Genomic DNA, 57,671 nt, shown 5'->3' on the forward strand with positions numbered 1-57,671 from the left:
TCTGTACCTTTGCAGCTACCCTTTGGGCAGGCTTGAGCGCGGTGCAAAACGCGTCTCAAGCCTGTAAATGTGTAAACGATGTACCCGGTTAGATGTGTAAAGGATGTACCGGTCTCTACAGTGAGGGTGCTTTGGCGTATTACTTATCCAGCTGATCCAGCGCTTCTTGCAGTTCCTTGCGCGATTCGGCCAGCTTGTTTTTACGCTTGTCGATTTTTTCCGGATCGCCTTTCTTCATGGCTTTGTCCAGATCAGCCTGGCGCTTGCTGACTTCGTGCTTGGCTTCCAGCACCTTGTTTTCGCGTTCCTTGCGCAGGCCTGCGTCAGTGCAGTGCTCGGTAACTTCACTCAGGGCTTTTTCCAGGCCAGCAACCTGATTGCTGTTGCCGTGGGCACGAGCCTGCTCAAGTTGCAGGGTGATGGCTTGTTTCTTGGCAGCGCAACCGGTGAGTTCCGGTGCTGCATCAGCGGCCATCAACGGGGCAGCCAGCAGGCCGCAAACAGTAAACAGGGCGAGCGGTGAAAGTAATTTCATAAATAGCTCCATGACAAAAGATGACAATAAAAATCCAGAAAACCGAAGTGCTGCAATGGCTGGGGTCGCTAGTCAAAACCGGCAATCCCGGCAGCACGTAAAACTTCGCTTAAAACCTGTACGTTCGGATCACGAAAAAACGCGCTCAATTGTGTAGCACGCCGGGCGCCAATGCCAGGATGTGCCTGCCAGTCCTGAGGGCTGCGTGCGATCAGTGCTTGCCACGACTGCCCCAAAGGCGCGCCACCTGTGGGGGGCAAGCCCAGTGCTTTTACCCAGCGCTCGAACGATTGGCGCCGTGCGCCGTACAAACTGTCGAGCAAGCGCTCGCTGCTGCGTTCGCCGAAGCCGGCAATGTTAGCAAGCTGTGCGGCATCCAGGGTCAACCAATCGAGCAAGTTGTGTATTCGTCCGCTCTGGACCAGCCGGTTCCAGGTTCCTGGCCCGACAAATGGCAGTGCTAATGCCTTTTTGCTGCTTAGCCATACCAAGCGCGCCAAAAACTGGCTTTCGCACCCGGGGGTCGGTTGCCAGCAGCTCAGGGCGTGGTAGTTATCGGGGTTGGGGACCTGTATTTCAATGCGTTCGCTGGCGCGTGACACCACGCTGTCCAGGCGTGGAATGGTCATGCCCGCCAGGCTGATGGCGACCTGATCACCGGCTCGTATATCCAGGGTTTGCCAGCGTTGCAGGGAGCCGGCACTAATGCGTTTGATCCGGCGGTCGTCGAGGCGCACCGGGGTCAGCTCCAGCATCGGCGTGATACGCCCGGTACGGCCGATGTTGAACGTGACCTTTCGCACCTCGCTCACTGCCTGGACATGAGGGTATTTCCAGGCGGCCGCCCAGTTCGGCGGTTTGGGTTGCCAGCGTTCGGCAGTCGGGCGCTGGCTTTGGCGTAGCACTACACCGTCGCTGGCAAAGGGCAATGCTGCGTTGTACCACTGCTCGCGCCACTGCCGGGCGTGTTCGAAATGCTCGATTGGCTGGCTGTAGGTCTGGCTGTCGGTAAACCCCAGGGCGCTCAGTTGGCTGAGCCGCTCGACTTGAGATGCTGGCCCCTGGGGCCAGTCCCAGACAAACAGGCCGATCCCTTGACCCTGCTCCGGGCTCATCCGGTTACGTGCCATAAGCCCGGCAACGGTGCTGCGGGCATTAACGCTGCCCTCCTTGGCCTGCACGTGACCTTGCAGGCGCCAATACAGCTCGCCTTGCAGCACGGTATCGAGCGGTTGCGGCAACTTGAGGGGAATGGAGGGGATGAGGCGGGCCGAATGGGTCCAGTCCTGCCCCTGCCGGCCATCGCCCCGGCTGATGACATGGATAAGTTGGCCTTGTTGATAGACCAGCGTTACGGCTACACCGTCGACCTTGGGCTGGATCCATAAGCCCTGGCGGCCTTCTATCCATTGTTTTACCGCCTTTTCATCGGCCAGCTTGGCCAGGCCGGTTTGCACCACCGGGTGCGGCACCGGGCCGCTGGACGTGCGTAGCGGGTTATCCGCAGGTGCATCGGGAAAGCAGCGCTGCCAGTGTTCAAGACGGTTACGCGACTGGTCGTAGGCTGCGTCGCTGACCTGGGAAATACCCTGGCGATGGTAGCTGTCGTCCCAGCGGTTGAGTTGTTGTTTCAGGGCCTGATAGTCAGCCTCGACAGGGCAGGTATCGGCCTGGGCGTTAAAGGTCAGAAGGGCGAGCGCAAGCCCGCTGAAAATACGTAGTGTGGCCAGCATCGTGAGCGTCCTTGCCCGGGGTGGACGCTTAAGGCTAGTGGAGGATTTTCGAGGCGCGACCCAGGAGGTTTGCCGGGTATTTCCAGAGGCACCTCTTGCGGCGGGACAAGGCTTTCCCCCGTTGATCCGGGTGCATAAAAAAGCCCCGAACAGTCACCTGTCCGGGGCTTTTGGTGCAGCCGTTTGACTTACAAACCAGCGGCAGCGCGCAGCTCTTCAGCGCGGTCGGTACGCTCCCACGTGAAGGTGGTGAAGGTATCGTCGCCAACAGTCTTGGTCTGCGGCGTGCGACCGAAGTGGCCGTAGGCTGCAGTTTCCTGATACATCGGGTGCAGCAGGTCAAGCATGGTGGTGATGGCGTATGGACGCAGGTCGAATACGTCACGTACCAGCTTGACGATTTTCTCGTCGGAGATTTTGCCAGTGCCAAAGGTGTTCAACGAAATCGAAGTCGGTTGAGCGACGCCAATAGCGTAGGAAACCTGGATCTCGCAGCGCTCAGCCAGGCCGGCCGCCACGATGTTTTTGGCCACGTAACGACCTGCATAAGCAGCCGAACGGTCAACCTTGGATGGATCTTTGCCCGAAAACGCGCCGCCGCCGTGACGGGCCATGCCGCCGTACGTGTCGACGATGATCTTGCGACCGGTCAGGCCGCAGTCGCCCACCGGGCCACCGATGATGAACTGGCCGGTCGGGTTGATGTGGAACTGGGTGTCCTTGTGCAGCAGCTCGGCTGGCAGCACGTGCTTGACGATCAGTTCCATCACGCCTTCGCGCAGGTCGGTGTACGACACTTCAGGGTTGTGCTGAGTCGACAGTACGATGGCGTCGATGGCTACAACCTTGCCGCCTTCGTAGCGGCACGTCACCTGGGACTTGGCGTCCGGACGCAACCAGGGCAGCAGGCCGGATTTACGGGCCTGGGCCTGACGCTGAACCAACTGGTGCGAGAAGGTGATCGGTGCTGGCATCAGCACGTCGGTCTCGTTGCTGGCGTAGCCGAACATCAGGCCCTGATCGCCTGCACCCTGATCTTCAGGCTTGGCACGGTCAACACCCTGGTTGATGTCAGGGGACTGCTTGCCGATGATGTTCATCACACCGCAGGTAGCACCGTCGAAGCCGACGTCGGAGCTGGTGTAGCCGATGTCGGTGATCACATCACGAACGATCTGTTCCAAGTCAACCCAGGCCGAAGTGGTGACTTCGCCCGCGATGATTGCTACGCCGGTTTTCACCAGAGTCTCGCACGCCACACGGGCGAACTTGTCTTCAGCAATGATGGCGTCCAGCACCGCGTCAGAAATCTGGTCGGCGATTTTGTCCGGATGCCCTTCAGACACGGACTCGGAGGTGAAAAGGGAGTATTCGCTCATCTCGACGGTTTCCTAATATTTACCGATGGTGAGTGTCGCCAGTTGGCCGCTGAAAGTGGCGGACCTGAAGCTGGAAACCATTACGTAAGCCTACATAGAGGCTTTCCCCGGGAACGAGTCCCGCAGCGGTGGCCCAATGGGCCAGATCATCTTGTTCAAAACCCAGCCATAAATCACCGCAAGCCTCGCGGGCCCACGCCTGATTATGGCTGCACAACTCTGTTATCAGCAGGCTGCCGCCCGGCTGCAGCAAGGTTGCCAGTTGCTGAAGTGCTTCGGCCGGTGCGGCGAAATGGTGCAGGACCATGTTCACGACAACGCAGTCGGCTTGCAGCTGTGCATCGTGTAACGCGTCGGCCAGGATCAGGCTGACGTTGTTCAGTGACTCGCGTTCACAGAGCTGGCGGGCCAGCCCAAGCATGACCGGGCTGTTGTCCAGCGCGGTGACCTGATGGAAGCGGCGAGCCAGGTCGGGCAAGAAACTGCCATCACCGGGGCCGACTTCCAGGGCCGTGGCCGCTGGGCTGAAGCTCAGTTTGTCGAGCAGCGTCAAAACGCTGTCCCGGTATTGCGGCAAGCCGGCGATCAAATCCTGTTGAGCGCGAAACTTCTCGGCTACGCGTGAGAAAAAGTCCTGACTGGCGGCTGCACGTTGTGCATGTACTGCGCTGATTCGCGCTTGTACATCGACGGGCAAGGTCAGGTTGTCGACCTCTTCCAGCAGTGCAGCGTGCAATTTTCCGCCAGGTTGCTCCGTGTGGGGCAGGGCACGGCGATAAAAAATCGCATTGCCTTCGCGCCGTGTTGCAACCAGCCTGGCTTGAGACAGCACCTTGAGGTGGTGACTCATGCCGGATTGGCCGGTGGCAAAAATCTGCGTCAGCTCCAGCACACCAAACGAATCGTTGGCCAACGCACGCAGCACGTTGAGTCGCAGCGGGTCTCCTCCAGCCTTGCACAAGGCAGAGAGCTCGTCGCTATCGTCATGGCGGATTGAAGGCGCGCGTAAGTTCATGGGGCCGCAGTCTAGTTACCCCGTTCAGCCCCCGCAAGTTCAATATCGAAAAGTTTTGATATTGGTCGATAAGTGGCGCGTTTGTCGGATGGTGTGTGCTTATTAACGAAACGAAATGTCCGATCCTTAACAGGTTGAACGGTTAAGCACAGGAAAAACGCCTCTTGCGACTATCTGTCATTGCCCCGAGGGCGTTGCCTGAGGGAAAATGCTCGCCTTTTTTCCGTTTCGATTTAACTTTCAATACCCAGGAGAACAGCGATGCCCAGCCGTCGTGAGCGTGCCAACGCCATTCGTGCACTCAGCATGGATGCCGTGCAAAAAGCCAACAGCGGCCATCCAGGTGCCCCTATGGGTATGGCGGATATCGCCGAAGTACTGTGGCGCGATTATCTGAAGCACAACCCGAGCAACCCTTCGTTCGCTGACCGTGACCGCTTCGTGCTGTCCAACGGCCACGGTTCGATGCTGATCTACTCGTTGCTGCACCTGACCGGCTATGACCTGTCGATCGACGACCTGAAAAACTTCCGCCAGCTGCACAGCCGTACCCCGGGCCACCCGGAGCTGGGCTACACGCCGGGCGTTGAAACCACCACTGGCCCGTTGGGTCAGGGCCTGGCCAACGCTGTGGGCTTTGCCCTGGCAGAAAAAGTCATGGGCGCGCAGTTCAACCGTCCTGGCCACAACGTAGTTGATCACCACACCTACGTGTTTCTGGGTGATGGCTGCATGATGGAAGGCATTTCCCACGAAGTTGGCTCGCTGGCCGGCACTCTGGGTCTGAGCAAGCTGATTGCGTTCTACGATGACAACGGCATCTCTATCGATGGTGAAGTTGAAGGCTGGTTCACCGACGACACGCCAAAGCGTTTTGAAGCCTACAACTGGCAAGTGATCCGCAACGTTGACGGTCACGACCCGGAAGAAATCAAGACCGCGATCGAAACCGCACGCAAAAGCGACCAGCCAACGCTGATCTGCTGCAAAACCACCATCGGTTTCGGCTCGCCGAACAAGCAGGGCAAGGAAGATTGCCACGGTGCTCCACTGGGCAACGACGAAATCGCCCTGACTCGCCAGGCCTTGAACTGGACCCACGGTCCATTTGAAATCCCGGCTGATATCTACGCCGAATGGGATGCCAAGCAAGCCGGTGCTGCAGCTGAGTCCGAGTGGGACAAGCGCTTCGCTGCCTATGCGGCCGAGTTCCCTGAGCTGGCTGGCGAGTTGTCCCGTCGCCTGAGCGGCAAACTGCCAGCTGACTTCGATGCCAAGGCTGCGGCCTACATCGCTGAAGTCGCAGCCAAAGGCGAAACCATCGCCAGCCGTAAAGCCAGCCAAAACGCCCTGAACGCTTTTGGCCCTCTGCTGCCAGAACTGCTGGGCGGCTCCGCTGACCTGGCCGGTTCCAACCTGACTATCTGGAAAGGCTGCAAAGGTGTTTCGGCTGAAGACGCCAGCGGTAACTACGTGTACTACGGCGTACGCGAGTTCGGCATGAGCGCCATCATGAACGGCGTTGCCCTGCACGGCGGCCTGGTGCCTTACGGCGCGACCTTCCTGATGTTTATGGAATACGCCCGCAACGCCATCCGCATGTCGGCCCTGATGAAGCAGCGCGTGATCTATGTGTTCACCCATGACTCCATCGGTCTGGGCGAAGACGGCCCGACGCACCAGCCGGTCGAGCAACTGACCAGCCTGCGTACCACGCCGAACCTGGACACCTGGCGCCCAGCCGATGCGGTGGAATCCGCAGCGGCCTGGAAGTTCGCCCTGGAGCGCAACGACGGCCCGTCCGCGTTGATCTTCTCGCGTCAGAACCTGAACCACCAAACCCGTGATGCTGGCCAGATTGCCGACATCAACCGTGGTGGTTACGTGCTCAAGGACTGTGCAGGCGAGCCTGAACTGATCCTGATCTCGGCCGGTTCCGAAGTGGGCCTGGCCGTTCAGGCTTACGAAGAGCTGACCAAGCAAGGCCGCAAAGTACGTGTTGTATCGATGCCATGCACCAGCGTGTACGAAGCTCAAGATGCAGGCTACAAGCAGTCGGTCCTGCCGCTGCAGGTTAGCGCCCGTATTGCGATCGAAGCGTCCCACGCGGACTACTGGTACAAGTACGTGGGCCTGGAAGGCCGCGTCATCGGCATGACCACCTACGGCGAGTCGGCGCCTGCGCCTGCCTTGTTCGAAGAGTTCGGTTTCACCCTGGAAAACATCCTGGGTCAGGCTGAAGAGTTGCTGGAAGACTAAGTAACAAAGTGGCTGCCCTATTCGCGAGCAGGCTCGCTCCCACTGGGACTATGTAGATCCCTGTGGGAGGGAGCCTGCTCGCGAAAGTGTGAAGGATTCACCTTGGTAATCGAGAACCCCATGCCTCAACCGCGTCCTTACAAAGTTGCACTCAATGGCTACGGCCGGATTGGTCGTTGCGTCTTGCGTGCGTTGTTGGAGCGAGGAGCGAATGCCGGGTTTGAAATTGTTGCACTCAATGATTTGGCCGACATGGCCAGTCTCGAATATTTGACGCGCTTCGACTCCACTCATGGCCGGTTCCCCGGCGAGATACGGATCGAAGGCGACTGCCTGCATATCAATGGCGACTGCGTGAAAGTGTTCCGCAGTGCCACCCCCGAAGGGATCGACTGGGCTGCCTTGGGTGTTGACCTGGTGCTGGAATGTTCCGGCGTCTATAACACCCGCGCCGACGGCCAGCGCTTCCTGGATGCCGGGGCTCCCCGCGTGCTGTTTTCGCAGCCGATGGCCAGTGACGCAGATGTCGACGCTACCATCGTCTACGGTGTTAACCAGCACAGCCTGACCGGCGAAGAGCGACTGGTGTCCAACGCTTCCTGCACAACCAACTGCGGCGTGCCACTCCTGCGTTTGCTGGATGAGGCGTTGGGTCTTGAGTACGTATCGATCACCACCATTCACTCGGCGATGAACGATCAGCCGGTGATTGATGCCTACCACCACGAAGATTTGCGTCGGACGCGCTCGGCGTTTCAGTCGGTCATTCCGGTGTCTACCGGCCTGGCTAAAGGTATTGAACGTCTGTTGCCGGAACTTGCCGGCCGAATTCAAGCCAAAGCGGTGCGGGTACCGACTTTGAATGTGTCGTGCCTGGATATCACCTTGACCACGGCACGGGACACGGATGCCGCGCACGTTAACCGAATACTGCGCGAGGCTGCCACCAGCGGCCCGCTCAAAGGCTTGTTGGCCTACACCGAGTTGCCCCACGCCAGCTGTGATTTCAACCATGACCCGCATTCGGCCATTGTCGATGCCAGCCAGACCCGCGTTTCCGGCCCCCGGCTGGTGAACCTGCTGGCCTGGTTCGACAACGAATGGGGTTTTGCCAATCGAATGATCGATGTGGCAGAGCACTATTTGCACGTTACTCACCCAAAACCCGCTCTCTAACATTAGAAACTCAGGAACTGCGACCCATGACCGTGTTGAAGATGACCGACCTCGATCTGCAAGGTAAGCGCGTACTGATCCGCGAAGACCTCAACGTCCCAGTCAAGGACGGTGTAGTCACCAGCGATGCGCGCATCCTTGCTTCGCTGCCGACCATCAAGCTGGCGTTGGAAAAAGGCGCAGCGGTTATGGTCTGCTCGCACCTGGGACGTCCGACTGAAGGCGAGTTCTCGGCTGAAAACAGCCTCAAGCCAGTAGCGGATTACTTGAGCAAGGCCCTGGGCCGCGAAGTGCCGTTGGTCAGCGACTACCTCAATGGCGTCGACGTTAAAGCGGGCGACATCGTGTTGTTCGAAAACGTGCGCTTCAACAAGGGCGAGAAGAAAAACGCCGACGAGCTGGCCCAGCAATACGCCGCCCTGTGCGACGTGTTTGTGATGGACGCGTTCGGTACCGCTCACCGCGCCGAGGGCTCGACCCACGGCGTGGCCAAGTTTGCCAAGGTTGCGGCTGCTGGCCCGTTGCTGGCTGCTGAACTGGACGCCCTGGGCAAGGCGCTGGGCGCCCCGGCCAAGCCGATGGCCGCTATCGTTGCCGGCTCCAAGGTGTCGACCAAGCTTGAAGTGCTCAACAGCCTGAGCCAGATCTGCGACCTGCTGATCGTGGGTGGCGGTATCGCCAATACTTTCCTGGCAGCTGCCGGTCACCCGGTAGGCAAATCGCTGTACGAGCCTGATCTGCTGGACACCGCTCGCGCTATCGCCGCCAAGGTCAATGTGCCTCTGCCGACTGACGTGGTCGTGGCCAAGGAGTTCGCTGAAAGCGCTGCTGCAACCGTCAAGCTGATCGCTGATGTGGCTGCCGACGACATGATTCTGGATATCGGCCCGCAAACCGCCGCGCATTTCGCCGAGCTGCTGAAGTCGTCAAAGACTATCCTGTGGAACGGCCCGGTGGGTGTGTTCGAGTTTGACCAGTTCGGGAATGGCACCAAAGTGCTGGCCCAGGCCATTGCTGACAGCGCGGCGTTCTCGATTGCGGGTGGCGGCGACACGCTGGCGGCTATCGACAAGTACGGTATTGCCGATCAGATTTCCTACATCTCCACCGGCGGTGGTGCATTCCTTGAATTCGTCGAAGGCAAGGTACTGCCTGCCGTCGAAATTCTGGAAAGCCGCGCCAAAGCCTGAAGGTGTTTCAGGCCCTGAAAGGAAGCATGGACATGGTCAAGTTGTTACCGCTGTTGATGATCGTGGGCTTTTTGGCCGGTTGCGCCAGTTCGGGCAAGCCGACGCCCGAGGCTGCAACCCCTGAAGAGAGTGGTTGCTACCAGGCAGACTGGCAGGCGCAAAGCGTTCCACTGGTCAATAAACGCTCAGGTCCTGAAGCACTGGAAAAATACGAGTCGCCCAAGGCTTCACAAGAGCGTGGGTGCCCTTGATTTGATATGCGGTCTACTGGTGGGAGCGAGCCTGCTCGCGAAGACTTAAGCGCGATGAGGCACATATACCGAATTGCCTGCATCGCGAGCAGGCTCGCTCCCACCTTTAGGTCGAGCAGTTATAGCTGGAGCTGTATCGTTTCAGCTAAATCGGATTGGCAGAATGGGGCACAACCCCCGATCTGCAATAACTTGAATAGCAGCCGCCGCTACGGCAGGCTTGCACGATTAACGACCCTTGTCCGGGAGAGACACTCACAATGGCACTTATCAGCATGCGCCAGATGTTGGACCACGCCGCCGAATTCGGCTACGGCGTTCCAGCCTTCAACGTCAACAACCTTGAGCAGATGCGCGCCATCATGGAAGCCGCTGACAAGACCGACTCCCCGGTGATCGTTCAGGCTTCGGCCGGTGCGCGCAAGTACGCAGGTGCTCCATTCCTGCGTCACCTGATCCTGGCTGCAATCGAAGAATTCCCGCATATCCCGGTGTGCATGCACCAGGACCACGGCACCAGCCCTGACGTGTGCCAGCGCTCGATCCAACTGGGCTTCAGCTCGGTCATGATGGACGGCTCGCTGGGCGAAGACGGCAAAACCCCAACCGACTACGACTACAACGTTCGCGTTACTCAGCAAACCGTAGCGCTGGCGCACGCTTGCGGTGTATCGGTAGAAGGCGAGCTGGGTTGCCTGGGTTCGCTTGAAACCGGCATGGCTGGCGAAGAAGACGGCATCGGCGCAGAAGGCATTCTGGATCACAGCCAGATGCTGACCGACCCGGAAGAAGCGGCTGACTTCGTCAAGCGCACTCAGGTGGATGCCCTGGCCATTGCCATCGGTACTTCCCACGGCGCTTACAAGTTCACCAAGCCACCTACTGGCGACGTGTTGGCGATCGACCGTATCAAAGAGATCCACAAGCGTATCCCGAACACTCACCTGGTGATGCACGGCTCGTCCTCTGTTCCTCAAGAGTGGCTGGCGATCATCAACGAGTTCGGTGGCGACATCAAAGAAACCTACGGTGTGCCGGTTGAAGAAATCGTTGAAGGCATCAAGCACGGCGTGCGCAAGGTCAACATCGACACCGACCTGCGCCTGGCATCGACTGGTGCCATGCGTCGCCTGATGGCGACCAACCCGAGCGAATTCGACCCGCGCAAGTTCTTCGGCGCAACCGTAACGGCCATGCGTGACGTGTGTATCGCTCGTTACGAAGCCTTCGGTACTGCTGGTAACGCTTCGCGGATCAAACCGATCTCCCTGGAAGCCATGTACCAGCGTTACCTCAAAGGTGAGCTGAACGCCAAGGTCAACTAAGACCGGCGCGTACAAAAAAGCCCGCAGCGATGCGGGCTTTTTTGTGGGCGCGATGTTCATGCGGATCGGTGGATATGCTCCGGATCGACGCCATTTGCCCTGAGCAGCGCATCTACCAGCGAGCGGGACATTTCGACCGAGTGCACCAGGGACCACACCAGTCCGCGCTCTATTCCGCTGGCCAGCGCAGTGATTTCATCCGACACCTCTTCTGCGCTCTTGAGCATGAGCGAGACATGGGACAAGGCCTCTACCGCCCGAACATCAGGCAGCACGCCAAAGGGAGATCGAGGGCCGGTCTTGTGTGCCAGAGTAGGTTTGAGGCTGTCGAGGGAGACTGGCGGAGCCTGGAGCAGAACGTCGAGAATGCGCCGGGTAGCGTCATCGTGCTGATGATCATCGCGTTCTACGCGCGCGGGTTTTGGATCGTCGTGCGTCGTCTTTTTCATGTCGGTTCCACGGGGATCATCGGCGACTGGTGAAGATAGCCCTGCGACTTTCCGGGCTGCAAGCGGCGCTTGTGGGCATCAGGTTTTCTCGGAAGCGTCTGGCTTATTACAGTGTAAAAGTCTGACATGGGCGCCTTGAGGGTGAATTCGCTACACTGACGCACTTTTACGCTGTGCGTTGACGCCCCATGACCGTTCTCAAGTACCTCCAGGCCTACCCCCAGAACTTGCAAGAGCAAGTGCGCCAATTGATTGAACGCGATCAGTTGGGCAGCTACCTGAGTGAACGCTACCCGCAGCGTCATGCGGTGCAAAGTGACAAGGCGCTGTACACCTACGCGCTGGAACTCAAGCAGGAATACCTGCGCAACGCGCCGTCCTTCGACAAGGTGCTGTTTGATAACAAGCTCGACCTGACGCACCGTGCGCTGGGTTTGCATACCGCTATCTCGCGGGTTCAGGGCGGCAAGCTCAAGGCCAAAAAAGAATTGCGCGTAGCGTCGTTGTTCAAGGAGGCGGCGCCCGAATTCCTGAAGATGATCGTGGTTCACGAACTGGCGCATCTCAAGGAGTCAGACCACAACAAGGCTTTTTACAAACTGTGCGAGCACATGCTGCCGGGTTATCACCAGTTGGAGTTTGACCTGCGGGTGTACCTGACGTGGCGTGACTTGGCAGGAAAACCCCAACCCTGAACCCGTTCCCACAGAAAGCCAGCAATCATCCGCATCAGGAGTTCTGAATGGAAGTCAGCAAAACCAAAAGCAGCTTTTACCGGCGCTTGTACGTGGCCTGGTTAATCGATAGCCAGATTGCCAGCAGTGTGCCCGCTCTGACCGAGGTAACCGGCATGCCGCGCCGTACCGCGCAGGACACCATCGCGGCGCTGGCTGATCTGGATATCGTCTGTGAGTTCGAACAACAGGATGGTGCCCGCAACCATGCGGGGCGCTATCAGATTCACAGTTGGGGCCCAGTCGATAAAACCTGGATCGGTGAGCATCTGGTGCAGATCAAACAGGTGCTGGGTTATCCCTGAGGCGTGAGGCGCATGCCGATGTGCGGGATGTCATCTTCAAGATAGATTTCGCCTTCGGCGCGAAACCCGTGTTGCTCATAAAACGGCTGCAAGTGCGCCTGGGCGGACAAGAACACGGGCTGCCCCGACCAGTAATCTTCAATGCTTTCCAGGGCCTTCTCGATCAGGGTATGCCCCAGCTTTTGTCCGCGACCTTCAGGGGCAATGATCACGCGGCCAATCACTACGTCGCCGCCCTGGGATTCAGGGTCGAGCAGGCGCGCATATGCCACCAGCTGATCGTCCTGCCAACCCATCAGGTGCAACGTATCCCCGGTCAGGTCTTGCCCGTCGACGTCCTGATAGGCGCATTTCTGCTCGGCAACAAATACCTTTGAGCGTAATTCCAGAATGGCGTAGAGCTGTTCTTTGCCAAGGTCGTTGTGATGTTTGCAGAGCCAGTCAGTGGTCACGGTCTTGTCCTTGTTGGAGAGGTGATTAGCCGATAGTAGGCGTGATGCTGACTGGCGCCAAGTTCTAAGGTGCCTTGACCAAATGCGCCGCCAGGGTGCGCAACGGTCCGAGTTGACGGCAAATCAGCGCCAGCTGGGTTTGCACCAAACGCTGGTTCTCATCGATCTCGTCAGGCATCTGCTCAAGCTCGCTGGCCAGTGCCTCTTCATCATCACTCTGTACCGCCACCGCCTGCTTGGAAGCCAGGCCCTGTGCAATCTGGTCGATGCTGTCGGCAATCCTGCGTCCGGCCCCCTCGATCAACTGTTCGCGTACTTCCCCGGGCAACTCGGTGTCGCGGTGGGCGCCCAGGCCTGACAAATAACTGAGCAAGGTGTGCGACAGCACCAAAAAGCGGAAACCCATGTCGGCATCCTTACGGAAATGCCCAGGCTCCATCAGCATGTTGGCCAGCGTGGTCGACAGCGCCGCATCGGCGTTGTGGGCGTTACGGCGAGCGAGTCGATAGGCCAGATTGTCGCTTTTACCTTGTGCGTATTGCTGCATGATCTGGCGCAAATACTGGCTGTTGCAGCTCAGGGTATTGGCCAGCACCTGATTCAGGCGACGGCCCTGCCAGTCAGGCAAGAACAGGAACACCGCGGCAGCCGCAATTACGCTGCCCACCAAGGTATCGAACAGTCGTGGCAGGAACAGCCCATAACCGTCGCCCACCTGGTTGAAGCAAAACAGGATCATCAGGGTGATGGCGGCTGTGCTCAAGGTGTAGCGCGTGGTGCGGTTGATAAAGAACACCACCCCGGCCACCACGGCAAACATCGACTGCACCAGCGGGTTGGGGAACAGATCGAACAGCGCCCAGCCTACGGCCAGACCGATGGCCGTGCCGATGATGCGCTGGCTGAACTTGCGTCGGGTGGCGCCGTAGCTCGGCTGGCACACGAACAGCGTGGTGAGGATGATCCAGTAACCCTGGCTCGGGTGAATCCAGTGCACCATCGCAAAACCGATGCTCAGTGCCAAAGGCAAGCGCAAGGCGTGGCGAAAGATCAGCGACGTGGGTGTGAGGTGCTGACGCAGGCGCGACCAGACATCCTTGAGGTTGCGTGGCGAGCGGTCCAGCAAGCTGCTGTCGGTGGCATCCGCGAGGGTGTCGGGGTTGCTTGCGTCGCTCAACAAACGGTCGAGAGTCCCCAGGTTGGCAGCCAGCGCCCGCAGTGAACGCAGCAGCCCGCGCCAGGCCGGGTTGCTCTGAATACGCAAGTGCTCGAGGGAAGCGTGCAGGTCGCTCAGGGCCTCGGCAAAGCTGTCGTCATAGACAAACGGCTGGCGCAGCTTGATCGACTCCGACAGGCGCTGGCAGGCCACGCCTTGCTGGCGCAGCAGGCGTTGGCAACGAAACATCACGTCACTGTGGAAAAAGGCGTCGGCCAGGGCGTTGTAGGGGTAGTGCGAGGAGCTGGCGCGCTCGTGGATGTCCTGTGCCAGGAAGTACAGCTTGAGGTAGCGGCTGAGCTTGGAACCCGGTCGGGAGTTGCCGACCCGGTGCAGAATGATTTCTTTGGCAGTGTTCAGCGCGGCCACCACTCGACCGTTTTGTCGCGCCAGCTCCAGTCGGCCCGCTTCGACATCCAGCTTGCGGATAGGCTCGAACAGCGAGGACTTTATCTTCAGGTATAGGCCCAGCTCCCAGAACAACCGCGCCAGGCTTTGCTGCACCGGCTGGTTGGAAAACAGCGCCTGCCACAGGACCGACAGCATCCCGTACCAGGCCGCCCCCGCCACCAGCAGCAAGGGCTCGTGCCAGAAATTGGTGACTTCGCCACCACGCTGGTCGACGCCAATCATGGTGTACACGGCCAGAATCAGCGTGGCCGAAGCAATCGCCCCGTAGCGCTCGCCCAGCGCCCCGAGCATGGTCAAGCCGAAGCTCGCCAGCGCAAGCGCGCAGACCATTAACCAGGGATAGGGGAAGAGCAGTTCGACACTGAGCGCCGAGGCGGTGAAGCACACCAGCGTTACCAGTAAAGCGTTGAGCCGGCCTTGCCAACTGTCATCGGTCTCCGACAGCGCGCTGGCGATAATCCCCAAAAACAACGGGATCAGCAGCGACATTTCATCCTGATACCAGCAGAAAGCCATGCTGCCGGTCAGGGCGACAAACACCCGGACGCTGTAACTGAACTTGTCCAGTGCCCACAAGCGGCGCAGGGAATGCTGAAAGCTTTTCGATGACATGGAGGGGCGGTGCCTGGCTCGTGATTCGCTAACTTGAGCCAGATAAGACGACAGCGCAATGGCACTGTCACATCGAACACAAAATATTTTTAAAGCAGGCCCTGTAGCCGCTGCCGCAGGAAAACTTTAACCGTGGGAGCGAGCCTGCTCGCGAAGGTCGTTCGCGAGCAGGCTCGCTCCCACAAGAGCGGATTGACCGGCAAAAGAGTATCTACAGGGGGCAGGTCAGACGTACTGCGCCGCCGCATACCCCGAAGCCCATGCCCACTGAAAGTTGAATCCACCCAGGTGGCCGCTCACATCCAGCACTTCGCCCACAAAGTACAAGCCGGAGCTTTTCAGCGATTCCATGGTCTTGGAGGACACTTCACGGGTATCGACCCCGCCCAGGGTCACTTCAGCGGTGCGGTAGCCTTCGGTGCCAGCCGGTATCACTTTCCAGTTCGCCAGTTTGTCAGCCACGAGCGCCAGTTCACCCGGGGTGTACTGCTTCATGGGCTTGGACTCGAACCAGTGCTCGGCCAGCAGGTTGGCCATCTTCTTGGTGAAAATTTCACCGAGCAGAGTTTTCAGTTCGCTGTTGGGGCGTTCTGCCTGTTGGGTCTGCAACCAGCTCAGCGCATCGAGGTCGGGTAGCAGGTTGATTTCAACCGTGTCGCCCGTATTCCAGAACGACGAAATCTGCAAAATCGCCGGTCCGCTTAACCCCCGATGGGTAAACAGGATATTTTCCCGAAAGCTCTGATCGTTGCAGCTCACCAGGCAGTCGACTGACGTGCCTGAGAGTTCGGTGCAGATCTCTTTGAGCTGGTCGGTGATGGTGAATGGCACCAGGCCTGCCCGGGTGGCCAGCAAAGTGTGGCCAAACTGCTTGGCGATTTGATAGCCAAAGCCGGTGGCGCCGAGAGTCGGGATCGACAGCCCGCCGGTAGCGACCACCAGCGACTGGCAGTCAATCGGGCCCAGCGTCGTGTTGAGGCTGTAGCCGTTGTCGGTTTTTTCGATCTGCTCAACCGAGGTGTCCAGGTGCAGGCTGACGCCTGCTTGCTGGCACTCTTGCAGAAGCATTTCGAGAATGTCACTGGATTTGTTATCGCAGAACAGTTGGCCGAGTTTCTTCTCGTGATACGGCACGCCGTGTTTGGCGACCATCTCGATAAAGTCCCACTGGGTGTAGCGGGCCAGGGCCGACTTGCAGAAGTGCGGGTTCTGCGACAGGAAATTGTTGGGTTCGGTGTACATGTTGGTGAAGTTGCAGCGGCCACCGCCCGACATCAGGATCTTTTTGCCCGCCTTGTTGGCGTGGTCGATGAGCATGACCTTGCGCCCACGGCCGGCAGCCGTCAGCGCGCACATCAAACCTGCGGCGCCAGCGCCAATAATCACAACGTCGGTAGAGCGCAAAGCGGTGTCCTCACAAAATTTATAGTCAATCCAAACCTAATGTGGGAGCGGGCTTGCTCGCGATTGCAGCACCCCGGTGATTCAGCTGAACCGAGTTGTTTGCATCGCGGGCAAGCCCGCTCCCACATGTGATCGCCAGTGTTCAGGCGATCGCTTACAAAACCCGAACGCGCAGTACGCGGCCTTTGATTTTGCCTTCGCTCAAGCGCTGGGCAGCCTGTTTGGCCACGGTGCGGTCAACGGCCACGTAGGCCTGGAAGTCAAAGATCGCGATCTTGCCAACTTGGGCGCCGGGGATGCCAGCGTCGCCCGTCAGTGCACCCAGAATGTCGCCCGGACGAACCTTGTCTTTACGACCGGCACCGATCACCAGTGTGCTCATGGCCGGCAGCAACGGTGCGCCGCCCTGGGAGGTCAGGGTGTCCAGAGTTTCCCAGTTCAACGGAGCTTTTTGCAGCAGCTCAATGGCTTGGGCGCGGTGGGCTTCGGACGGAGCAACCAGGCTGATCGCAACCCCTTTTTCACCCGCACGACCGGTACGGCCAACACGGTGAATGTGGATTTCCGAATCACGGGCCAGCTCAACGTTGAGCACCATGTCCAGCGCGTCGATGTCCAGACCACGGGCCGCTACGTCGGTGGCAACCAGTACTGAAGTCGAGCGGTTGGCAAACATCGCCAGCACCTGGTCACGGTCGCGCTGTTCCAGGTCGCCATGCAGGCCAACAGCCGAAATGCCTTTGGACGTCAGATGGTCAACGGTTTCCTGAACCTGCTGCTTGGTGAAGCAGAACGCGACGCACGATTGCGGGCGGAAATGGCCCAGAACCTTGGTCACAGCGCTCATGCGCTCTTCAGGCGAGATTTCGTAGAAACGCTGCTCGATCTGGCTATCAGTGTGCAGCGCCTCGGCTTTTACTTGCTGAGGGTTGCGCATGAACTTGGACGACAGTTGCTTGATACCGGCCGGGTAGGTGGCCGAGAACAGCAGGGTCTGGCGACGCTCCGGGGTTTTGACAATGATGTCTTCGATGGCGTCATAGAAGCCCATGTCCAGCATGCGGTCAGCTTCGTCCAGTACCAGGGTGTTCAAACCATCCAGTACCAGCGAGCCTTTGCGCAAATGCTGCTGAATACGGCCAGGTGTGCCGACGATGATGTGCGCGCCGTGCTCCAGCGAACCGATTTGCGGGCCGAACGACACGCCGCCACACAGGGTCAGCACTTTGATGTTGTCTTCAGCGCGGGCCAGACGGCGAATTTCCTTGGCAACCTGGTCAGCCAGTTCGCGGGTCGGGCAGATCACGAGGGCCTGGCAGCCGAAGAAGCGCGGGTTGATCGGGTTCAGCAGGCCGATGCCGAAGGCGGCTGTCTTGCCGCTGCCGGTCTTCGCCTGAGCGATCAGATCCATGCCTTTGAGGATCACCGGCAAGCTCTGCGCCTGAATCGGCGTCATCTGGGCATAACCGAGGGAGTCGAGGTTAGCCAGCATGGCGGCGGACAGAGGCAGAGTGTTAAAAGCGGTGGCAATGGTGGTCACGAGACTGGCCTGCAAAACAAAATGTCGCGCAGTGTACCAGTCCCATAGCATTTGCCTGAACATTCTGGACGAGATGTCATCCAGTTCTGGTTAAAAAGTCACTTAATGTTCCAGCTCGTGCTCCGAATTGGCCTTGGGTTTACGTCCGTCTTGTGGTGACAATTGCAGGAAAATCGCCGCTGCCAGCATCGCCATGATACCGACTGTCAGGAAGGTCAGCTGGAAGGCACCGAGTACGGTGTCCACCCCGTCGCTGCCGCCATCTCCTGTGAAACCGCCGAGCAATGCCCCGGCGCAGGCCACGCCCAGGCTCAAGGACAATTGCGCAACCACCGACAGCAAACTGTTGCCGCTGCTGGCGCTGGCGTCATCGAGGTCGATCAGGGTGACGGTATTCATTGCGGTGAATTGCAATGAGTTGATGGCCCCCAAAACGGCCAGCATGGCCAGCAACAGCGGGTAAGGCGTGTGTTCGGTGACCAGGCCCATGCTGGCCAGCATCAGGCCCAGGGCAAAGGTGTTGACCGTGAGTACCGTGCGATAACCTGCGCGTTCGATCAGAGGGCGGGCTATCCACTTGGCCAGCATGGCGGCTGCGGCCAGTGGCAGCATGCTCATCCCGGCTTGTGACGGCGAGTAGCCCAGCGCCACTTGCAGCAGCAGGGGCACCAGAAACGGCAGGGCTCCGCTGCCCAGGCGGGCAAACAGGTTGCCCAGAATCCCCACTGCAAAGGTTTTGGTTTTAAACAGCACCGGCGAGAACAGCGGGTTGCTGATATTGCCCGCCCGTAACCAGTAAGCGGCCAGGCACGCCATGCCGGCGAACAGCAGCAACATCACGCGCAAGTGCGGCATGTGCAACTCGCCCAGCCCCTCCATCGCAATGGTGATGAAAATCATCGCGGCGCCAAACAGCACAAAACCCAGGCCGTCGAAGCGGGTGCGTTCGCTGCCGCGCAAGTCTGGAATGAAGTGCCATACCGCCCAGCACCCGAGCATGCCCACCGGCAGGTTGATCAGAAAAATCCAGTGCCAGCTCAGGTATTGCACCATCCAGCCGCCCATGGTGGGACCGATCAGCGGACCGAGCAGGCCGGGGATGGTGATAAACCCCATGATCCGTACCAATTCCGAGCGTGGGTAAGCCTTGAGCACCACCAGCCGTCCGATGGGCAGCATCAACGCCCCGCCCAGTCCCTGGACGATCCGTGCGCCAATCAATTCGTTGAGGGTGTTGGACAACGCGCAGAGCAACGAGCCGAAGCTAAATAGCAGGATGGCGCTGAAGAAGATTTTCTTGGTCCCGAAGCGGTCGGCGATCCAGCCCGAAGCAGGAATCAGCAGGGCGACGGTAAGCATGTAGGCAACGATCACGCCTTGCATGCGCAGCGGGTTTTCTTTCAGATCGCTGGCCATGTCGGGCAGGGCAGTGTTGAGAATGGTGCCGTCGAGCGACTGCATGAAAAACGCGATGGCCACAACCCACGGCAACCAGCGCAGGGTTTCAGGACTCAGAACCGGGCGTACGGGCATAAGACCTCTTTTTTATGATGAGCATTTTTTGTAGTCGCTGCCGAAGGCTGCGAAGGGTTGCTCAGCAACCCGTTTTCCGAGAACCCCGCGAACCTTCTCGCAGCCTTCGGCAGCGACTACAGGTATTACAACGTCAATGTCAGCTTCTTGACCAACGCACCCGGCAGCAGATTCGATGCAGTCTGGCGCTGGTCGTAGGTGCTGGCCGACAGCAACAACTCACGATCTGCCGTCAGTGCCTCCAACTGCGAACCCAGCAGACTATAGACGCTGTCATCAAAACGCATGGTGTTGACCGGGGCCTTTATCTCGCCGTTTTCGACCCAGAAAGTGGCAAAGCGGGTCATGCCGGTCAGGCGTGCGGCCGGTTGGTCCGAGTAGTTCAAGTACCACAGGTTGCTGATGTACAACCCGGTGCCCAATTGCTTGAGAATATCGGCCTGTTCCAGCGTACCCGCCGCCATCGCCAGTGCACTCGGTGCTTCGCCCTCCGGCGCGCCGTTGACCTCAAGGCCATATTCGGCGGCACTGCGCGAACCCACCAGTTGCTGGTTGGCCTTGCCGTGCTTGACCAGGGACAAGTCCTGGCGCGGATACCCTTCGCCGGAAAACGCCGGGCTCAGGGACTGGCTGACCTGCTCGTCAAAAGACACCAGGGGGCTCAGGTGCGCATCACCGCCGTACAGCCGCTGCAATGGGCTGGATTTACTGGCCAGCGCCTGAGCCGAAAAGCCGCCCCAGCACAGCATGCTCATCACTTCTTCCAACGCTGCCGGGGCCAGGTAGGCCCGGTACTCACCGGGTGCCAGGGCATGCAGCGGACGATCCAGAAAGCTCAGTTGCTCACGGGCCAGTTGCATGCGCTGGGCGAAACGCTCGCTGTCCCAGTCGGCCCCGGCGTAGCTGGCTTTTACCGCTTGGCCGTTGCTGTGAAACAGGCTCCAGTCGAAGTTGAAACTGTTGGCCTGATGCCAGCCAAACGCACCTTCGGAGCTGGCGTAGCCGTAGCTGATCGGGCCGCAGGCATAAAACCCCACAAGGTCGACACCCGACGAAGCGCTGCGGATTTCTTCGAGTACCCGGGCGGTGTCCGGCAGTGGCTGGTCCTGCACGTTATGGCTGTGCCAAGGCTGTGGGTTCAGCAATAAATAAGGGTCTGCGGGCAACAACGGCAAGGTGTCACGCAACTGCTGCAAGGCTTCGGTCAGGCGCTGCTTGTCGACATCCAGCTCGCCGGCCAGGGTGAGGCTGATGTCCCCGTGGCGGCCGTCGTTGATCAGTTTCAGGCTCAGGCTGGCTTGTTGCACAAGCCCGGCCTGGCGCACCTTACCCTTGTTGAAACGAATAAATTCCGAGGCTTCGGCGTTATAGCCCAGGGTGAACCGCTCTGGCGGGCGAATCGCATTGCCCAGCCATTCAACCAACCCCTTGAACTGCTCGGCCTGACTCAATGGGGTACTCATCAGGCATCGCCTCCAAACACATCAATTTGATTGAACACACACGCGGGTGACGCATGCCCTACGCGGATCACCTGATTGGGTTCGCCCTTGCCGCAGTTCGGCGTACCCAGCACCTTGAAGGTACTGGCGTCGCCCACGGCGCTGAGGTTGCGCCAGAACTGATCGGAAATACCGCGGTAGTTGGGGTTTTTCACCACGCCCTTGAGTTCACCGTTCTCGATCAACTGGCCCCATTCGCAACCGAACTGGAACTTGTTGCGGGCATCGTCAATGGACCAGGAGCGGTTGGTAGCCATCAGGATACCGTTTTCGATACCGCCAATCAGTTGGGCCATTGACTGGTCACCAGGCTCGATATTGAGGTTGGCCATGCGGTCAATCGGCGGGCGGTTCCAGCCGCAGGCGCGGCTGTTGGCCACGCCTTCAAGGCCCGAACGAAATTGCGACAGCGCGCCGCCCAATGGCCGCAACAGCAAGCCTTCGCGGATCAGGAACTCCTTGTGCGCGGGGGTGCCATCGTCATCGAAACTGTAGCTGGCCAGCTGTTCCGGAATATCGGGGTCGAAGGTCACGTTCAGCAGTTTTGAGCCGTATTGCAGGCTGCCAAAGTCGCTGGCCTTGACGAAGCTGGTGCCTGCGTAATTGCGTTCGTCGCCCAGAATGCGGTCCAGCTCCAGCGGGTGGCCGATGGATTCGTGAATTTGCAGGATCATCTGGTCGGGCATCAGCAACAGATCGCGTTTGCCGATCGGGGCATTGGGTGCCATCAGCAATTGCAGGGCCTGGTCGGCGACCTTGGGCGCGGCACCGATCAACCCGCAGCGGCTGATCACGTCGGCGCCGCCTTGCTGACCGAAGTTTTCGCGGCCCAGGCTGCGGGTCTGGCTGTCGTTGCCGTCATAGGCGGTGACGCTCATCCCCGGGTAGACAAAACGCTGCGCCCGGCGCAGCTCGGCGCCTGCGCTGTTGAGGTAGATCTGCTCGACGTGATTGAGGCCCAGCGAAACGTCCCAGCTGACCAGCCGCTCGTCCTTGGGTACGGCAGCCGATTCTGCGCCCAGCAACTCAAAGCAGTCGTTGAGTGACGGAAATGCTTGATCGAGGTGGGGCGAGAAGTAGTCAGCGCGCTCGTGGGACACCGGCTCCTGGCTCAGGTCGAGCAGGGCGTAGGCAGCAATCAGGTGTGCCTGGGCTTCGGCACGTTCCAGGGCCGCCTGCAAACCCGCTTGCGACAGGTCATTGGTGGCGGCATAGGCTTCAACACCTTTGAGCCGTACCGTGAGCATCGCGCCCTGATCGTGATTGAATGAAGGAGGTTCTGCGACGTTCTTGCGTACCGACAGGTATTGCCCGGACTCGCGCACATAGCGTAGCGAAAAGAACTCTGCCCGGGTGTGCAACGCGCTAAAGCGTTGCTTGAGCTGAGGGTAAAAATCGAACATGCACTGACCTCCGAAAAACGGGAAACGTATCGAGGTTTGAAATTAGAGAGCGAAACGAGGCGACAGAGTAGGCCTGCGTTGAGGCCGGGGGCAAGCCGGGGGGAGATGAAACCAAAAACGACGACCAACCTGTAGCCGCTGCCGAAGGCTGCGATCGAGCCCGAAGGGTTCGCTCTTTTCAAAAGCGAAGGTCCTTCGGCCCTTATCGCAGCCTGCGGCAGCGGCTACACGGTGTTGTGTTTACTGCGCGGTACGGCTGACTTCACGCAGCGGCTTGCCGCGAACCGGCGCATCGCCTGCTACGTAGTAGTCGGCAGTGCTGCGCGGCAGTGGCTGGCGGCCACGGATCTTGTCGGCGATTTTCTCGGCAATCATGATCGTTGGCGCGTTCAGGTTGCCGGTAGTGATCAGCGGCATGATCGAGGCATCGACCACACGCAGCCCCTGCATCCCGTGTACACGGCCTTCGGCGTCTACTACAGCCATCTCGTCGGTGCCCATTTTGCACGAGCAGGACGGGTGGAAAGCGGTCTCGGCGTGTTCGCGGATAAAGGTATCCAGCTCTTCGTCGGTCTGCTTGTCGATGCCCGGGCTGATTTCGCGCCCGCGGAACGCATCCAGAGCAGGCTGTTGCATGATTTCGCGGGTCAGGCGGATGCCGTCACGGAATTCCTGCCAGTCTTGCTCGGCGGCCATGTAGTTGAACAGGATGCTCGGGTACTCGCGCGGGTCCTTGGACTTCACGTTGATCCGGCCACGGCTCGGCGAGCGCATGGAACCCATATGGGCCTGGAAACCGTGCTCTTTCACGCCATTGCTGCCGTTGTAGTTAATCGCTACCGGCAGGAAGTGGTACTGAATGTTCGGCCACTCGAATTCTTCGCGGGTACGGATAAAACCACCGGCTTCGAACTGGTTGCTGGCGCCAATGCCTTTACCCAGGAACAGCCATTCGGCACCGATAGCTGGCTGGTTGTACCAGAGCAGCGACGGGTAGAGCGAAACGGGTTGGGTGCACGCGTACTGCAGGTACAGTTCAAGGTGATCCTGCAGGTTCTGGCCAACGCCCGGCAGGTCGTGAACCACAGGAATGTCGAGGCTGTTGAGCAGCTCGGCCGGGCCGACGCCCGAGCGTTGCAGCACGGTTGGCGAGCCAATGGCGCCGCTGCACAGCAGCACTTCTTTGCGTGCGGTGGCCTGGATGCGAGTGTCGCTGTCGCCGACCATGTAGGTAACGCCCACGGCGCGTTTGCCTTCAAAGACGATTTTGTCGGTCAGGGCGTGGGTCACGATGGTCAGCGTCGAGCGCTGCTTGGCCGTGTCCAGGTAGCCGCGTGCGGTGCTGGCGCGACGGCCGTTCGGCGTCACGGTGCGGTCCATCGGGCCAAAACCTTCCTGCTGATAGCCGTTCAGGTCTTCGGTACGCGGGTAGCCGGCTTGTACGCCTGCTTCAACCATGGCGTGGAACAACACGTTGTTCCCGGCTTTTGGCGTGGTCACGCTGACCGGACCATCGCCACCGTGGTAGTCGTTGGCACCGATGTCGCGGGTTTCGGCTTTACGAAAGTACGGCAGGCAGTTCAGGTAATCCCAGTCTTCGAGGCCTGGCAGTTTTGCCCAGCCGTCGTAGTCCATCGCGTTACCGCGGATGTAGCACATGCCGTTGATCAGGGACGAACCGCCCAGGCCCTTGCCACGGCCACATTCCATGCGGCGATTGTCCATGTGTGGCTCTGGATCGGTTTCGAAGGCCCAGTTGTAGCGACGGCCCTGCAGCGGGAATGCCAGGGCGGCAGGCATCTGGGTACGGAAATCGAGACGGTAGTCCGGGCCGCCAGCTTCAAGCAGCAGCACGGTGACGCCTTGGTCTTCAGTCAGACGGGTCGCCAGGGTGTTACCGGCAGAGCCGGCACCAATGATGATGTAATCGAATTCTTGGGACATAAAATGCACCCTCTTTAAAGTTGTGGCAGAGCGAGTGGGAGCGGGCCTGCCCGCGATTGCATCAGCGCGGTGCAACGGGTGCACCGCGTCGCCTGCATCGCGAGCAGGCTCGCTCCCACAGGGTTAGAACACCGAAACGTAGTCGCCCAGCTCTACCTGTACCGATTTGACCTGGGTGTACTGTGCAAGCGAGCTGATGCCGTTTTCACGACCGATGCCCGATTGCTTGTAACCGCCTACCGGCATTTTTGCGTCGGACTCGCCCCAAGCGTTGATCCAGCAAATACCTGCTTCCAGTTGGTGAATCACGCGGTGGGCGCGGTTCAGGTCCTTGGTCACGACGCCAGCAGCCAGGCCGAACTCGGTGTCGTTGGCGCGGCGGATCACTTCTTCTTCGGTGTCGTAGGTGAGGATGCTCATCACCGGGCCAAAGATTTCTTCTTTGACGATGGTCATCTCGTCGGTGCAGTCGGTGAACACGGTGGGTGCCACGAATGCGCCCTTGGCCAGATCGCCTTGGGTCAGACGTTCGCCGCCGCACAGTACGCGGGCGCCTTCTTCTTTACCCTTGGCAATGTAGCCCAGCACACTTTCCATGTGAGCAAAGCTGACCAGCGGGCCGAAGTTGGTGTTTTCGTCTTCCGGATTGCCGATGCGGATGCGCGCAACGCGTTCCAGAATCTTGGCTTCAAACGCCGACTTCAGTGCAGTAGGGATAAACACGCGAGTGCCGTTGGTGCACACCTGACCCGAGCTGTAGAAGTTGGCCATCATCGCGGTATCTGCGGCGCGGTCTAGGTCGGCGTCGTCGAAAATGATCAGGGGCGACTTGCCGCCCAGTTCCATGGTCACGTCTTTCAAAGACGAGCTGGTGGCGCTGGCGGTGACTTTCTTGCCGGTGTCGGTGCCGCCGGTGAACGAGATTTTTTCGATGCGCGGGTGCTCGGTCAGCCAGGTACCGACTTCACGGCCACTGCCGGTCAGCACGTTGAACACGCCATCCGGCAGGCCCGCCTGGGTGAAGATCTCGGCCAGCTTGAGGGTCGTCAGGGAGGTGACTTCGCTTGGCTTGAAGATCATCGCGTTACCGGCAGCCAGTGCAGGCGCGGCTTTCCACAGGGCGATCTGGATTGGGTAGTTCCACGCGCCGATACCGGCCACAACGCCCAGCGGCTCGCGGCGGGTGTAAACGAAAGAGGTGGTGCGCAGCGGGATTTGCTCGCCTTCAATGGCGGGTGCAAGGCCTGCGTAGTATTCGAGTACATCGGCACCGGTCACGATGTCGACGTAACGGGTTTCGGAGTACGACTTGCCGGTGTCCAGGGTTTCCAGGGCGGCCAGTTCATCGTTGCGCTCGCGCAGGATTTCCACGGCGCGACGCAGGATGCGCGAACGCTCCATGGACGTCATGGCGGCCCAGATTTTCTGGCCCTTTTCAGCGCTGACAACCGCGCGCTCGACGTCTTCTTTGGTTGCGCGTTGCACTTGAGCGAGGACTTCGCCGTTAGCCGGGTTGATGGCATCGAAAGTAGCGTCGCTACCGGCGTCGGTGTAGCCGCCGTCGATGTAGAGTTTTTGCAGTTCGAAACGGGCCATAAAATCCTCGCAAGTGCATAAGTGGTTGGCGTTGATCGTGAGTCGGGTGCCATCTGATTGGGGCAACTCAAACTCATGACAGTTCAGGGGTTAAGCATTTATTGAGGCCTAACTCACCTGTTTCGCCAGTTGTAGATCCATGTATTCGTAGCAGATGCGTTGTGCCTGTTCGGTGTCGAACGCGTCTCCCGACAGGGCACCCCGCAACCATAGTCCATCGATGAGAGCTGCCAGGCCCCGTGCTGCATTGCGGGCCTGGGCCTGCGGCATTACGCGGCGAAACTGGCAGCACAGATTGGAGTACAAGCGGTGGTCGTTGATCCGCTGCAATCTGTGCAACGACGGCTGGTGCATGCTGGCGGCCCAGAAGGCCAGCCAGGTTTTCATTGCCGGGCCACTGACCTGGCTGGCGTCAAAGTTGCCTTCAACAATCACCTGCAGATGAGCCCGTGGGCTGTCATCGCTTAACGCCAGGCGGCGCTCGGTGACGTTGTCGATCAAGACGTTCATCAAGTACCGCATGGTGGCGGCAATCAGACCGTTCTTGTCTTTGAAGTAGTGACTGATGATGCCGTTCGACACACCGGCCAGACGGGCAATCAGCGCAATGCTGGCATCTGCCATCCCGACCTGATCGACAGCCGTCAACGTGGCTTCGATCAACTGCTGGCGGCGTATGGGTTGCATACCGACCTTGGGCATTTCGCAAATCTCCTTGGGCCGGCGAGCAGTGCATAAGCATCACTGAACGACAGCCAGTCTATTTTGTTTTGATTGAACGTTCAATCAACAAAGAATAAGCTCTGCGACAAATCGTCGCGATTTATGTCGTTTCCCTACGCATGAATGGCGCAAAACGACACGGTAAAAGCTCCGAAACCCTTGTGGGAGCGAGCCTGCTCGCGAAGGCTGTCAGCGATACGCACTCTAACGGAATAGGCGCGGTGCCCTTGATGCCTTCGCGAGCGGGCTCGCTCCCACAGACGGCATCTGTCTGGGCGGGTCCGGTTTTTTAGCGGTGTCTTTATATCACTCGACCGTTGGTCGTAATCCAACCCTTTGGTCGAGTGGTGCGTTGCCTTAAGTCCTTGTCTCGCACTGCCTGGAGCACCCGTGCAATGAGTTCTGCCTCTCTTATAAAGACCCCGCCGCAAAAGGTGACGGTCAATGGTTGGGTGTTTTACACCTCCACTGCCTTGATATTGTTGTTGACTGCCATTTTGATCATTGCCCCCGAAGAAGCGGGTCGTATCCTGGGTGTTGCCCAGGAATGGCTGTCGCGCAGCTTCGGTTGGTACTACATGGTGGTGATCGCCGCTTACCTGATTTTTGTGGTCGGTCTGGCGTTTTCGTCCTACGGCAAGCTGAAGCTGGGGACCAAGCAAGACACCCCGGATTTCAGCTATGGCGCCTGGGCCGGGATGCTGTTCTCGTCCGGGATCGGTATTTCCTTGCTGTATTTCGGCGCTTCCGAGCCGCTGGATCACTACTTCAACCCGCCTGAAGGCGTGTCGGGCAGCCATGAAGCCGCGCGTCAGGCGTTGCAACTGACCTTCCTGCACTGGGGCCTGCACGGCTGGGCGATTTACGCGCTGGTCGGCCTGGCCGTGGCGTATTTTGCCTACCGTCACAACCAGCCGCTGGCGCTGCGTTCGGCGCTGTATCCGTTGATGGGCGAGCGTTGGGTCAAAGGTGCTGCAGGCCATGCGGTGGACGGCTTCGGCATGTTCGTGACCCTGCTGGGGCTGGTGACCAACCTGGGCATTGGCTCGATGCAGGTGTCGTCCGGGCTTGAGAACCTGTTCGGCATGGAGCACAGCAATACCAATTTGCTGATCGTGATCATCGTGATGAGTACTGTCGCGACCATCGCCGCTGTGTCTGGCGTTGAAAACGGCATCCGCCGCTTGTCCAACCTGAACATCGTGCTGTTCAGCGGCTTGCTGATTTTCGTGTTGTTGTTCGGCCCCACCCTGCACCTGCTCAACGGCTTTGTGCAAAACACCGGTGACTACCTCAACGGTATTGTCATGAAAACCTTCGACCTGTACGTGTACGAAGGCGACAGCAAGAAAACCGAGGGCTGGCTGGGTCTGTGGACCTTGTTCTATTGGGCCTGGTGGATTTCCTGGGCGCCATTCGTCGGCATGTTTATCGCCCGTATTTCCCGTGGTCGCACCGTGCGTGAACTGGTCGCAGGCGTGCTGTTGATTCCTTTGGGCTTCACGCTGGCCTGGCTGTCTATCTTCGGTAACTCGGCACTGGATCTGGTGGTTAACCACGGCGCGGTGGAGTTGGGGAAAACGGCGCTTGAGCAGCCGTCGATGGCCATTTACCAGCTGCTTGAGCATTACCCGGCATCGAAAATCGTGATCGGCGTATCGATCTTTGTGGGCTTTGTGCTGTTCCTGACCCCGGCGGATTCCGGTGCGGTGATGATGGCTAATCTGTCGTGCAAAGGCGGCGATGTGGATGAAGATGCGCCGCACTGGCTGCGGATCTTCTGGTCCGCTGTGATCACCCTTGTGACCATCGGCCTGCTGTTCGCCGGTAACTTTGCCGCGATGCAAACCATGGTGGTGCTGGCTGGCCTGCCATTTTCGGTGGTACTGATCCTGTTTATGTTTGGCCTGCACAAGGCCATGCGTCAGGACACTCTGGTTGAACAGGAACAGGCTGAACTGGCTGCCCGAGGCCGTCGTGGTTTCAGCGAGCGTTTGACGGCACAAGACCTGCAACCGACCCAGGCGGTGGTGCAGCGCTTTATGGACAAACACGTGACTCCAGCACTGGAAGACGCGGCGGTTCAACTGCGCAGTCAGGGCCTGGACGTGCAAACCCTGCTGGGCAGTGCCAAGCGTTGCATGGGTGTACGGGTGGAGATGGAAGAAGGCAACCCGTTTGTCTACGAAGTCAGCCTGGATGGCTATCTGGCGGCACCGAGCGAGTCTGAACAGGATGAAGTGCGCAGTCGTTACTACCGGGCTGAGGTGTATTTGCACAACGGCAACCAGGATTACGACCTGATGGGCTTCACCCAAGAGCAGATCAGTCGTGACGTGCTCGATCAGTTTGAAAGCCATCGCCAACTCCTTGGCAGGGTGTATAGCTAAAAACAGTTGATAACCTCCTGTGGGAGCGAGCCTGCTCGCGAGGCTCTCGAGAGCGCTGCGTTGTTAAAGCTCTTCGCGAGCAGGCTCGCTCCCACAGTGTTTGTGTTTGCACGTCACCCCAGATTCTTGCCCAACAGCGCGTGATACAGCTCGGTATCGCCCAGTATTCCCACGACCTTCTGGTTATCGTGCAGCACCAGTTTGTTGCCCGTCTGGTAGCGGATTTGCAGCGCGTCGCGCATGCCAATTCCCGAATCAACCAGCGTCGGCCCACGGCCCAAACCTTCCACCGCCTGCCCTCTGCTCCAGCGTTGCAGTTCCACGGCTCCGGCTCCCTGGCGCACACCTTTGATGGTGTTGCCCTCCGCCAGATCAATCCACGAATCATCCCCCGGATCGATGCACACCGAGCCGTTGACGCGTTTGCAGTTGTCCAGCGTGCGCATCAGGCTGCGTCCGCAGAGCACGTTCAGAGGGTTGGTGTGCGCGACGAAAGTACGCACATAGTCGTCGGCAGGGTTGAGTACGATCTCTTCAGGTTTGCTGTACTGCACGATCTTGCCGTCTTTCATGATCGCAATGCGGCTACCCAGCTTGAGCGCTTCATCGAGGTCATGGCTAACAAACACAATGGTCTTGTTCAGCTTGTGCTGCAGCTCCAGCAGTTCGTCCTGCAAGCCCTGGCGGATCAAAGGGTCGAGGGCGGAAAAGGGTTCGTCCATCAGCAGAATATCGGCATCCATCGCCAACGCTCGCGCCAGACCCACCCGTTGCTGCATGCCGCCGCTCAACTCATCGGGTTTTTTGTTGCGCCATTGGGTCAGACCCACCAGCTCCAGCTTTTCATCCACCAGGGTACGTCGTTCTTTCTCGGGCCGGCCCTGCATCTCCAGGCCGAAGCTGATGTTTTCGCGCACCGTCAGCCAGGGCATCAGGGCGAACTTTTGAAACACCATGGCGATGCGTTTGGTGCGCATCATTTTCAGTTCGGCGGGGGTGCATGAAGCGATGTCGATCTGTTTGCCTTCGTGCTCCACATACAACTGACCACGGCTGACCGTATTGAGGCCGTTGATACAGCGCAACAGGCTGGACTTGCCCGAGCCGGACAAGCCCATCAGCACGCAGATTTCGCCTTTGTCGATGTCCAGGCTGGCTTTTTCGACGCCGACAATCTGCCCGGTTTTTTTCAGGATCTGATCCCGCGTCAGGCCTTGATCCAGCAGGCTGAGCGCCTCACGCGGGTCTTTGGCGAAGATAACGTCAACGTTATCGAAACGAATAATACTCATGCGTCGGCTCCTGTCTTGGCTTCCGGCTGTTTGCAGATCCGGTCGAGCATGATTGCCAGCAGCACAATGGCCAGCCCTGCTTCAAAGCCCAGGGCAATGTCAGCGGTATTGAGTGCGTTGACCACCGGCTTGCCCAGACCGTCGGCACCTACCAGGGCGGCGATAACCACCATCGACAGTGACAGCATGATGCATTGGGTAATCCCGGCGGCGATGCTCGGCATGGCGTGGGGCAGCTCAATGCGCGTGAGCAACTGGCGACGCGAGCAACCAAACGCCTTGCCGGCATCGAGCAGTTCATGGGGCACGTCACGTATGCCCAGATACGTGAGGCGGATGGGCGCCGCAATCGCAAACACCACGGTGGAGATCAGCCCCGGCACCACGCCCAGGCCAAACAGGGTCAGGGTCGGGATCAGGTAAACGAAGGTAGGCACGGTCTGCATCAAGTCCAGTACCGGGCGCATGAAGGTATAAACCATCGGCTTGTGCGCGGCGAGAATCCCTAGCGGCACACCGATGATTACGCACACAAAGGTGGCAAACAGCACCTGGGCCAGGGTTTCCATTGTTTCTTGCCAGTACCCCAGGTTCAGGATCAGCAGAAACGACATCGCGACAAAAACGGTGAGCCCCCATTTGCGCTGAATAAAATGAGCAAACAGGGCGATCAGGCCAATGAACACAAAAGGGTTGAACCAGGTCAGCGCAAACGTCACGCCGTGGATCATCGTTTCAAGTGTCAGCGCAATGGCATCGAAGGTGCTGGCGCCGTTTTGGGTCAGCCAGTCGACGAAGCTTGCGATGTACTCGCCCAGAGGAATTTTTTGATCAATCAGCATGGTAGTGAACGTCCGCATGCAGGGGAATTGAAACGGAGCCAGACGGGGTGGGCCGTCTGGCGCCCGCGATTACTTCGCGAGGCTGGCTTGAACGGCTGCAAGACCCGGTTTGCCATCTATCGTGGTGACACCTGCGAGCCAGGTTTCGAGCACTTGCGGGTTCTGTTTGAGCCAGGCCCGGGCGGCCACGTCCGGTTTGATCTTGTCGTCCAGGACCTTGCCCATCAGGGTGCTTTCCATGTCGAGGGTGAACACAAGATTCTTCAGCAACTGACCGACGTTGGTGCATTCCTCGCTGTAGCCCTTGCGGGTGTTGGTATAGATGGTCGCCTGACCGTAGTTGGGGCCGAAGAAATCATCGCCGCCGGTGAGGTACTTCATCTTGAAACGTGTGTTCATTGGATGCGGTTCCCATCCCAGAAACACCACATCAGTGCCACGGCGCTGAGCGCGATCTACCTGCGACAACATCCCGGCCTCGCTGGATTCCACGACCTTGAAGCCCGCGTCTTTCAAGCCGAACGCATTCTTGTCGATCATGGTCTGGATCATGCGATTGCCATCGTTGCCCGGCTCGATGCCATAGATCTTGCCGTCCAGCTCCTTCTTGAATTTTGGCAGGTCGGAGAAGTCCTTCAGACCCTTGTCATAGAGCGCCTGAGGGACGGCGAGGGTGTATTTGGCGTTCTCCAGGTTGGCCCGCACGGTTTCGACGGTGCCCGCTTCGCGGTAGGCCTTGATGTCGTTCTCCATGGTCGGCATCCAGTTGCCCAAAAACACGTCCATGTTCTTGCCATCGGCCAGCGACTTGTACGTGACTGGCACTGAAATCATGGTGGTTTTGGTTTTGTAACCGAGGGCCTTGAGGACTTCGCTGGTGACGGCGGTGGTGACAGTGATGTCGGTCCAGCCGACATCCGAGAAGTTGACCGTACTGCACTGATCCGGTTCTGCCGCCTGGGCGCAGACATGCAGACTCAGCAATGCAGCCAACAACAACGATGAGGAATGTTTCATGGAACAACTCCTGTGTGTCTGGGATGCGGTTTTCGATCGAAAGCCGCACGTATCAGTTGCGGTTGGGTGATGCCCGGCAGCGGTGTTGCCGACGCATCTTGCAATCGAGTCAGGACTGATCATGTAACAGCGAAAATCAAACGCCTACAGGGGGAGTCGCATCCAGTACAGGCAGGGTCGTATCTGATACTTGAGAGGTCGTATATAGACGTTTCATGAGTAAAAACTGCTTCTTTCATGCCTCTGCACCGTATAAAAACGTCGGGGGCGCTGGCAGGCAAAGGTGAGTCGTAGCTGGACGTTTTTGCAGATCGCAAACCCCCCATGATGCAAGCACACACCCTTAAGGTTCGTGCTCATGGCTATCAGCGTGTTTGACCTGTTCAAGATCGGTATCGGTCCATCAAGCTCCCACACTGTAGGCCCTATGCGGGCTGCGGCGCTGTTTGTGAAGGGGTTGCGCGAACGGGGTCAGTTGCAACAGGTACGCCGCATTGAAGTGCAGCTCTATGGTTCGCTGTCGGCTACCGGCATTGGTCACGGCAGTGACAACGCAGTGATCATGGGCCTGATGGGTGAGTGGCCCGATGCAATCGATCCGGCGCAGATAGGCCCGCGCATCACCGAACTTCATCAACGCCAGACGCTGCTGCTGGACGGGTACGTGCCGATCCCGTTTGTCTGGTCGCAAGACATGCGCCTGATCGACGAAAACCTGCCGTTCCATCCCAACGCCATGACCCTGGTCGCTGAAACCGAAACCGGTGAGCTGCACCGCGATACCTATTACTCGGTAGGCGGCGGTTTTGTGGTGGACGCTGCGCAAGCGGCAAGCGGTGTTCTGGACATGGACCGCACCGAACTGCCTTACGATTTCAACTCCGCCGTTGAGTTGCTCGATTTGTGCCGCACACACCATCTGAGTGTGGCGGCCTTGATGATGGCCAACGAGCGCACGTGGCGAAGTGAAGATGAAATTCGCTGTGGCCTGATCACACTGTGGCGCGCCATGCAGGACTGCGTTGAACAAGGCTTGAAACATGAAGGCATCTTGCCCGGCGGCCTGAATGTGCGTCGCCGCGCCGCCCGTCTGCACCGGAGTTTGCAGGAACTGGGCAAGCCCAATGTGATCGGTTCAACCCTTAGCGCCATGGAGTGGGTCAACCTGTTTGCACTGGCGGTCAACGAAGAAAATGCGGCGGGCGGGCGCATGGTGACCGCACCGACCAACGGTGCGGCAGGGATCATCCCCGCGGTGCTGCACTACTTTATGAAGTTCAGCGATGAAGTCAGCGAAGCCCATGTCGTCGACTACCTGTTGAGCGCAGCTGCGATCGGCATTCTGTGCAAAAAGAACGCGTCGATTTCCGGGGCGGAGGTGGGGTGTCAGGGCGAAGTCGGATCGGCCTGCGCGATGGCGGCGGCGGGGCTGGCGCAAATCCTCGGGGCGAGCCCCGAACAACTGTGCAACGCGGCTGAAATTGGCCTGGAGCACAACCTGGGTTTGACCTGCGACCCGGTGGGCGGGCTGGTACAAGTGCCGTGCATCGAGCGCAACGCCATTGCGGCGGTCAAGGCGATCAACGCGGCGCAAATGGCCTTGAGGGGGGACGGCCAGCACTTTATCTCCCTGGACCGCGTGATCCGGACCATGCGCGACACCGGGGCCGACATGCATGACAAATACAAGGAAACCTCACGGGGTGGCCTGGCTGTCAGTGCGGTGGAATGCTGATCCGTAGCAGATGAGCGCTTTTTCAGCGCACGCCGACCTCTTTTGGCGCACTCGTACTTTTCGTGACATTTGATTGCGGCCCTGTTTCTGCCCTCTTCCCACAAGTGATACCAATGTGCTCAACAGCGCAGGATCACGCCCTCGCAGACCTGCTCGCGCGGTGTTTTGGCACGAGCTGCCTAGACACTTTGCGACGTCGTTTTCAGGCTTTATTGAATAGCCATTCAAGTTTAGGCATGGCATTTGCGTTGTCATTTAAAAGCCCCGTTTAACGAGGGTAAAAACAAGAGCCTGCGCCTGGGGCCATCACCCGCTTTGTGTGAGGAGATACCGCGATGACGTCGTTCAACTCCGGGGTCCAACCCCAGAACCGTACGCCTCAATCCATCGGCTTTCTGCTGCTGGACAATTTCACGCTCATTTCCCTGGCTTCCGCGATAGAACCCTTGCGCATGGCCAACCAGTTGTCGGGGCGTGAGTTGTATCGCTGGAGCACCCTCAGCGCCGATGGCAGTCAGGTTTGGGCCAGTGATGGTCTGCAAGTGACTCCCGACGCAAGCATGCACAAGGCACCGGCGCTGGACATGGTGATCGTGTGTGGCGGTATCGGCATTCAACGCACCGTGACTCGCGAGCATGTGTCATGGCTACAAAGCCAGGCGCGCCAGTCGCGTCGTCTGGGGGCCGTTTGTACCGGCAGCTGGGCATTGGCGTACGCGGGTTTGCTCGATGGTTTTGATTGCAGCGTGCATTGGGAGTGTCTGGCCTCCATGCAGGAAGCCTTTCCGCGGGTTGCCATGAGCACACGCTTGTTTACCCTCGATCGCAGCCGCTTCACCAGCTCGGGCGGCACGGCACCGCTGGACATGATGCTGCACCTGATCAGCCGTGACCATGGTCGCGAACTGTCGGCAGCCATCTCGGAAATGTTTGTGTACGAGCGTATTCGCAACGAACAGGATCACCAGCGCGTGCCGCTCAAGCACATGCTCGGCACCAATCAGCCCAAGTTGCAGGAAATTGTCGCGCTGATGGAAGCCAACCTCGAAGAGCCTATCGATCTGGATGAGCTGGCGGTGTACGTCACCGTCTCGCGGCGCCAGCTGGAGCGCTTGTTCCAGAAGTACCTGCACTGCTCACCGTCGCGCTACTACCTTAAATTGCGGCTGGTGCGAGCGCGGCAACTGCTCAAGCAAACACCGATGTCGATTATTGAAGTGGCGGCTGTCTGCGGCTTTGTGTCCACGCCGCACTTCTCCAAGTGCTACCGCGAATACTTCGGCATTCCGCCACGGGACGAGCGCGTGGGTTCCAACACAGCGCAGCAGACCACCCTTGTGCAGATCCCGCAGTCACTGTTGCTGACCCCGCTGGCCGGGCCGATGTCCGCCTTAAATCAGGCGCGCAACGAATCGACGTTTGCCAGTGTGAGGTTGTAGCAAGCTGTTGTGGGAGCGGGCTTGCTCGCGATACAGGCACTGCGGTTCAACAGACAGATCGCATTTTCTGCATCGCGAGCAAGCCCGCTTCCATACGACTCAATGCAATTGCTTTTGCTTGAACGCCATCAGCCCTGGCAGCAGCTGCTGATCAATGGCCTGGCGTACCGCCGGCAAAATCGTGGCGCTGCCGGTGTAGAGTTTTTCGACCATGCCCTTCAAGGCGCGGGCGTTGGTTTCGTTCAGCCCGCATACCGCTGCCGTGCACGCCTGTTCGGCATTGCCCGACACCTCGAACCCCAAGGCACGCAGTTGGCCCAGCAGGTCCTGCTCATCAATCAAATCCGCGTGCATCATGATTTTTGTCCTTTATGAGGCGCGATTGAAGTTTGATTCTGGTAGGGCTTTGGCCAGTGGGCAAGGGTGGTTTGGCGATATGTCTGATATGCCTAAGAACAGGTCGTTTTAAGGCACGGGCAAGGCAATTACCCGCCCCACATGCTCTGGTCTCGGGAGATCACGCTGCTGGTCCTCGATGGCCTGCAGCAAGGCCAGCGAGTGCTCGCCAAACGGCGCTGAGCGCGGGCCCGCCAGGTCGACGTGCAGCAGCATCTGCTCATTGCCCGCCAAGGCTCGCTCATCACCGACCCGGTGCAGGCTGTGATAGACATGCAGGCGTTTCTTGTCGTGGCCGATCAGTTGGGTGCGTACTTCAACATGGGCGCCAAGCTTCACCTCGTGCAGGTAATTAAGATGCACCTCCAGGGTGAACAGTGAATGACCGCTGCTTTCTCGGTTCTGGCTGTCGAGCCCCAGGCGGTCCATCAGCGCATCGGTGGCGTAGCTGAAAATCAGCAGGTAAAACGCGTCGCGCAAGTGGCCGTTGTAATCGACCCATTCTTCAAGAATGGGGGTGCTGTAGGTGGTGAGGGTGGGCATGGGAACCTCGGTCAATCGTTGATGGCGATGCCATGTTTGAGTTTGGTCGCGTTAACCGCTTCCATCACGGCCAGCAGGCAGTCATCACGATAGCTTTCCAGCGCGCCAATGCTGTGGCTACCCAGTTGCTCAGTCGTGCCTTCGACCACATCGTCGATCAGTTTGTCGCTCAGTGCCGGTGCGGGCAAATACGTCCAGGGCAGTTGCAGGGCCGGGCCGAACTGGTTCATGAAATGCCGCATTCCGGCATCGCCACCGGCCAGGGTATAGGTCAAGAAGGTGCCCATGAACGACCAGCGCAAACCCGCGCCAAAACGTATGGCATCGTCAATTTCACCAGTGGTGGCCACCCCGTCATTGACCAGGTGCAGCGCTTCGCGCCACAAGGCTTCGAGCAGACGGTCGGCAATAAAGCCGGGGACTTCCTTGCGCACATGCAGGGGGCGCATGCCCAGGGATTGATAGACCTTGATCGCCGCCTGAATGGCCTCGGGAGCTGTTTTTTGCCCGCCCACCACTTCGACCAGGGGCAGCAGGTAAACCGGGTTGAACGGATGGCCGACAACACACCGCTGCGGGTGGGTGGAGGTTTCGTAGAACTCGCTGGGCAGCAGGCCCGACGTGCTGGAGCCGATCAAGGCATCGGGTTTGGCGGCGGCGCTGATTTTGCGGTGCAATTCGAGTTTCAGATCGAGTCGCTCGGGGGCGCTTTCCTGAATGAAATCAGCGTCGCGCACGCACTCTTCAATGGTACTGACAAACCGCAGTCGGTCCTGGGATGCACCTTCAGCGAGGCCGCTTTTTACCAGGGCTGGCCAGGCTTTGGCGACGCGTTTGCGCAGGGCTGCTTCGGCACCGGGGGCCGGGTCCCAGGCGACAACGTCAAGTCCGTGGGCAAGGGCGCGAGCGACCCAGCCGCTGCCGATGACACCGCTGCCCAAGGCAGCGAAGGTTTTGATGTCGGTGATAAAGGTCATGGTCTGTTCCTGGATAAAAACAAGGTGATGCCGTGGGAGCGAGCTTGCTCGCGAAGGCCCCAAGGGCGCCGCGATAACTCAGTTAACAGGCGGTATCGTTGACGACCTTCGCGAGCCGGCTCGCTCCCACAAGCAATGGTGCTTCGTAGCTGCTCAGCGGCGCTCTTTAAGGCCCATCTTCACCCGGCCTTCTGCCGGGCTCAGCACGCGGGCGCCAAGGCGGCTGAGGATCTCGGCGGCGCGCTCCACCAGTTGCCCATTGCTGGCCAGCACTCCGCGATCCAGCCACAAGTTGTCCTCGAGCCCGACCCGCACGTTGCCGCCCAGCAGCACCGCTTGCGCAGCCATCGGCATTTGCATGCGACCAATCCCGAACCCGGCCCACACGGCGTTGGCGGGCAGGTTGTCGACCATGGCCTTCATGCTGGTGGTGTCCGCCGGCGCGCCCCACGGGATACCCAGGCACAGCTGGAACAGCGGGTCATCGAGCAAACCTTCCTTGATCATCTGCTTGGCGAACCACAGATGGCCGGTGTCGAAAATTTCCAGTTCGGCTTTCACCCCCAGTTCCTGGATACGCTTGGCGCCCGCCCGAAGCTGTGCCGGGGTGGACACGTAAATCGTGTCGCCGTCGCCAAAGTTCAGGGTCCCGCAGTCCAGGGTGCAGATCTCTGGCAGCAGCTCCTCAACGTGAGCCAGGCGGGTCAGTGGCCCGACCAGATCAGTGTTGGGGCCAAACTCCATGGGGTTCTCGCCGGGGCCAATATGCAAGTCACCGCCCATCCCGGCGGTGAGGTTGACGATGATGTCGATGTCCGCCTCGCGGATGCGCTCCATCAGTTCTCGGTAAAGCGCCACGTCGCGGCTGAACTGCCCGGTTTTTGGATCGCGCACATGGCAATGCACCACCGTGGCGCCGGCCTTGGCCGCTTCTACAGCCGCCTCGGCAATTTGTTTGGGCGTAACTGGCACTAAAGGGCTGCGCCCGCTAGTGTCGCCGGCACCGGTGAGTGCGCAGGTGATGATGACGTCGTGGTTCATGGGGCATTTCCTTAAGGCGTAGAGCACCACAACGCAGCCATTGCGGGCTGCGCGGGCGGGCTCGGTGTTGAATTATTTAGCGCTGAGTTTCAGGTGTTCGGCCGCGGGTTTGCCATCCACGGTGGTGACGCCCTCAAGCCAGCGCTGCAGGTCTTGAGGATGGTCCTTGAGCCATTGGCGGGCCGAGACTTGAGCATCCTTATGGTCCAGCAGCGGCTGCATCATGCGGCTCTCGTCTTCGGCGCTGAAGGTCAGATTGTTGAGTAAACGGCTGACGTTGGGGCAACGGCTGGCGTAGTCCGGGGTGGTGACGGTCCATACCGTGGCCAGGCCCTCGTCAGGGCCCAGAGCATCTTCGCTGCCGGTCAGGTAGGTCATTTTTTGATTGATGTTCATCGGGTGCGGGGTCCAGCCGAAAAATACAATCGGCTCGTTGCGATTCACCGCGCGGGTTACCGCCGAGAGCATCCCGGCTTCACTGGACTCCACTAGCTGGAACTTGCCCAGACCGAACTGGTTTTTCTCGATCATGGCCTTGATTTGGGTATTGGCGCCGGAGCCCGGTTCGATTCCGTAAATCTTGCCACCCAGTTCTTTCTCGAATTTGGCAATGTCGGCAAAGCGCTTGAGCCCCTTGTCGGCCATGTAGGTCGGCACGGCGAGCATGGCCTTGGCATCTTTAAGGCTCGGCTCGGCCAGCACCTTGACCTGTTTGGCATCCACAAACGGAGCAATGCTCTGGTTCATGATGGGGTTCCAGTAACCCAGGAACATGTCCAGCCGGTTATCACGCATGCCGGCGAAGATGATTTGTTGTGAGGCGCTGGTTTGCTTGGTTTTATAGCCGAGACCGTCGAGCAGGGTTTGCGCCATGGCGCTGGTGGCGATCACGTCGGTCCAATTGACCACGCCCATGCGTACGTTTTTGCACGATGCATCTTCGGTAGCCAGTACGTAGGGGCTCAGTACCAACAGGCAACAGCTGATCAGTCGTTTCATGGGTGGGGCCTCGGCAGGTTGTTATTGGGGGATCGGCGTCTTTGTGCGCCGTGATGCCAAGGTACGCAGGCGGCGTGCTGCGCAACCGCACTGGGGCGACGTGGTTTTGCACTGCAGCGACCTGACTGTGTTTCAATCCGCTGAACCGATTTGCGAGCGTTCCTATGGCCCAGGATTTTTACTTCCTTCTGCTGCCCGGCTTTTCCTCCATGGGCTTTATTTCGGCCATCGAGCCGCTGCGGGTGGCCAACCGTTTTCGGGGCGAGCTGTATCGCTGGCATGTATTAAGCCCGGACGGCGGCGCAGTACCGGCGAGCAACGGCATGTCGGTGAATGCCGAAGGGGGGCTGGAGGGAATTAAAGCGGGCGCGACCTTGTTGGTGGTGGCCGGGTTTGATCCGCTGGCCCATGTCAGCCCGGCCCTCATTCAATGGCTGCGCCGACTGGATGCCGACGGGGTCAATGTGGGCGGGATCGACACCGGCAGTTTTGTGTTGGCCGAGGCGGGCTTGCTTGATGGCTACCGTTTGACCTTGCACTGGGAAGCGCTGGACGCCTTCAAGGAATCATGGCCTCAGTTGCAGGTCACTCAGGAGCTGTTTGAAATCGATCGCCGGCGGATCACCTGTGCGGGGGGCACGGCTTCAATTGACATGATGCTGGACCTGATCGGCCAGGCGCACGGCGCGGAATTGGCGATCCAGGTATCGGAACAGTTCGTGCTCGGGCGCATCCGGCCCCGCAAAGACCATCAGCGCATGCAGGTCGCCACGCGTTATGGCATCCACAATAAAAAACTGGTGCAGGTCATTGGCGAGATGGAACAACAAAGCGAACCGCCCCTGAGCACCTCGCAACTGGCGCTTGGCATCAACGTGACCCGGCGCCAACTGGAGCGCCTGTTCCGTTTGCACCTGAACGACACCCCGCGCAACTTCTACCTGGGCCTGCGCCTGGAAAAAGCCCGGCAACTGCTGCGCCAGACCGACATGAGCGTGCTCGACATCAGCATTGCGTGCGGTTTTGAATCACCGTCGTATTTCACCCGCAGCTACCGGGCGCGGTTTGGCTGCGCGCCGAGGCAGGACCGGATTGCCGGTATTACTTCTTGAGCAACGCCGCACACGCTGCCTTGAACGCTTCATGCTGATACTTGTTCAGCGAGGCGGGCAGATCGAAGGCGTGCTTTTTGTATTGGGCGTTGAGGGTTTGCGGGGATAGCAGTTGCACCTCGCAATCGTCCAGCAACTGGATAAGACCTTCAATCTTGAACGTGATCGGGCCACCGGCGAACTCACCCTTTTTGCTGCGTTTTTTGATCACGATCCGGGTGATGGTGTTGACCTTAACAAAGGCTGCAATCTGCGCCGCGAAGGCTTTGACGCTGGAGGCGTCTTCATCGTCGTCCAGGGCGATTTTCTTGGTGGCATTGGCCACATGCTCAAGGTCCTGGTTCGCGAGGGCAAAAATAGCTTCGCTGCCTTTGATTTCGATACCGCAAATAGTCATAAAAACCTGATCGATAAGTTGAAACTGTTCTTGTGGGAGCGGGCTTGCTCGCGATGCAAGCGACCCGGTCTTCAGGTTGGACCGCAGTGATGCTATCGCGAGCAAGCCCGCTCCCACACCCGGAAGGGGTCAATCCTGCCCGATCGATTCCAGAAATTCCGAACGGTCGTCGCTGATGCGGGCCATGCAGTCGTTTTGGGCGATGTTGAACGTTTCGGTGCCGGCCGTGGCCGGGAACACAGCGATCGCGCAATCGGCGTCTCGTTGGTGCAGCCACAGCGCCTGGGCAGTCTTGATCTTGCTGAGGATGTTATTGAGCTGAGTCGCATTGCTGCCGTACAGCGTCGTCATCCGTTGCTGAAGGGCTTCATAGTTTTCGGCCAGCAATTGCTCGGCGGCATTCTTGCTGTAGGCCGAGCACGCCAGCGTTTGCTGGTCGTTTTCTACCGCGTCGCACGGGTTGTAGTCGGCATCATCGGCCGCATAGGCGCCGCTGGTGATCAACGCCAAGGCCAGGAGGATCGATTTCATTGCGGCTTCCTAATCCATAGTTGGGGCGGATTCTGGCTTAAGCGTCAGCTAAAGAACAGTCACGCAGCATAGGCCATGACATTGGCGTTGCGCGCTTTGTCGTGGATTGACGCTTTCGGCAATTGCGCTGTCGCTTTTGCACCCGGCTGGTTTTGACCCCCGGCCTATGCTGGCCCCAAAGCGCCGGCAGACGATTCGGCGCAGCAAACGCCAATAAGGGGACGCCTGATGAGCCCAGCCGAGTTGCACGCCGACAGCATCGTTATCGACGGGCTGATCATTGCCAAATGGAACCGCGAGCTGTTCGAAGATATGCGCAAAGGTGGTCTCACTGCCGCCAACTGCACCGTTTCGGTATGGGAGGGCTTTCAGGCCACGATCAACAACATCGTCGCCAGCCAGACCCTGATTCGCGACAACAGCGATCTGGTCATCCCGGTCAAAACCACCGCCGACATACGCCGCGCCAAGGAACAGGGCAAAACCGGAATCATCTTCGGCTTCCAGAATGCCCATGCGTTTGAAGACCAGTTGGGCTACATCGAGATCTTCAAGCAGCTCGGGGTTGGCGTGGTACAGATGTGCTACAACACCCAGAACCTTGTGGGCACCGGCTGCTACGAGCGCGATGGCGGGCTTTCGGGTTTTGGTCGCGAAGTGGTGGCTGAAATGAACCGCGTCGGGGTCATGTGCGACCTGTCCCACGTAGGCTCGAAAACCTCGGAAGAGGTGATTCTGGAATCAAAAAAACCGGTCTGCTACTCCCATTGCCTGCCGTCCGGCCTCAAAGAACATCCGCGCAACAAATCCGATGCTGAACTCAAGTTCATTGCCGACCATGGCGGTTTTGTCGGCGTGACCATGTTCGCGCCGTTTCTGGCCAAGGGTATCGATTCGACCATCGACGACTATGCCGAAGCGATCGAGTACACGATGAATATCGTCGGTGAAGACTCGATCGGCATTGGCACCGATTTTACCCAGGGCCATGGTCAGGACTTCTTCGAAATGCTGACCCACGACAAGGGCTATGCACGCCGTCTGACCAGCTTCGGCAAGATCATCAACCCGCTGGGCATCCGCACCGTGGGCGAGTTCCCCAACCTTACCGAAACCTTGCTCAAGCGCGGTCACAGCGAGCGTGTGGTGCGCAAGATCATGGGCGAGAACTGGGTCAACGTCCTTAAGGATGTTTGGGGCGAATAAGCGCCCCGCCAGTTTTGCGTAGCAGCTGCCGAAGGCTGCGTCCGGCTGCGAAGCAGTCGTAAACCCGTACTGCACATTTTGCCTGTAAGAGCGCGGCGTCTGGTTTTACGACCGCTTCGCGCTCGGACGCAGCCTTCGGCAGCGGTTACAGGGTTACTCAATATTTGGAGTTTGATGTCATGGCTAAAATCGCCCCGCAACTGCCCATCGAAGTCGACAGCGAAACCGGCGTCTGGACCTCCGACGCCCTGCCGATGCTCTACGTGCCACGGCACTTTTTCGTCAACAACCACATGGGGATCGAGGAAGTCCTGGGGGCTGACGCCTACGCCGAAATTCTCTACAAAGCGGGCTATAAATCCGCCTGGCACTGGTGCGAAAAAGAAGCCGAATGCCACGGCATCGAAGGTGTCGCCGTATTCGAGCACTACATGAAACGCCTGTCGCAACGCGGCTGGGGCCTGTTCACCATCCAGGACATCGACCTCGATAAAGGCACCGCTACCATCAAGCTTGAACACTCCTGTTTCGTCTACGTGTACGGCAAGGTCGGGCGCAAGGTCGACTACATGTTTACTGGCTGGTTTGCCGGTGCCATGGACCAGATTCTGCAAGCGCGCGGCAGTGATATCCGCACCGTGGCCGAACAGGTCTATAGCGGATCGGAAGAAGGCCACGACCACGGCCTGTTTATCGTCAAGCCGTTGTAAGTCGAGGATCGGGATATGGCGTTCGAAGCAATGTTTGAGCCGATTCAAATCGGCAAACTGACCATCCGCAACCGTGTGCTCAGCACCGCTCACGCCGAGGTCTATGCCACCGATGGCGGCATGACCACCGAGCGTTATGTGCAGTACTACGAAGAAAAAGCCAAGGGAGGTATCGGCCTGGCGATTTGCGGCGGCTCATCGGTGGTAGCCATCGACAGCCCGCAAGAATGGTGGAGTTCGGTCAACCTGAGCACCGACCGCATTATCCCGCACTTCCAGAACCTGGCCGACGCCATGCACAAGCATGGCGCCAAGATCATGATCCAGATAACCCACATGGGCCGCCGCTCGCGCTGGGACGGCTTCAACTGGCCTACCCTGATGTCGCCTTCCGGCGTACGGGAGCCGGTACATCGCGCGACCTGTAAAACCATCGAGCCTGAAGAGATCTGGCGCGTGATCGGCAACTACGCCAGCGCCGCTGGCCGAGCCAAAAAGGGCGGGCTGGACGGAGTTGAACTGTCGGCCGTGCATCAGCACATGATCGATCAGTTCTGGAGCCCGCGCGTCAACAAACGCACCGATGAATGGGGCGGCAGCTTTGAAAATCGCATGCGCTTTGGCCTCGAAGTGCTCAAGGCGGTACGTGCCGAAGTCGGCCCGGATTTCTGCGTGGGCATACGTCTGTGCGGTGACGAATTCCACCCCGATGGCCTGAGCCACGAGGACATGAAGCAGATCGCCAAGTACTACGATGACACCGGCATGCTCGACTTTATCGGTGTGGTCGGCTCGGGTTGCGACACCCACAACACCCTGGCCAACGTCATCCCCAACATGAGCTACCCGCCGGAGCCGTTCTTGCACTTGGCTGCGGGGATCAAGGAAGTGGTCAAAGCGCCTGTGCTGCATGCGCAAAACATCAAGGACCCGAATCAGGCGACCCGGATTCTGGAAGGTGGCTACGTCGATATGGTGGGCATGACCCGCGCCCATATCGCCGACCCGCACCTGATCGCCAAAATCAAAATGGGTCAGGTGGACCAGATCAAGCAATGTGTGGGCGCCAACTACTGCATCGACCGTCAGTATCAAGGCCTGGACGTGCTGTGCATTCAAAACGCGGCCACGTCCCGGGAATACATGGGTGTGCCCCACATCATCGAAAAATCCACCGGGGTTAAACGCAAGGTGGTGATCGTCGGCGCAGGCCCGGCCGGTATGGAAGCCGCGCGAGTGGCTGCCGAACGTGGGCATGACGTGACCCTGTTCGAGAAAAAAGAGGCCATCGGCGGGCAGATCACCACGGCATCCAAGGCTCCTCAGCGTGACCAGATGGCGGGCATCACGCGCTGGTTTCAGCTGGAACTGGCGCGCCTGAAGGTTGACCTGCGCCTGGGCACGGCGGCCGATGCCGCAACCATTCTCGACTTGCGCCCTGACATCGTGGTGCTGGCCGTGGGCGGGCATCCATTTGTGGAGCAGAACGAACACTGGGGCGCTGCCGAAGGGCTGGTGGTGAGCAGCTGGGATGTGCTCGACGGCAAGGTCGAACCGGGCAAGAACGTACTGGTGTACGACACCATTTGCGAGTTCACCGGCATGTCGGTGGCTGACTTCATGGCGGACAAGGGAGCCCAGGTCGAGATCGTCACCGACGACACCAAACCCGGTGTGGCGATTGGCGGAACGTCATTCCCCACCTACTACCGCAGCCTGTACCCCAAGGAAGTGATCATGACCGGGGACATGATGCTGGAGAAGGTCTACCGCGAAGGTGACAAGCTGATTGCCGTGCTGGAGAACGAATACACCGGGGCCAAGGAAGAGCGCGTGGTGGATCAGGTGGTGATCGAAAACGGTGTGCGCCCGGACGAAGAGCTGTACTACGGGCTCAAACCGGATTCGCGCAACAAGGGTCAGATCGACGTCGAAGCCTTGTTCGCGATCAAGCCGCAGCCATGCCTGAGCGAAGCGGGGGACGGCTACTTGCTGTTCCGCATCGGTGACTGCGTGGCCCAGCGCAACGTGCATGCAGCGATCTATGACGCGCTGCGGTTGTGCAAGGATTTCTGATCCGATACCGAACCAATGTGGGAGCGGGCTTGCTCGCGAAAACAATCACGCGGTGTGTGAGATGCACCGTGTTGCCTGAATCGCGAGCAAGCCTGCTCCCACACTAGACCTGTGCGGTCTTTGGGAGCTTCACCATGCTGACAATCGTTCTCCCCATTCTGTTGTTCGCGGCACTGGTCCTCGCCTTGATCGGCGCCATCCGTCGAATGAACATGTGGCGCCGTGGCCGCCCGGCCAAGGTCGATTTGCTGGGTGGCCTGCTGGCCATGCCCAAGCGTTACATGGTCGATCTGCATCACGTGGTCGCTCGCGACAAATACATGGCCAACACCCACGTCGCCACCGCCGGCGGCTTTGTGCTGGCGGCGGTGCTGGCGATTCTGGTGCACGGTCTGGGGCTGCATAACCGCATCCTGGGTTATGCCTTGCTGTTCGCCACGGCGCTGATGTTTGTCGGCGCGCTCTTTGTGTTCAAACGTCGCCTCAACCCGCCGTCGCGCTTGTCCAAAGGCCCGTGGATGCGCCTCCCCAAAAGCCTGCTGGCGTTCTCCGTGAGCTTTTTTATCCTCACCTTGCCGGTGGCCGGTTTGTTGCCCGAAGGCTTTGGCGGCTGGGTGCTGGCGGCGATACTGGCCGTTGGTGTGCTGTGGGGCGTGTCGGAACTGTTCTTCGGCATGACCTGGGGCGGCCCGATGAACCACGCCTTCGCCGGAGCCCTGCATCTGGCCTGGCATCGCCGGGCCGAGCGTTTCGGCGGTGGTCGTTCCACAGGTTTGAAACCCCTGGACCTGAATGACCGCGCCGCGCCGTTGGGGGTGGAAAAACCCGAGGACTTCACCTGGAACCAGTTGCTCGGTTTCGACGCCTGCGTGCAATGCGGCAAGTGCGAAGCTGCGTGCCCGGCGTTTGCCGCCGGTCAACCGCTCAACCCCAAGAAGCTGATTCAAGACATGGTGGTTGGTCTGGCAGGTGGCACCGATGCACACTTTGCTGGCAGCCCGTACCCCGGCAAACCGATTGGTGAACACGGCGGCAATCCGCATCAACCCATCGTCAACGGTCTGGTCGATGCGGACACGCTGTGGTCGTGCACCACTTGCCGGGCCTGTGTCGAAGAGTGCCCGATGATGATCGAGCACGTGGATGCCATCGTCGACATGCGCCGTTTCCTGACCCTGGAAAAAGGTGCGACGCCTAACAACGGTGCTCAGGTGCTGGATAACCTGATTGCCACCGACAACCCTGGCGGTTTTGCCCCGGGTGGGCGGATGAACTGGGCAGCGGATTTGAATCTCGACCTGATGCGCGACAAGCCTTCGGTGGACGTGCTGTTCTGGGTCGGTGACGGCGCTTTCGACATGCGCAACCAGCGCACCTTGCGTGCCTTCGTCAAAGTGCTCAAGGCGGCGCGGATCAACTTCGCGGTACTGGGGCTGGAGGAACGGGACAGCGGCGACGTGGCCCGGCGCTTGGGTGATGAGGCGACGTTCCAGGCCTTGGCCACGCGAAATATCCAGACGCTGGCGCAGTACCGCTTCACGCGCATCGTCACCTGCGACCCCCACAGTTTTCATGTGCTGAAAAACGAATACGGCGCCTTTGGCGGTGACTATCTTGTGCAGCATCACAGCACTTACATGGCCGAGCTGATCGATGCAGGTCTACTCAACCTGGCCGCCGACACAGGGGGCAGCGTGACCTATCACGACCCGTGCTACCTGGGCCGCTACAACGGCGAATACGAAGCACCGCGTGCGGTGCTGCGAGCGCTGGGTATTGAAGTCAAAGAGATGCAGCGCTCGGGCTTTCGCTCCCGTTGCTGCGGCGGTGGCGGCGGCGCTCCGATTACCGACATCCCGGGCAAACAGCGGATTCCCGACATGCGCATGGACGACATCCGGGAGACCGGCGCCGAGCGCGTGGCGGTGGGTTGCCCGCAATGCACCGTCATGCTCGAAGGCGTGGTTGAGCCACGCCCGCTGATCAAAGACATTGCCGAGCTGGTGGCCGAGGCCCTGATTGAAGATGCGCCGTCCACCAGATCGACCCGGCGCGAAGCCCCGGAGGTGATCGCATGAGTGACATTATCCGCCGCGACCCACGCGCCGAGTGGATCGCCCGCAACCGGCTGCACCCATTGCACGCCGCCATGCAACCTCACCAGCTGAGCTGGATGGGGCCTAACGGCGTACTTCGCAAAAACGTACATGGGGTGGGTTTCATCGGCCCCAACGGCATCAAGCGCATCGACCGCAGTGGCGTGCAGCAGGGAGGTTCGAGCAAGCGTGCGGCCAGTACCCAGGAGCAACGGGTGCTGCATCAAGTGCCAGCGCCGGCGTTTTATATCGGCGTGGTACCGGACATGGTCGGTGGGCGCCTGAGCAGTCATGACCGCGACCTGTTGGGCCTGGCCCGGCAGTTGGCGGGTAGCGACGGCGCAGTGTTGGCGGTGGTGTTTGGCGAATCAAAAGAAACCGCCTTTGCCACGGCTGGCGTGGATCGGCTGCTTCTGCTCGACAGTGAAGGTTATGCACCGGAGCAGCAGGTACTGGAGTTGCGGGCTGTGGATAACCAGTTTGCACCCAGGCATTGGTTGTTGCCTGACAGCCGCAGCGGCGGGGCGGAGTTGGGTCGGCGCTTTGCCGCAAGCCTGGGCGAACGCCCGGCCACGCGGGTGTGGCAAGTCAAGGACGGGGCTTGTGTGGGACGCGCTGGCGCGGGCTTGCAAGACGTAGCGCAGCCATTGCCGCGCTTGATCCTGGCCGCCGCCGAGTGCGCCGAACCGGTCAGCGAAACCCGTCACGAGGCCTTGGAGGTGCAGTTATCCACAGCGATTGCGAGCTGCCTGCCACGGATTGAAGATTTGGGCGCGGTGGCGGTCGATCCGGCTGCGATACCCATGGCCGAAGCCGAATTTATCCTCAGTGGCGGTAACGGGATTAAAGACTGGGGACTTTTCCACAAGGCTGCCGTTGCCCTGGGGGCCACTGAAGGCGCTTCCCGTGTGGCGGTGGATGATGGCTTTATGGCCAGGGAGCGTCAGGTCGGTGCCAGTGGGGTTTGGGTCACGGCACGGGTCTACGTGGCGGTCGGTATCAGCGGTGCAATTCAACATCTACAAGGGATTGGCGCCTGCGACAAAGTGGTGGCGATCAACCTGGACCCCGGTTGCGACATGATCAAGCGCGCTGACCTGTCGGTGATTGGCGATGGTACGGCCGTACTTGAGGCATTGATTGTGGCTGTGGATAACTGGCGCAACGCATCTTCTGGGGGCGCGGGCTTGCTCGCGAATCAGGCGACCCGGTCTGCCTGATACACCGAGGCGATCCTGCGCAGGCAGCCCGCCCCCACATTGTCTGGAGATTTATTGATGAGCATCGCCACCGTTGCACTGGTTTCAATCGGCGCCCACCCGGCCTCAGGCCGCGCCCGCCGCGCCGAGCAGGACGCCCGCGCTGTCGAACTGGGCCTGGAGCTGGCTGGGGATAACTTGCATGTGCTGCACGCTGGCAATCCCCACGAGCCCGCCCTGCGCGCCTATCTGGGCATGGGGCTGGACGAGTTGCACGTGCTGGAGCAACCGGACGGCGCCGATGTGGTGCCGGTATTGCGCGATTACATTCGTGAAGCGGGGGTACAGCTGGTGCTGACCGGCAGCCAGGCTGAAACCGGCGAAGGTTCTGGCATGTTGCCATACCTGTTGGCCGAGCAACTGGGCTGGCCGCTGCTGGTGGGCGTGGCGCAGATCGAATCTATCCACAGCGGTGTGGCGCAGGTGCTGCAAGCCTTGCCTCGAGGGCAGCGGCGTCGTTTGCAAGTACGGCTGCCGTTTGTGATTACTGTGGATAACGCCGCCCCGAAGGCCCGGCAAAGCGCTTATGGCCCCGCGACCCGGGGTCTGATCAACGCGGATGTCGTTGAAGTCACGGTGGATGAGTTATCCACAACGGGTGTGCTGCAACCTGCCAAACCACGACCCAAACGCTTGAAAGTGATCAAGGCCAAAAGTGCTGCCGACCGCATGAAAGCAGCTACAGCCAAGGCCGCTGGCGGCTCGGGGCAAGTACTCAAGGGTGTGAGTGCCGAAGAGGGTGCCCAGGCTATTTTGAAGCTGTTGATTGAAGAAGGCGTCGTGCGCTGATACTTGCCCACAAAGTCTGTTAGCGCTTATGTGGATAAGTTGTTTGCTGTCCGCTAAGGCCTATATAAACCGTGGCTTACAGGCTTCTGATCAAAAAACATCCAATTCAGTGCTTTAACCACCGTCCAACCTCAAAACCCTTGAATAATCGGTGCCTTAAGGGGTTTTCCACAGTGAAACGAGGCGGTGCATAAGTTGCGCACAATCTCTGTTGGTGGATATGTGGATAAGGTGTTCGCGGCTGGCTACAGACCACGTGTTTCGTGGCTTACAGTACGCTGTACAAAAAACGATCAATTGGTCATTCGAGGATAACTTGTCCACTTCCCCACAATTGCTGTGGGTGTGCCTGTGGACAAGATGTTGGTGAAGGGCTGTGGGCCATAGCGCACAAGGGCTGTAGCCTTTTGTTCAAAAAATAGCCAATACGCAACTCTGTAGATACTCTGTTGTAGGTCAAGCCCTACTGTGGGAGCGAGCCTGCTCGCGAACGACCTTCGCGAGCAGGCTCGCTCCCACAGTTGCCGTTGTCCTGTAGCCGCTGCCGCAGGCTGCGATCGAGCCCGCAGGCCTCGCACCTTAAACAGCGAAGGTCCTTCGGCTCTTAACGCAACCTCCGGCAGCGGCTACAGGATCATTGGGCCACCACCCCTTTAAGGTACGCCGCTGGCGCCGCCCCCAGATTGTTCAGCAGCCGCTCGCTGTACCAGTCAATAAAGTTCACCACGCCAAACTCGTAGGTCTTGGAGTACGGCCCCGGCTGGTAGGCGATTGAGTTGATGCCGCGCTGGTTTTCTTCTGCCAGTTTGCGGTCCTGATTGTTGGTGGCGTCCCACACATTGCGCATGCGTTCCACGTCGTAGTCCACGCCTTCCACCGCGTCCTTGTGCACCAGCCATTTGGTGGTCACGACGGTTTCTTGCGCGCTGATCGGCCACACCGTGAACACGATGATGTGATCGCCCATGCAGTGGTTCCACGAGTGCGGTAAGTGCAGGATGCGCATTGAGCCCAGGTCCGGGTTTTTGATCCGTCCCATGAGTTTTGCACAGCCTTGCTTGCCATCCAGGGTCATGGACACGGTGCCCTTGAGCAGCGGCATGCGCACGATTCGGTTACGCAGGCCGAAACTGGCGTGTGCATAAGGGATCTTCTCGGCGTCCCAGGCTGCTGCCGAAGCGGCTACGTGATCCTTGAATGCCTGATCGGCCCGTGGATCGGTAACGTCGTCCCATTCCAGCAGGGTCTTGAGCAACTCGGGGTGCGACGCGTTGCAGTGATAACACTCGCGGTTGTTTTCGAGCACCAGCTTCCAGTTGGCTTTTTCCACCAAGGTGGTGTGAATCGCCACCTTGGTGTTTTCCATGTCGTAGGGTTCCATGTAGTGGTTGAGCGTGGTCAGGAACTCGTCGATGGCCGGCGGGTTCTCGGCCAGGCTGATAAAGATGTAACCCCCCGCGGTTTTGACGTTTACCGGCTTGAGGCCGTATTGCTTCATATCAAAGTCGGCGCCCATCTCGGTGCCGGCAAACAGCAGGCGTCCGTCCAGCTCGTAGGTCCACTGGTGGTAATGGCACACCAGCTTGGCGACCTTGCCCTTTTCACTGGTACACAGCCGCGAGCCACGGTGGCGGCATACGTTATGAAAGGCATGCACCTGACCTTCGGCGCCGCGAATCACGATGATCGGGTTTTTGCCCACTTGCAGGGTCAGGAAGTTGCCCTTGGCCGGGATTTCACAGGTCATGCCTGCAATCAGCCACTCCTTCTGGAAGATCTCCTGCATATCGATTTCGAACAGGCGCTCGTCGTTATAGAAGGGCTGCGGCAACGAAAAGGTTCGTTCGCGGTTCTGCAACATCTCGGCGGTGGCCTTGCGTGCGGGTTCCAGTGGATCGCCCAGGCTCAGGTTTGCGGTGACGTCCATCGTTGTAATCCTCATGGCCATCGTAGGTGGCCTAAAAGTGGCTGATCAGGGGTGCGACGCAAGGCAAAGCATTTGCTGTGGTGAGTGGCGCTGAGTGTGCGTTCGAAGTGCGCAGATGCCATATCTGCGGGCGACATGGCCAAATCTGTTTCCGACGCGCGAGCGCCTGTTTTCAGGGGCTGGTCGCCATAAGCATGTGAATGTCGCGAATAGATAAATGGCCGTCTCGGGGCATGCGCAGAATCGCCAGCAAGAGGCCGGTTGTCGGCCGTGGAGAAACCCATGTCCAACAGCTTTCTGAATCCGGTAACTACCCAGACCTGGGCCAACGGTCGACACATCGTGCGATGCGTCAAAGTGATTCAGGAAACCTGGGACGTACGCACCTTCTGTTTTATGGCAGACCAGCCGATTCTGTTCTTTTTCAAGCCGGGGCAGTTCGTGACTCTGGAGCTGGAAATCGACGGTGACCCGGTGATGCGCTCGTACACCATCTCCAGCTCGCCCTCGGTGCCTTACAGCTTTTCGGTGACCATCAAGCGCGTGCCGGGCGGGCGGGTGTCCAACTGGCTGCACGACAACCTGCAGGAAGGCCAGGAGCTGGCGGTACACGGACCGGTCGGGCTGTTTAACGCCATCGATGCACCGAGCCCCAAGGTGCTGTACCTGAGCGGCGGCGTCGGGATCACCCCGGTGATGTCGATGGCGCGCTGGTTTTACGACACCAACGCCAATGTCGACATGGTGTTTATCCACAGCGCCCGCTCGCCCAAAGACATCATTTACCACCGCGAGCTGGAGCACATGGCTTCGCGCATCGACAACTTCAGCCTGCACCTGATCTGTGAAAAACACGGGCTGGGTGAACCGTGGGCCGGCTATCGCGGTTATTTGAATCACAAAATGCTTGAGCTGATGGCGCCCGACTTTATGGAGCGCGAGGTGTTTTGCTGCGGACCTACGCCTTATATGAACGCGGTCAAGCGCCTGCTGGAGAGCAACGGCTTTGATATGAGCCGTTATCACGAGGAGTCTTTTGGCGCGACCCCGCCCGAAGCCCGGGCCGATGCGGTGGAGCAAGCCGAACAGGCGGCCGAGGCACCGGAGCTGGACCTGGCGGATTTGAACCAGGTGGAATTCACGGCATCCGGCAAGAGCATCCGCGTAGGCCCGGCAGAAACCGTGCATGCAGCGGCGGCCAAGCTGGGGCTGCTGATTCCCAAAGCGTGCGGCATGGGCATTTGCGGCACCTGCAAGGTGCTGAAGCTGGGGGGCGAGGTCGAGATGGACCACAACGGCGGCATCACCGACGAAGACGTTGCCGAGGGCTATATTTTGTCGTGCTGCAGCGTGCCCAAGGGCGATGTGCGAATCGAGTTTTAAGGGGCGCAGGCCACTTGTGGGTGCCAGTCGGGAACAAAGACTCTAAACCGGAGTCTTTAGGGGGCTCAAAGGCAGGTTGCCGCTAGCTTAGCCGGTGACTTTTCTTTATCGTACGCGCCCTTCGAAACTGCTTGAGAACACCACCATGATTGAGTCATCCCTTAGCAAACTGGAACAACTGGTCAGCGACCTGGTTCAACAAAAGCAAGAGCTGTTGGATACCAACGCTGCGCTGAACGCTGAACTGACCCAGGCCAAAGACGAAAACGAAAGCCTGCAACTGAACCTGATGGAACAGGAAGAGAAGCAAGGCGCAACTGCTGCCCGCATTCAGGCACTGGTTGAGCGCGCGAGCCCTGTCAGCGCATGAGCGTAGACAGAGACGGAGTAAATGTCGTCTCGATTTTGGGTAACGACTACACGATCAAAGCGCCTGAGGGGGAGCAACAAACCCTGATGGCAGCCACGGTCATGTTGAAAGCCGCCCTGGCCGACACGAAAAGAAAGTACCCGAGCTTGATCGGGGACAAATTGCTGGTGCTGGCGGCGCTGAATCTGTGTTCACAGCAGATTGAGCTCAAGCAGCAACACAAACAGGAACTCGACCGTTATCAAGAGCAAGTCAGCGCCACGGTCGATGTGATTGAGCGAACGTTAGGGCAATCCTGATACTTCGCAATACGATCACTCCCTGTGGGAGCGGGCTTGCTCGCGAGAGTCTCAGCGCGGTGGTTCAGACCAGCCGCGTTAACTGAATCGCGAGCAAGCCCGCTCCCACATTATTGAATGTTTACCCCGCCATCACTTCGCGAATATCCGCCGCCAATTCCCGCACTCGAGCCTCATCGGTGTCCCACGAGCACATGAAGCGTGCGCCGCCTTTGCCGATAAAGGTGTAGAAGCGCCAGCCCTTGGCGGTCAGTGCAGCCACGGCCGGTTCCGAGAGTTGCAGGAACACGCCATTGGCTTCCACAGGGAACATCAGTTCAACACCCGGAATGTCACTCACCAACTGGCTCAGTAACTGCGCGCAGTGGTTGGCGTGGCGTGAGTGTTTGAGCCATGCGTCGTTTTCCAGCAAGCCCACCCAGGGTGCCGACAAAAATCGCATTTTCGACGCCAGTTGCCCGGCCTGTTTGCAGCGGTAATCGAAGTCCACCGACAGGTTGTGGTCGAAGAACAGAATGGCTTCACCCACCGCCATGCCGTTTTTGGTGCCGCCAAAGCACAGCACATCGACCCCGGCTTTCCAGCTCAGGTCTGCTGGCGAGCAACCGAGGAAAGCACAGGCGTTGGAGAAGCGCGCGCCGTCCATGTGCAGCAACAAACCCAGCTCTTTGCAGGTGTCGCTGATGGCGCGGATTTCTTCAGGGCGATAGACGCTGCCGACTTCGGTAGCCTGAGTGATGGTGACCACCCGCGGTTTTGGATAGTGGATGTCTTTGCGCTTGAGGGCGATTTCGCGGATCGATTCTGGGGTGATCTTGCCGTTTTCAGTACGGGCGATCAGCAGCTTTGAGCCGTTGGAGAAGAATTCCGGCGCACCGCATTCGTCGGTTTCGACGTGGGCCGTCTCGGAACAGATCACGCTGTGGAAGCTCTGGCACAACGAAGACAGGGCCAGGGAGTTGGCCGCAGTACCGTTAAAGGCGAAATAGACTTCGCAGTCGGTTTCGAACAATTTGCGAAAGTCGTTGGCAGCGCGCAGGGTCCACTCGTCATCACCGTAAGAGCGTTGATGACCGTGGTTGGCCAGTTCCATAGCGGTCCAGACTTCAGGGCAGATACCGGAGTAGTTGTCGCTGGCGAATTGTTGGCTCTTGTCAGTCATTTCCCGGTTCCTTGGTCGAATTGTGTCGTGCACTTTATCCAAGATTTTGTCGGGTGCACAGGCACGACTCAAAGTGCGGAAAACCCTTACAAAAGAATAGCTCAAAGTCCTGCAATAAAAGTGTGGGAGCGGGCTCGCTCGCGATGGCATCACCCGGGTTTGCCAGACAAACCGCGCCGCCAGTATCGCGAGCAAGCCCGCTCCCACAGGGTTATGCGAAACCATGTCGTAAACGCACCATTGCGTGGCGTCCATAGGCATTTGATCTGCCTGCGCCAGCTCTACCATCTGGCTCAAAGGGCACAAGCCCCACCGAGACCAAAGGCGCGCTGGCGCTGGGAGACACGCAATGTTCAGCAAGCAGGATCAGATCCAGGGTTACGACGATGCCTTGTTAGCGGCGATGAATGCCGAAGATCAGCGCCAGGAAGATCACATCGAGCTGATCGCCTCCGAGAACTACACCAGCCAGCGTGTGATGGAAGCTCAAGGCAGCGGTCTGACCAACAAGTACGCCGAAGGCTATCCGGGCAAGCGTTACTACGGCGGCTGCGAGCATGTGGATAAAGTTGAGCAACTGGCTATCGACCGCGCCAAGCAGCTGTTCGGCGCCGATTATGCCAATGTGCAACCCCACTCCGGCAGCCAGGCCAACGCGGCGGTGTATCTGGCGCTGCTCAATGCAGGCGACACCGTGCTGGGCATGAGCCTGGCCCACGGCGGGCACTTGACCCACGGCGCCAGCGTCAGTTTTTCCGGCAAGTTGTACAACGCCGTGCAGTACGGCATCGACACCTCAACAGGCCTGATCGACTACGACGAAGTAGAGCGCCTGGCCGTTGAGCATCAGCCCAAGATGATCATTGCCGGCTTCTCGGCTTACTCCAAATTCCTCGACTTTCCGCGCTTTCGCCAGATTGCCGACAAGGTAGGCGCTTACTTGTTTGTCGACATGGCCCACGTGGCCGGTCTAGTGGCCGCCGGGTTGTACCCGAACCCGCTGCCGTACGCTGACGTGGTCACCACCACTACCCACAAAACCCTGCGCGGCCCACGCGGCGGGTTGATCCTGGCCAAGTCCAACGAGGCACTGGAAAAGAAACTCAACTCGGCGGTGTTCCCCGGTGGTCAGGGCGGCCCGCTGATGCATGTGATCGCGGCCAAGGCGGTGTGCTTCAAAGAAGCCCTGGAGCCGGGCTTCAAGACCTATCAAAAGCAGGTCATCGACAACGCTCAGGCGATGGCCGAAGTGTTTATCAAGCGTGGCTTCGACGTGGTCTCGGGCGGCACCGACAACCATCTGTTCCTGCTCAGCCTGATCCGTCAGGGCCTGACTGGCAAAGACGCCGACGCAGCCCTGGGCCGTGCTCATATCACGGTCAATAAAAATGCGGTGCCCAATGACCCGCAATCACCGTTCGTGACGTCGGGCCTGCGCATCGGTACCCCGGCAGTGACCACGCGCGGGTTCAAAGTGGCGCAGTGCACGGAGCTGGCTGGCTGGATCTGCGACATCCTCGATCACCTCGGCGATGCCGATATCGAGGCCGACGTGGCACGCCAGGTGACCTCGCTGTGCAAAGACTTCCCGGTTTATCGCTGAGCGCGTTTTTGGAGTAAACCCTATGCAACGGTATTCAGGCTTCGGCCTCTTCAAACACTCCCTCAGCCACCATGAAAACTGGCAGAAGATGTGGCGCACGCCGACCCCTAAAAAGGTTTACGACGTGATCATCGTCGGCGGTGGGGGCCACGGTTTGGCGACCGCTTACTACTTGGCCAAGGAGCACGGCATCACCAACGTGGCCGTGGTCGAGAAAGGCTGGCTGGGCGGCGGCAATACGGCGCGCAACACCACCATCGTGCGGTCCAACTATTTGTGGGACGAGTCGGCGCACCTCTACGAACACGCCATGAAGCTCTGGGAAGGCTTGTCCCAGGACTTGAACTACAACGTCATGTTCTCTCAGCGCGGCGTCTACAACCTGTGCCATACCTTGCAGGACATGCGCGACTCGGAGCGCCGGGTCAGCGCTAACCGCCTCAACGGGGTGGATGGTGAGCTGCTCAACGGCAAGCAGGTGGCGGACGAGATTCCGTACCTCGATTGCTCAAAAAACACTCGCTACCCGATCATCGGCGCCACCGTACAGCGCCGTGGCGGTGTGGCTCGCCATGACGCCGTGGCCTGGGGCTTTGCCCGTGCTGCGGATGCCCTGGGTGTTGATCTGATCCAGCAAACCGAAGTACTGGGCTTTCGCAAGGAAAACGGCGTGTGCATCGGCGTTGAAACCAGCAAGGGTTTTATCGGTGCCAAGCGCGTTGGGGTGGTGACGGCCGGTAACTCCGGGCACATGGCCCGTCAGGCGGGCTTTCGTCTGCCGATTGAATCCCACCCGCTGCAAGCGCTGGTGTCGGAGCCGATCAAGCCGATTATCGACAGCGTGATCATGTCCAACGCGGTTCACGGTTACATCAGCCAGTCCGACAAGGGCGACCTGGTGATCGGTGCCGGGATCGACGGCTACAACGGGTACGGCCAGCGCGGCTCGTACCCGGTGATCGAACACACCATCCAGGCGATTGTGGAAATGTTCCCGGTGTTGTCCCGGGTACGCATGAACCGCCAGTGGGGCGGCATCGTCGACACCACTCCCGATGCATGCCCGATCATCTCCAAAACCCCGGTGCCGAATCTGTTTTTCAACTGCGGCTGGGGCACGGGCGGCTTCAAGGCTACACCCGGCTCGGGCAACGTTTTTGCCGCCAGTCTGGCCAAAGGCGAGATGCACCCATTGGCTGCCCCGTTTTCCATTGACCGGTTCCACACCGGTGCCCTGATCGACGAACACGGCGCTGCCGCTGTCGCCCACTAACAGAGGAATTACCCATGCTCCATATCTTCTGTCCCCATTGCGGCGAATTGCGCTCCGAAGAGGAATTTCATGCCAGCGGCCAGGCGCACATCCCGCGCCCGCTCGACCCTGGCGCCTGCA

The 57,671-nt window shown here is 59.3% G+C and carries 50 protein-coding genes (1 of these 50 running past the window's edge); 23 read left to right on the forward strand and 27 right to left on the reverse strand.

What is annotated here, in order from left to right; all coding sequences use genetic code 11:
* Window positions 1-139: 139 nt before the first annotated feature.
* The 4 genes from TU76_RS18595 to TU76_RS18610 all read right to left on the reverse strand — a co-directional run bounded on the left by TU76_RS18595 (window position 140) and on the right by TU76_RS18610 (window position 4,662).
* Window positions 140-535: a DUF1090 domain-containing protein gene (locus TU76_RS18595; RefSeq protein WP_019827986.1), complete on the reverse strand. Its 396-nt coding sequence runs from the start codon at window positions 533-535 to the stop codon at window positions 140-142.
* Between the two features lie 68 nt (window positions 536-603).
* Window positions 604-2,268: an NAD-dependent DNA ligase LigB gene (ligB, locus tag TU76_RS18600; RefSeq protein ID WP_048352300.1), complete on the reverse strand. Its 1,665-nt coding sequence runs from the start codon at window positions 2,266-2,268 to the stop codon at window positions 604-606.
* A gap of 188 nt (window positions 2,269-2,456) precedes the next feature.
* Window positions 2,457-3,647, reverse strand: a complete 1,191-nt coding sequence (metK, locus tag TU76_RS18605; RefSeq protein ID WP_019827984.1) for a methionine adenosyltransferase — start codon at window positions 3,645-3,647, stop codon at window positions 2,457-2,459.
* A 19-nt stretch (window positions 3,648-3,666) separates the two neighbouring features.
* Window positions 3,667-4,662, reverse strand: a complete 996-nt coding sequence (locus TU76_RS18610; RefSeq protein WP_019827983.1) for an ArsR/SmtB family transcription factor — start codon at window positions 4,660-4,662, stop codon at window positions 3,667-3,669.
* A gap of 261 nt (window positions 4,663-4,923) precedes the next feature.
* On the opposite strand from TU76_RS18610, the gene tkt reads away from it, so the two are divergent.
* The 5 genes from tkt (at window position 4,924) to fba (ending at window position 10,863) form a co-directional block, all read left to right on the forward strand.
* A complete protein-coding gene (gene tkt, locus TU76_RS18615) occupies window positions 4,924-6,921 on the forward strand; it encodes a transketolase (RefSeq protein WP_048352301.1) in 1,998 nt (665 codons plus the stop codon).
* Window positions 6,922-7,041: 120 nt separating this feature from the next.
* The gene (gene epd, locus TU76_RS18620; RefSeq protein WP_019827978.1) at window positions 7,042-8,097 is read left to right on the forward strand and encodes an erythrose-4-phosphate dehydrogenase; all 1,056 of its coding nucleotides are present in this window, start codon (window positions 7,042-7,044) and stop codon (window positions 8,095-8,097) included.
* 26 nt (window positions 8,098-8,123) lie between these two features.
* Window positions 8,124-9,287, forward strand: a complete 1,164-nt coding sequence (locus TU76_RS18625; protein ID WP_019827977.1) for a phosphoglycerate kinase — start codon at window positions 8,124-8,126, stop codon at window positions 9,285-9,287.
* A gap of 32 nt (window positions 9,288-9,319) precedes the next feature.
* Complete coding sequence (locus TU76_RS18630; RefSeq protein ID WP_019827976.1) at window positions 9,320-9,538, forward strand: hypothetical protein; 219 nt, start codon at window positions 9,320-9,322, stop codon at window positions 9,536-9,538.
* Between the two features lie 260 nt (window positions 9,539-9,798).
* A complete protein-coding gene (gene fba / locus TU76_RS18635) occupies window positions 9,799-10,863 on the forward strand; it encodes a class II fructose-bisphosphate aldolase (protein ID WP_019827974.1) in 1,065 nt (354 codons plus the stop codon).
* Between the two features lie 56 nt (window positions 10,864-10,919).
* Here fba and TU76_RS24885 read toward each other — a convergent pair whose 3' ends face one another.
* The gene (locus tag TU76_RS24885; protein ID WP_082113446.1) at window positions 10,920-11,312 is read right to left on the reverse strand and encodes a hypothetical protein; all 393 of its coding nucleotides are present in this window, start codon (window positions 11,310-11,312) and stop codon (window positions 10,920-10,922) included.
* A 188-nt stretch (window positions 11,313-11,500) separates the two neighbouring features.
* On the opposite strand from TU76_RS24885, the gene TU76_RS18645 reads away from it, so the two are divergent.
* Both TU76_RS18645 and TU76_RS18650 read left to right on the forward strand, forming a co-directional pair.
* Complete coding sequence (locus TU76_RS18645) at window positions 11,501-12,007, forward strand: YgjP-like metallopeptidase domain-containing protein (RefSeq protein ID WP_019827972.1); 507 nt, start codon at window positions 11,501-11,503, stop codon at window positions 12,005-12,007.
* Window positions 12,008-12,054: 47 nt separating this feature from the next.
* Complete coding sequence (locus tag TU76_RS18650; protein WP_019827971.1) at window positions 12,055-12,351, forward strand: winged helix-turn-helix domain-containing protein; 297 nt, start codon at window positions 12,055-12,057, stop codon at window positions 12,349-12,351.
* Here the strand turns inward: TU76_RS18650 and TU76_RS18655 are convergent.
* The 10 genes from TU76_RS18655 to betI all read right to left on the reverse strand — a co-directional run bounded on the left by TU76_RS18655 (window position 12,342) and on the right by betI (window position 26,666).
* Window positions 12,342-12,803: a GNAT family N-acetyltransferase gene (locus TU76_RS18655; RefSeq protein WP_019827970.1), complete on the reverse strand. Its 462-nt coding sequence runs from the start codon at window positions 12,801-12,803 to the stop codon at window positions 12,342-12,344. The two genes, TU76_RS18650 and TU76_RS18655, sit on opposite strands and share 10 nt — an antisense overlap.
* A gap of 64 nt (window positions 12,804-12,867) precedes the next feature.
* Complete coding sequence (gene yccS / locus TU76_RS18660; protein WP_019827967.1) at window positions 12,868-15,042, reverse strand: YccS family putative transporter; 2,175 nt, start codon at window positions 15,040-15,042, stop codon at window positions 12,868-12,870.
* A 225-nt stretch (window positions 15,043-15,267) separates the two neighbouring features.
* Window positions 15,268-16,446 (reverse strand): BaiN/RdsA family NAD(P)/FAD-dependent oxidoreductase, encoded by a 1,179-nt coding sequence (locus TU76_RS18665; protein ID WP_019822919.1) that lies wholly within the window; start codon window positions 16,444-16,446, stop codon window positions 15,268-15,270.
* 154 nt (window positions 16,447-16,600) lie between these two features.
* Complete coding sequence (gene dbpA / locus TU76_RS18670; protein ID WP_231984215.1) at window positions 16,601-17,938, reverse strand: ATP-dependent RNA helicase DbpA; 1,338 nt, start codon at window positions 17,936-17,938, stop codon at window positions 16,601-16,603.
* 150 nt (window positions 17,939-18,088) lie between these two features.
* Complete coding sequence (gene mdtD / locus TU76_RS18675; protein ID WP_019822922.1) at window positions 18,089-19,519, reverse strand: multidrug transporter subunit MdtD; 1,431 nt, start codon at window positions 19,517-19,519, stop codon at window positions 18,089-18,091.
* A 125-nt stretch (window positions 19,520-19,644) separates the two neighbouring features.
* Window positions 19,645-20,982: a TldD/PmbA family protein gene (locus tag TU76_RS18680; RefSeq protein WP_048352303.1), complete on the reverse strand. Its 1,338-nt coding sequence runs from the start codon at window positions 20,980-20,982 to the stop codon at window positions 19,645-19,647.
* Window positions 20,982-22,424 carry a TldD/PmbA family protein gene (locus tag TU76_RS18685; protein WP_048352304.1) on the reverse strand — a complete coding sequence of 481 codons (1,443 nt, stop codon included), beginning with the start codon at window positions 22,422-22,424 and terminating at the stop codon, window positions 20,982-20,984. Before TU76_RS18685 ends, TU76_RS18680 begins: the two co-directional genes overlap by 1 nt.
* A gap of 240 nt (window positions 22,425-22,664) precedes the next feature.
* Complete coding sequence (gene betA / locus TU76_RS18690) at window positions 22,665-24,368, reverse strand: choline dehydrogenase (protein WP_019822927.1); 1,704 nt, start codon at window positions 24,366-24,368, stop codon at window positions 22,665-22,667.
* A gap of 123 nt (window positions 24,369-24,491) precedes the next feature.
* Window positions 24,492-25,964: a betaine-aldehyde dehydrogenase gene (betB, locus tag TU76_RS18695; protein ID WP_019822929.1), complete on the reverse strand. Its 1,473-nt coding sequence runs from the start codon at window positions 25,962-25,964 to the stop codon at window positions 24,492-24,494.
* 108 nt (window positions 25,965-26,072) lie between these two features.
* Window positions 26,073-26,666 (reverse strand): transcriptional regulator BetI, encoded by a 594-nt coding sequence (gene betI, locus TU76_RS18700; RefSeq protein ID WP_019822931.1) that lies wholly within the window; start codon window positions 26,664-26,666, stop codon window positions 26,073-26,075.
* 473 nt (window positions 26,667-27,139) lie between these two features.
* Here betI and TU76_RS18705 point away from each other — a divergent pair, with 473 nt between their 5' ends.
* Window positions 27,140-29,077 carry a BCCT family transporter gene (locus TU76_RS18705; protein WP_231984222.1) on the forward strand — a complete coding sequence of 646 codons (1,938 nt, stop codon included), beginning with the start codon at window positions 27,140-27,142 and terminating at the stop codon, window positions 29,075-29,077.
* 113 nt (window positions 29,078-29,190) lie between these two features.
* Here the strand turns inward: TU76_RS18705 and choV are convergent, their stop codons facing one another.
* From choV to TU76_RS18720, 3 genes are all read right to left on the reverse strand, one after another.
* On the reverse strand, window positions 29,191-30,369 hold the full coding sequence (gene choV, locus TU76_RS18710) for a choline ABC transporter ATP-binding protein (protein ID WP_019822934.1): 1,179 nt from the start codon (window positions 30,367-30,369) through the stop codon (window positions 29,191-29,193).
* Window positions 30,366-31,211 carry a choline ABC transporter permease subunit gene (gene choW, locus TU76_RS18715; RefSeq protein WP_019822936.1) on the reverse strand — a complete coding sequence of 282 codons (846 nt, stop codon included), beginning with the start codon at window positions 31,209-31,211 and terminating at the stop codon, window positions 30,366-30,368. Before choW ends, choV begins: the two co-directional genes overlap by 4 nt.
* 69 nt (window positions 31,212-31,280) lie before the next feature.
* On the reverse strand, window positions 31,281-32,228 hold the full coding sequence (locus TU76_RS18720) for a choline ABC transporter substrate-binding protein (protein ID WP_019822937.1): 948 nt from the start codon (window positions 32,226-32,228) through the stop codon (window positions 31,281-31,283).
* 358 nt (window positions 32,229-32,586) lie between these two features.
* On the opposite strand from TU76_RS18720, the gene TU76_RS18725 reads away from it, so the two are divergent.
* Window positions 32,587-33,963: an L-serine ammonia-lyase gene (locus TU76_RS18725; protein WP_019822938.1), complete on the forward strand. Its 1,377-nt coding sequence runs from the start codon at window positions 32,587-32,589 to the stop codon at window positions 33,961-33,963.
* 335 nt (window positions 33,964-34,298) lie between these two features.
* On the forward strand, window positions 34,299-35,402 hold the full coding sequence (gene gbdR, locus TU76_RS18730) for a choline metabolism transcriptional regulator GbdR (RefSeq protein WP_019822940.1): 1,104 nt from the start codon (window positions 34,299-34,301) through the stop codon (window positions 35,400-35,402).
* Window positions 35,403-35,501: 99 nt separating this feature from the next.
* Here gbdR and TU76_RS18735 read toward each other — a convergent pair whose 3' ends face one another.
* The 5 genes from TU76_RS18735 to choX all read right to left on the reverse strand — a co-directional run bounded on the left by TU76_RS18735 (window position 35,502) and on the right by choX (window position 39,358).
* A complete protein-coding gene (locus TU76_RS18735; RefSeq protein ID WP_019822942.1) occupies window positions 35,502-35,759 on the reverse strand; it encodes a hypothetical protein in 258 nt (85 codons plus the stop codon).
* Window positions 35,760-35,867: 108 nt separating this feature from the next.
* Window positions 35,868-36,341, reverse strand: coding sequence for a thioesterase family protein (locus TU76_RS18740; protein WP_048352306.1), 474 nt, complete (start codon window positions 36,339-36,341; stop codon window positions 35,868-35,870).
* A gap of 11 nt (window positions 36,342-36,352) precedes the next feature.
* The gene (locus TU76_RS18745; protein ID WP_046808994.1) at window positions 36,353-37,318 is read right to left on the reverse strand and encodes an L-carnitine dehydrogenase; all 966 of its coding nucleotides are present in this window, start codon (window positions 37,316-37,318) and stop codon (window positions 36,353-36,355) included.
* A 153-nt stretch (window positions 37,319-37,471) separates the two neighbouring features.
* Window positions 37,472-38,359: a 3-dehydrocarnitine:acetyl-CoA trimethylamine transferase CdhC gene (gene cdhC / locus TU76_RS18750; RefSeq protein ID WP_046808995.1), complete on the reverse strand. Its 888-nt coding sequence runs from the start codon at window positions 38,357-38,359 to the stop codon at window positions 37,472-37,474.
* 72 nt (window positions 38,360-38,431) lie between these two features.
* The gene (choX, locus tag TU76_RS18755; protein ID WP_048352307.1) at window positions 38,432-39,358 is read right to left on the reverse strand and encodes a choline ABC transporter substrate-binding protein; all 927 of its coding nucleotides are present in this window, start codon (window positions 39,356-39,358) and stop codon (window positions 38,432-38,434) included.
* A gap of 164 nt (window positions 39,359-39,522) precedes the next feature.
* Between choX and TU76_RS18760 the strand changes: the two genes are divergently transcribed.
* Window positions 39,523-40,470: a GlxA family transcriptional regulator gene (locus TU76_RS18760; RefSeq protein ID WP_048352308.1), complete on the forward strand. Its 948-nt coding sequence runs from the start codon at window positions 39,523-39,525 to the stop codon at window positions 40,468-40,470.
* On the opposite strand, the gene TU76_RS18765 is transcribed toward TU76_RS18760, so the two are convergent.
* On the reverse strand, window positions 40,460-40,867 hold the full coding sequence (locus tag TU76_RS18765) for a DUF3010 family protein (RefSeq protein ID WP_019822953.1): 408 nt from the start codon (window positions 40,865-40,867) through the stop codon (window positions 40,460-40,462). The genes TU76_RS18760 and TU76_RS18765 overlap by 11 nt on opposite strands.
* Before the next feature lie 129 nt (window positions 40,868-40,996).
* Window positions 40,997-41,398 (reverse strand): lysozyme inhibitor LprI family protein, encoded by a 402-nt coding sequence (locus TU76_RS18770; protein ID WP_019822955.1) that lies wholly within the window; start codon window positions 41,396-41,398, stop codon window positions 40,997-40,999.
* 228 nt (window positions 41,399-41,626) lie between these two features.
* Here TU76_RS18770 and TU76_RS18775 point away from each other — a divergent pair, with 228 nt between their 5' ends.
* The 6 genes from TU76_RS18775 to etfB all read left to right on the forward strand — a co-directional run bounded on the left by TU76_RS18775 (window position 41,627) and on the right by etfB (window position 49,534).
* On the forward strand, window positions 41,627-42,604 hold the full coding sequence (locus tag TU76_RS18775; RefSeq protein WP_019822956.1) for a dipeptidase: 978 nt from the start codon (window positions 41,627-41,629) through the stop codon (window positions 42,602-42,604).
* Between the two features lie 179 nt (window positions 42,605-42,783).
* Window positions 42,784-43,314, forward strand: coding sequence for a 4-vinyl reductase (locus TU76_RS18780; RefSeq protein WP_048352309.1), 531 nt, complete (start codon window positions 42,784-42,786; stop codon window positions 43,312-43,314).
* Window positions 43,315-43,329: 15 nt separating this feature from the next.
* A complete protein-coding gene (dgcA, locus tag TU76_RS18785; protein WP_019822959.1) occupies window positions 43,330-45,390 on the forward strand; it encodes a dimethylglycine demethylation protein DgcA in 2,061 nt (686 codons plus the stop codon).
* 134 nt (window positions 45,391-45,524) lie between these two features.
* Entirely contained in the window at window positions 45,525-47,468 is a 1,944-nt protein-coding gene (gene dgcB, locus TU76_RS18790; RefSeq protein WP_048352310.1) for a dimethylglycine demethylation protein DgcB, read from the forward strand.
* Entirely contained in the window at window positions 47,465-48,706 is a 1,242-nt protein-coding gene (gene etfA, locus TU76_RS18795; RefSeq protein WP_048352311.1) for an electron transfer flavoprotein subunit alpha, read from the forward strand. The genes dgcB and etfA overlap by 4 nt, the downstream gene beginning before the upstream one ends.
* A gap of 57 nt (window positions 48,707-48,763) precedes the next feature.
* Entirely contained in the window at window positions 48,764-49,534 is a 771-nt protein-coding gene (gene etfB / locus TU76_RS18800; RefSeq protein ID WP_019822964.1) for an electron transfer flavoprotein subunit beta, read from the forward strand.
* Window positions 49,535-50,168: 634 nt separating this feature from the next.
* Here etfB and gbcA read toward each other — a convergent pair.
* Window positions 50,169-51,461, reverse strand: coding sequence for a glycine-betaine demethylase subunit GbcA (gbcA, locus tag TU76_RS18805; RefSeq protein WP_046809220.1), 1,293 nt, complete (start codon window positions 51,459-51,461; stop codon window positions 50,169-50,171).
* 282 nt (window positions 51,462-51,743) lie between these two features.
* Here gbcA and gbcB point away from each other — a divergent pair, with 282 nt between their 5' ends.
* From gbcB to TU76_RS18820, 3 genes are all read left to right on the forward strand, one after another.
* Entirely contained in the window at window positions 51,744-52,844 is a 1,101-nt protein-coding gene (gene gbcB, locus TU76_RS18810) for a glycine-betaine demethylase subunit GbcB (protein WP_019822968.1), read from the forward strand.
* Between the two features lie 145 nt (window positions 52,845-52,989).
* Window positions 52,990-53,214, forward strand: a complete 225-nt coding sequence (locus TU76_RS18815) for a hypothetical protein (protein ID WP_019822969.1) — start codon at window positions 52,990-52,992, stop codon at window positions 53,212-53,214.
* Window positions 53,211-53,513 carry a cell division protein ZapA gene (locus tag TU76_RS18820; RefSeq protein ID WP_019822970.1) on the forward strand — a complete coding sequence of 101 codons (303 nt, stop codon included), beginning with the start codon at window positions 53,211-53,213 and terminating at the stop codon, window positions 53,511-53,513. The genes TU76_RS18815 and TU76_RS18820 overlap by 4 nt, the downstream gene beginning before the upstream one ends.
* A 121-nt stretch (window positions 53,514-53,634) precedes the next feature.
* Here the strand turns inward: TU76_RS18820 and TU76_RS18825 are convergent, their stop codons facing one another.
* Window positions 53,635-54,675: a threonine aldolase family protein gene (locus tag TU76_RS18825; protein WP_019822971.1), complete on the reverse strand. Its 1,041-nt coding sequence runs from the start codon at window positions 54,673-54,675 to the stop codon at window positions 53,635-53,637.
* A 349-nt stretch (window positions 54,676-55,024) separates the two neighbouring features.
* On the opposite strand from TU76_RS18825, the gene glyA reads away from it, so the two are divergent.
* The 3 genes in view from glyA to TU76_RS18840 are tightly spaced (at most 22 nt apart) and all read left to right on the forward strand, a layout consistent with a single transcriptional unit that may run on beyond the window.
* On the forward strand, window positions 55,025-56,278 hold the full coding sequence (gene glyA, locus TU76_RS18830; protein WP_019822972.1) for a serine hydroxymethyltransferase: 1,254 nt from the start codon (window positions 55,025-55,027) through the stop codon (window positions 56,276-56,278).
* A gap of 22 nt (window positions 56,279-56,300) precedes the next feature.
* Window positions 56,301-57,551 carry a sarcosine oxidase subunit beta gene (locus tag TU76_RS18835; protein WP_019822973.1) on the forward strand — a complete coding sequence of 417 codons (1,251 nt, stop codon included), beginning with the start codon at window positions 56,301-56,303 and terminating at the stop codon, window positions 57,549-57,551.
* A 14-nt stretch (window positions 57,552-57,565) separates the two neighbouring features.
* A protein-coding gene (locus tag TU76_RS18840; RefSeq protein ID WP_019822974.1) for a sarcosine oxidase subunit delta crosses the window boundary here: on the forward strand, window positions 57,566-57,671 show its beginning. Its footprint extends 227 nt past the window's final position; only the first 106 of its 333 coding nucleotides appear in the window; the start codon lies at window positions 57,566-57,568; its stop codon lies beyond the right edge, outside the window.

The organism is Pseudomonas psychrophila (assembly GCF_001043005.1).
Lineage (GTDB): Bacteria > Pseudomonadota > Gammaproteobacteria > Pseudomonadales > Pseudomonadaceae > Aquipseudomonas > Aquipseudomonas psychrophila.

Coding starts and splice junctions, on each gene's coding strand:
- TU76_RS18595 (WP_019827986.1), bottom strand. CDS start 535: ATGAAATTACTTTCACCGCTCGCCCTGTTTACTGTTTGCGGCCTGCTG.
- ligB (WP_048352300.1), bottom strand. CDS start 2,268: ATGCTGGCCACACTACGTATTTTCAGCGGGCTTGCGCTCGCCCTTCTG.
- metK (WP_019827984.1), bottom strand. CDS start 3,647: ATGAGCGAATACTCCCTTTTCACCTCCGAGTCCGTGTCTGAAGGGCAT.
- TU76_RS18610 (WP_019827983.1), bottom strand. CDS start 4,662: ATGAACTTACGCGCGCCTTCAATCCGCCATGACGATAGCGACGAGCTC.
- tkt (WP_048352301.1), top strand. CDS start 4,924: ATGCCCAGCCGTCGTGAGCGTGCCAACGCCATTCGTGCACTCAGCATG.
- epd (WP_019827978.1), top strand. CDS start 7,042: ATGCCTCAACCGCGTCCTTACAAAGTTGCACTCAATGGCTACGGCCGG.
- TU76_RS18625 (WP_019827977.1), top strand. CDS start 8,124: ATGACCGTGTTGAAGATGACCGACCTCGATCTGCAAGGTAAGCGCGTA.
- TU76_RS18630 (WP_019827976.1), top strand. CDS start 9,320: ATGGTCAAGTTGTTACCGCTGTTGATGATCGTGGGCTTTTTGGCCGGT.
- fba (WP_019827974.1), top strand. CDS start 9,799: ATGGCACTTATCAGCATGCGCCAGATGTTGGACCACGCCGCCGAATTC.
- TU76_RS24885 (WP_082113446.1), bottom strand. CDS start 11,312: ATGAAAAAGACGACGCACGACGATCCAAAACCCGCGCGCGTAGAACGC.
- TU76_RS18645 (WP_019827972.1), top strand. CDS start 11,501: ATGACCGTTCTCAAGTACCTCCAGGCCTACCCCCAGAACTTGCAAGAG.
- TU76_RS18650 (WP_019827971.1), top strand. CDS start 12,055: ATGGAAGTCAGCAAAACCAAAAGCAGCTTTTACCGGCGCTTGTACGTG.
- yccS (WP_019827967.1), bottom strand. CDS start 15,042: ATGTCATCGAAAAGCTTTCAGCATTCCCTGCGCCGCTTGTGGGCACTG.
- dbpA (WP_231984215.1), bottom strand. CDS start 17,938: ATGCTGGCTAACCTCGACTCCCTCGGTTATGCCCAGATGACGCCGATT.
- mdtD (WP_019822922.1), bottom strand. CDS start 19,519: ATGCCCGTACGCCCGGTTCTGAGTCCTGAAACCCTGCGCTGGTTGCCG.
- TU76_RS18680 (WP_048352303.1), bottom strand. CDS start 20,982: ATGAGTACCCCATTGAGTCAGGCCGAGCAGTTCAAGGGGTTGGTTGAA.
- TU76_RS18685 (WP_048352304.1), bottom strand. CDS start 22,424: ATGTTCGATTTTTACCCTCAGCTCAAGCAACGCTTTAGCGCGTTGCAC.
- betA (WP_019822927.1), bottom strand. CDS start 24,368: ATGTCCCAAGAATTCGATTACATCATCATTGGTGCCGGCTCTGCCGGT.
- betB (WP_019822929.1), bottom strand. CDS start 25,964: ATGGCCCGTTTCGAACTGCAAAAACTCTACATCGACGGCGGCTACACC.
- betI (WP_019822931.1), bottom strand. CDS start 26,666: ATGCCCAAGGTCGGTATGCAACCCATACGCCGCCAGCAGTTGATCGAA.
- choV (WP_019822934.1), bottom strand. CDS start 30,369: ATGAGTATTATTCGTTTCGATAACGTTGACGTTATCTTCGCCAAAGAC.
- choW (WP_019822936.1), bottom strand. CDS start 31,211: ATGCTGATTGATCAAAAAATTCCTCTGGGCGAGTACATCGCAAGCTTC.
- TU76_RS18720 (WP_019822937.1), bottom strand. CDS start 32,228: ATGAAACATTCCTCATCGTTGTTGTTGGCTGCATTGCTGAGTCTGCAT.
- TU76_RS18725 (WP_019822938.1), top strand. CDS start 32,587: ATGGCTATCAGCGTGTTTGACCTGTTCAAGATCGGTATCGGTCCATCA.
- gbdR (WP_019822940.1), top strand. CDS start 34,299: ATGACGTCGTTCAACTCCGGGGTCCAACCCCAGAACCGTACGCCTCAA.
- TU76_RS18735 (WP_019822942.1), bottom strand. CDS start 35,759: ATGATGCACGCGGATTTGATTGATGAGCAGGACCTGCTGGGCCAACTG.
- TU76_RS18740 (WP_048352306.1), bottom strand. CDS start 36,341: ATGCCCACCCTCACCACCTACAGCACCCCCATTCTTGAAGAATGGGTC.
- TU76_RS18745 (WP_046808994.1), bottom strand. CDS start 37,318: ATGACCTTTATCACCGACATCAAAACCTTCGCTGCCTTGGGCAGCGGT.
- cdhC (WP_046808995.1), bottom strand. CDS start 38,359: ATGAACCACGACGTCATCATCACCTGCGCACTCACCGGTGCCGGCGAC.
- choX (WP_048352307.1), bottom strand. CDS start 39,358: ATGAAACGACTGATCAGCTGTTGCCTGTTGGTACTGAGCCCCTACGTA.
- TU76_RS18760 (WP_048352308.1), top strand. CDS start 39,523: ATGGCCCAGGATTTTTACTTCCTTCTGCTGCCCGGCTTTTCCTCCATG.
- TU76_RS18765 (WP_019822953.1), bottom strand. CDS start 40,867: ATGACTATTTGCGGTATCGAAATCAAAGGCAGCGAAGCTATTTTTGCC.
- TU76_RS18770 (WP_019822955.1), bottom strand. CDS start 41,398: ATGAAATCGATCCTCCTGGCCTTGGCGTTGATCACCAGCGGCGCCTAT.
- TU76_RS18775 (WP_019822956.1), top strand. CDS start 41,627: ATGAGCCCAGCCGAGTTGCACGCCGACAGCATCGTTATCGACGGGCTG.
- TU76_RS18780 (WP_048352309.1), top strand. CDS start 42,784: ATGGCTAAAATCGCCCCGCAACTGCCCATCGAAGTCGACAGCGAAACC.
- dgcA (WP_019822959.1), top strand. CDS start 43,330: ATGGCGTTCGAAGCAATGTTTGAGCCGATTCAAATCGGCAAACTGACC.
- dgcB (WP_048352310.1), top strand. CDS start 45,525: ATGCTGACAATCGTTCTCCCCATTCTGTTGTTCGCGGCACTGGTCCTC.
- etfA (WP_048352311.1), top strand. CDS start 47,465: ATGAGTGACATTATCCGCCGCGACCCACGCGCCGAGTGGATCGCCCGC.
- etfB (WP_019822964.1), top strand. CDS start 48,764: ATGAGCATCGCCACCGTTGCACTGGTTTCAATCGGCGCCCACCCGGCC.
- gbcA (WP_046809220.1), bottom strand. CDS start 51,461: ATGGACGTCACCGCAAACCTGAGCCTGGGCGATCCACTGGAACCCGCA.
- gbcB (WP_019822968.1), top strand. CDS start 51,744: ATGTCCAACAGCTTTCTGAATCCGGTAACTACCCAGACCTGGGCCAAC.
- TU76_RS18815 (WP_019822969.1), top strand. CDS start 52,990: ATGATTGAGTCATCCCTTAGCAAACTGGAACAACTGGTCAGCGACCTG.
- TU76_RS18820 (WP_019822970.1), top strand. CDS start 53,211: ATGAGCGTAGACAGAGACGGAGTAAATGTCGTCTCGATTTTGGGTAAC.
- TU76_RS18825 (WP_019822971.1), bottom strand. CDS start 54,675: ATGACTGACAAGAGCCAACAATTCGCCAGCGACAACTACTCCGGTATC.
- glyA (WP_019822972.1), top strand. CDS start 55,025: ATGTTCAGCAAGCAGGATCAGATCCAGGGTTACGACGATGCCTTGTTA.
- TU76_RS18835 (WP_019822973.1), top strand. CDS start 56,301: ATGCAACGGTATTCAGGCTTCGGCCTCTTCAAACACTCCCTCAGCCAC.